We start from the raw sequence: 57,034 nt of genomic DNA, 5'->3' as shown, positions 1-57,034 counted from the left end.
GACGTCCGCGTGGCGCTCAACGCCTACAACCTGTTCGACGAGGACATCTACGACGGCGTCTATCCAGGACACGTGATCCCCGGCGCCGGCCGGACCCTGGTCCTCAGCGCCGCCGCCCGCTTCTGACGCCTTCCGACCATCCGTCACCGGCCTTCGATCGAGAGGACGCCTCACCATGCAGATTCACATTCCCGATGTGCTGAGCACCGAACAGGTGGCCCATTGCAGGGCCGTCCTGGAAGCGGCCCGCTGGGTCGATGGCCGCGTGACGGCGGGTCACCAGTCCGCCAAGACCAAGAACAACCTCCAAATCCCGGAGACGGCTCCCGAACTGGCGGAACTGCGCGGCATCGTCCTGCGGGCGCTCGACGCCAGTCCGCTGTTCATGTCAGCCACCTTGCCGAGCCAAGTGTTCCCACCGCTGTTCAACCGCTATGACGCGGGCATGCGGTTCGGCGCCCATGTCGACAACGCGGTCAGGCCGCTGCCGGGTGGCGGCGGCCGGATCCGAACGGACATCTCTGCCACCTTGTTCCTCAGTGAACCGGAGGAGTACGACGGCGGCGAGCTGATGATCGAGGACACCTATGGCGCCCATTCGGTCAAGCTGCCTGCCGGGCACATGGTCGTCTATCCCGCGTCCAGCCTGCACCAGGTCACGCCCATCACGCGGGGCAGCCGCTGGGCGTCTTTCTTCTGGATACAGAGCATAATCCGGGACGACGCCGCCAGGACCACCTTGTTCGACCTGGACATGGCGATCAACGGCGTGGCGGCCGACCTGCCGGACCATCCCTCCGTCGTGTCGCTGACCAATTGCTATCATAACCTGATCCGCCGGTGGGCCGAGGTATGAGCGCCGTCATGGACAAACCAGGGGTTAAACGCGCTTCCGCGCGCCAGATCCTGCGCACGGTGCATCTGTGGATCGGATTGATCGTCGGCGTTCCCATCGTGCTGGTGGGACTGTCCGGCAGCGCGCTGGTTTGGCACGACGCGCTCGACCGTTTGCTGGAGCCACAACGCTACGCCGTCTCTCCTGAACAGGGCGTGCTGGCGCCGTCCCACTATCTGGAAGCGGCGGCATCGGCGTTGGGTCCCGACAAGCCGGCGTCGTCGGTCCGGATGCCTGCGGAGGAGGGGGCGCCGGTGACGGTTTCCAGTGTTCTCCTGGTCGAGGGGCGCCCCCGGATCGCCACCGTCTGGCTCGACCCGGCGACGGCGCGGGTGCTCGACAGCGGCGATCAGAGCGCGTCGCTGTTCGGCTTCCTCCACCGCTTCCATGGCAGTCTGGCCGTGCCGCAATTCTCCGGTCGGCAGATCGTGGGATGGCTCGGGGTCGCGCTCTCCGTCGCGGCGGCGACGGGGATTTGGCTGTGGTGGCCGCGTCGCGGATCTCCCGTCGCGGCGCTGGGCTGGCGTCGGGGAATGAAGGTGTCGGCCAACCTTCATTACGTCGCCGGGATTTGGATCTCCCTACCGCTGCTGGTGGTGGCTCTGACGGGAGTTTACATCTCGTTCCCCCAAACCGCGCGCGCCTTGGTTGGCGGTTTCGTGACGATGATCCCGCAAGCACCCCGTCAGCCGCCTAGCCCGCCCCTCGTCCCAACGTCGATGTCGCCGGATGGTGCCGCCGCGAAAGCGCTGGACCAATTCCCCGATGGACGTCTGGTGTCGCTGTCGCTGCCGCAGGAGCGCCGGCCAAACTGGGTCGTCCAAGTGCGGCGCGAGGGTACCGGGGATGTCGCGACCATCACGGTGGATGATGCGACCGGTGCCACGAGGCGCGCCGACACGCCGGGGCCCGGTGGTGGTGGCGACGATTTCTCCCGCCTGATGCGGAGACTGCACGATGGCCAGGGCACCGGCTTGCCGTGGGAGACGATCGTGTTCCTGACCGGTGTGTTGCCCGCAGGCTTCATGGTCACGGGAGTTATGATGTGGCTGAAAGGCCGCCGTAACCGGCGGCGCCTCGATATTCAAAGGCGAGCCAGCCGCCAGGGGGCGTCGTGACTCCGATCCAAACAACCTTTGTCATCGCTATGAAACCTTATCGACAAGCGGGGGTTGGATCTGGATGATGGGGCCTCGGGTACGACACCCGCGGGCATGGAAAAGAGAGAGCGTGGATGAAGGGCAATCCGAGTGTCATTCGCCACCTGAACAAGGTTTTGACCGGCAAGCTGACGGCGATAAACCAATACTTCCTGCATTCCCGAATGCTGAGGGATTGGGGTTTGACGCGGCTGGCCGATCATAACCAGACCGAGGCGCGGTCCAAGATGCGGCACGCCGACCGGTTGATCGAGCGCACGCTGTTCCTGGAGGGAACGCCAAACCTGCAGGATCTCAATCAGGTCAAGATCGGCGGCAACGTCCCCGAGATGATCGATCTGGAGATGGAGACGGAGCAGTCCGGCCGCCAGTCGCTCGTCGAGGCGATCGGCTACTGCGAGGAGGTCCGGGATTTCATAACCCGCGAGCTTTTCTCCAGTATCCTCAACGACACCGAGGAACACATCGATTGGCTGACGCACCAAATTCGGCTGATCGACTCGGTTGGGGCTGAAAACTACAAGCAGGAACAGATGTTCGACGGCTCGTGACGGAAATGGCCATCTAGGCCTCTGTTCGAAGTCGGGTGCCACAGCGTAGGTCGGCTACAGCGAAGCGACAGCCGACATCACTCCCGACGCGCCGGTCTGTCGGCTGTCGCTTCGCTGTAGCCGACCTCCGGGTTTGTAAACGCGTGATCCGCCGGCTCCCATTCCTTGTAAGCCGGCGGATCACGCCTGCAGCACCCAGCCCGCCTACTTCCCCAAAGCCGCCGCCGCGCGCGCCAGCGCTTCGATCTTGTCCCAGTCGCGTGCCTTGACCACGTCAGCCGGGGCCACCCACGACCCGCCGACGCAGACGACGTTCGGCAGCGCCAGATACTTCGGGGCGTTTTCGACCGAGATGCCGCCGGTCGGGCAGAAGCGCAGCGCCGGCAGGGGCGCTCCCAAAGACGACAGCATCTTGATGCCACCGGCCGGTTCCGCTGGGAAGAACTTCAGATGGGTGAACCCGGCGGCCAGCAGCGCCATGGCCTCCGACGCGGTGGCGGCACCCGGCAGGAACGGCACCTCCGACCGCCTCGCCGCCTCGATCAGGTCCGGCGTGCAGCCGGGGCTGACGATGAACTTGGCGCCGGCCGCGACCGCCTCCTCGTAGTGCTTGGCGGTCAGGATCGTTCCGGCGCCGACCACGGCTTCGGGCACCTCGGCGGCGATGGCGCGGATCGCGTCCGGCGACGCGGCCGTCCTCAGCGTCACCTCGATCGCGGGCAGGCCGCCGCGCGCCAACGCCCGCGCCAGGGGAACGGCGGTCTCGACGTCGTCGATGGTCAGCACCGGAACGACCGGGCCCAGGGCCAGGATGGCGGAGATCGTTTGCATCTATCGGTTCCTCATGCTGCGGTGTTGAAGACCGACGCGCCGTCCTCGGCGCCACCGACCATGGCGCGGAACGCGCCGAACAGGTCGCGGCCGGTGCCGAAGCGGTTGCCGGTCAGATCGGGGGCGGCGGGCTCGCGGGCGGCGAACTCCTCCGCGTCCACCAAGACTTCCAGGATGCCGTGCTCCGCGTCAAGCCGGACGATGTCGCCGTCACGGATCTTGGCGATGTTTCCACCCGACGCCGCTTCCGGCGTCACGTGGATGGCGGCCGGCACCTTGCCCGACGCACCCGACATCCGGCCATCGGTCACCAGCGCCACCTTGAAGCCCTGGTCCTGCAGCACGCCCAGGGGAGGGGTGAGCTTGTGCAGTTCCGGCATGCCGTTGCTCTTGGGACCTTGGAAGATGACGACGGCGATGAAGTCCTTGTGGAGCTCGCCGCGCTTGAACGCGGCCTGCAATTCCGCCTGATCGGTGAAGACACGGGCGGGCGCCTCGACGAAGCGGTGCTCGTGCTTGACGGCGGAGGTCTTGATCACCGCGCGGCCGAAGTTGCCGTCCAGCACCTTGATCCCGCCATCCGGCGCGAAGGGCTCGGCCACCGTGCCCAGCACCTTCCGGTCCAGCGAGACCGCCGTTCCCGGCCGCCATGTCAGCTTCTCGCCTTCGAACACCGGCTCCTCCGCGTAGCGGCGCATCCCGCCGTCACCGGCGACGGTCAGCACGTCCTCGTGCAACAGGCCGGCGTCGAGAAGTTCCCGGATCACGAAGGCCATGCCGCCAGCGGCGTGGAAGTGGTTAACGTCGGCGTTGCCGTTCGGGTAGACCTTGGCCAGCAGCGGCACCGCCGCCGACAGGTCGGCGAAGTCGGCCCAGGTCAGCTTAATGCCCGCCGTCTGCGCCATCGCGATCAGGTGGATCGTGTGGTTGGTCGATCCTCCCGTGGCGAGCAGGCCGATCACGCCGTTGATCACCGCCTTCTCGTCCACCACCTCGCCGGCGGGCGCGTAGGCGTTGCCCAGCGCCGTGATCTCCAGGATGCGCCGGCTGGCCGCCGCCGTCAGCGCGTCGCGCAGCGGCGTGTTCGGATTGATGAAGGCGGCGCCGGGCAGGTGGAGACCCATGATCTCCATCAGCATCTGGTTGGAATTGGCGGTGCCGTAGAAGGTGCAGGTGCCGGGGCCGTGATAGGATTTCGACTCCGCCTCCAACAGCGCCTCGCGGCCGACCTTGCCCTCGGCGTAGAGCTGGCGGATGCGCGACTTCTCGGCGTTGGGCAGTCCCGAGGTCATCGGGCCGGCCGGCACCATGATGGTCGGCAGGTGGCCGAACGACAGGGCACCGATCACCAGTCCGGGGATGATCTTGTCGCAGACGCCCAGCATCAGGGCGCCGTCGAACATGTCGTGGGACAGCGCCACGGCGGTCGCCATCGCGATCACGTCGCGGCTGAACAGCGACAGCTCCATCCCGGCGTTGCCCTGGGTCACGCCATCGCACATTGCGGGCACGCCGCCGGCGAATTGGGCCACGCCGCCGTTCTCGTGCACCGCCTTCTTGATGATGGCGGGAAAATTCTCCAGCGGCTGGTGCGCCGACAGCATGTCGTTATAGGCGGAGACGATGGCGATGTCCGGCTTGACCGTGTCCGCCAAGTCCCGCTTGTCATCGGCGGCGCAGGCCGCGAAGCCGTGGGCGAGATTGCTGCACGACAGGCGCGACCGGGTCGGCCCCTTGTCGGCGGCGGCGCGGATCCGGGCGAGATAGGCCGCGCGCGTGTCGGCGCTGCGCTCGATCACGCGATCGGTCACGCGGGCGATGGTCTGCTTCAACTCCATCAGATCTCTCCTTCGGCTCAGCCGGTGGTCATGGCGTCATCGTGCCAGGTCCTGCCGTCGCGCTCGATCAGGGCCACGGACTGGGAGGGTCCCCAGGTTCCGGCGATATAGGGTTTGACGCTGTCGCCGCGCGCTTCCCAGGCGTCCAGGATGCTCTCGGTCCAGCGCCACGCCGCCTCGACCTCGTCGCGGCGCATGAACAGCGTCGGGTTGCCGCGCACGACATCCATCAGCAGGCGTTCATAGGCGTCGGGAAAGCGGGACTTGAAGGTCTCGGCGAAGCTCAGGTTCAGCGAGGCCTCGCGCAGCCGCATGCCGCCGGGGCCGGGGTCCTTGGCCATCAGGTTCAGCCGGATGCTCTCGTCCGGCTGCAGGCGGACGATCAGCAGGTTCGGCGTGATCTCGCCGGCGCCTCGTGGGAAGATCGAGTGCGGCACCTGACGGAACTGGATGACGATCTCCGACACCTTGGCCGGCATCCGCTTGCCGGTGCGCAGGTAGAACGGCACGCCCGACCAGCGCCAGTTCTCGATCTCCACCTTCAGGGCGACGAAGGTCTCGGTATTGCTCGGCTTGCCATTGCCGGCGCCCGCCTCCTCGGCGTAGGCGCCCACGGCGGCGCCGTTGACGGCACCGGCGCGGTATTGGCCGCGCACGGTCGAGGCCGCTATGTTCTCGACCCCGATCGGCTTCAGGGAACGCAGCACCTTGATCTTCTCGTCGCGCACCGCCTCCTGGTCGAGCGAAACCGGCGGCTCCATCCCAACCAGGCAGAGCAACTGCATCAGGTGGTTCTGAACCATGTCGCGCAATGCGCCGGAATTGTCGTAGTAGCCGCCGCGGCCCTCGACGCCGACCGTCTCGGCGACGGTGATCTGGACATGGTCGACATGGCCCGCGTCCCACACCGGCTCGAACAGCGAGTTGGCGAAGCGGAGCGCCAGCAGGTTCTGGACCGTCTCCTTACCGAGATAGTGGTCGATGCGGTAGATCTGCTCCTCGGCGAAGACGCTGCCGACCTCGTCGTTGATCCGCTTCGCCGACGCCAGGTCGCGGCCGATCGGCTTCTCCAGCACGACGCGGGATTTCTCGGTGACGAGGCCAAAGGCCCTCAGCCGCTCCGAGATCGGCCCGAACAGTTCGGGGGAGGTCGCGAGATAGAAGACCCGGACGATCTCGTCACGGCCCTTCAGGTGCTCCTGCAACTCGCCCCAGCCATGGGTCGTGGTGGCGTCGGCGGCGACGTAGTCGAGCCTCGCGCCGAACCGGCCCCAGGTCTCCTCGTCGAACTCGTCCGCGTGTAGGTGCTGGCGCAGGGCCTCCTCGGCCTTTGCCTTGTACTCGGCTGGCGAGAGCTGGCTGCGGGAGACGGCCATGACGCGGCTGTCGCCGGTGATCTGGCCGGCCTTGTCGCGCAGGTAGAGGGCTGGCAGGAGTTTTCGGAGCGCCAGATCGCCGGTCCCGCCGAACACGAGATAATCGAAGGTATCGACGGGTGCCGTGTGTGCCGTCATCGCTCAGCCTCCTCGCTCATCAAAGCCATCACGCCAGCCCGGTTCGGCAAGCCCGGAATGCCTCCCCGCTGCGTCGTGGCCAGGGCGCCCGCGGCGTTCGCGAAGCGGCACAGGTCGTGGAGCAGCTCGGAAGTGAGAGGGGCGTTCGGGTGTTCGAGCAACCCGGTCAGCAGTCCAGCCATGAAGGCGTCGCCCGCCCCCGTGGTGTCGACCGGATCGACCGTGAAGCTGGGAACCTTGCCGTCGGTGTCACGTGTAACGAACGTACAACCATATCGCCCGTGCGTCACCACCATCAATGTCAATCCGGTGTGAAGCAAGCTCCGGGCACCGGCCACCGGATCCTTGGATCCCGTCAGGAAATCCATCTCGTCGTCGCTCAGCTTGACGATGGTCGCCCGATCGATGCCCTCGCGGATCGCCTCGCGGGCGCTGTCGGGCGTCGGCCACAGGTCGAGCCGGAGGTTGGCGTCGAACGAGACGTGCAGGCCAGCGCCCCGCGCCGCGTCGACCGCCTGGAGGGTGGCGACGCGGGAGTCGTCGGTGATCAGCCCGATCGAGCCGAAATGGACCAGCTTCGCCTTCGAGATCGCGTCGAAATCGACGTCCTCCGGGCAGAAGCCGGCACTGGGATCGCCATAGAACAGGAACTCGCGCTCGGCGTCGGCCGCCAGGGAGACGAAGGCCAGCGGCGTGCGGGTTCGGCGCGAGCGGCGCATCAGGCTGGTGTCGACGCCGGAATCCTCCAGCGTCTTGATCAGGAAGCGGCCGAAGCCGTCCTCGCTGGCCCGGCCCATCAGCGCGCTGCGGCTGCCCAGCCGGGAGAGGCCCACCGCGACATTGGCGGGAGCGCCGCCCGGGGCCTTTTGGAAGGCGGTTGCCGTCAGCAGATCGGTGCCCGTCGTGACCGGCACGAAATCGATCAGTAGCTCGCCCATGCAAATCGCGTCCGCCATATGGACCTCTTCGACTGAAACTGGGATTGGGGGAAAAGGCCCCGCGCCGCACGGGGAGGAGAGCGGACGGCGCGGGGTGGAGGTTCGTTCGGGCTTGCTTACTTCGAGGTCCAGCCCTTGTACTGGGCGATGTTGTCGCGGGTGATCAGCTCCGCGGGGATCAGCGTGGTGGCCTGCGCCGGCTGCTTGCCTTGCAGGATCTCGTTACCGACCTCGACCGCCTTCTGCGCCATGGCGTAGGGGTCCTGCGCCGACGATGCCTGGATCAGGCTGCCGCTCTGCTTCAGGGCGCCCTCGATGTCGGGCGCGCCGTCGACCGAGGTGATGATCAGGTCGTCACGGTTGAGCTGCTTGGCCGCCAGGTCGGCCCCGATCGCCTGCGGATCGTTGATCGCGAACACGGCGTCGATGTCGGGGAAGGCGGTCAGCAGGCCGATCATGACCTCGAGCCCGCCCTCGCGGGAGCCCTTGCCGTTCTGGTTGTCCGACAGGATCTTGATGTCGGGGGTCTTGGCGATGGCCTGCTTGCAGCCGGTCACCCGGTCGATCACGGCGGATACGGGCGGGCCGTTCATGATCACCATGCTGCCTTTGCCGTTCATCTTCTGGGCGATGTAGTCGCAGGCCTTCTCGCCCGCCTCGATGTTGTTGGTGGTGACCGTGGCGGCGGCACCCTTGGCGCTGACGTCGACCGCGACCGCGACGATGCCGGCGGCCTTCAGCCGGACCATGGCCGGCTCGATCGCGACCGGGTCGGCGGCGTTGACCAGGACCATGTCGACACCCGACGCGATGAAGTTGTCGATCTGGGTCGATTGCTTGTTCAGGTCATAATCCGAAGACACCACCGTCACGGTGACGCCGGGGCCACCGATCTCCTTGGCCTTCGCCTCGGCGCCCTTGGCGATCTGGACGAAGAACGGGTTGCCGAGGCTGCCGACGGTGATGCCGACCGACTTGAGTTCGGCGGCGGATGCCGGGGCCAGCGTGGCGGCGGTCAGGGCGACCAGGGCGGATGCGGCGAGCAGGGCGGATTTCTTGATCATGATGTTTCCTCCGGTTCGGGACTGGTTGTTTCGATTGAGTTTCTGGTTGGATCGAGGCTTGGGGGTGTCGGTCATGTTCGTGTCAGGTGCGGGCGCTCCCCTTGTTGCGGTACCGGTCCAGCGCCACGGCGCCGACGATGACCAGACCCTTGATGATGAGCTGCCAGACCTCGCTGACATTCATCAGGATCAGTCCGTTGGACAGCACCGCGATGATCAGGGCGCCGATCAGCGTGCCGAAGATCGAGCCGATGCCACCGACGAAGCTGGTGCCGCCCAGGATGACCGCGGCGATGGCGTCCAGTTCATAGCCCATGCCCAGCTGCGCGCCGTTGGCCGACAAGGTGCGGGCTGCGGACATGACGCCGGCGAGACCCGCCAGCATGCCGGAGATGGCGTAGACGAACAGAAGCACCGCCCAGACCTTGATGCCCGACAGCCGGGCCGCGTCCGGGTTGCCGCCGACGCCGTAGATCCAGACGCCCAGCACGGTGCGGCGCAGGACGAACCAGCTGATGGCGACCACGGCCAAGGCGATGATCACCATCCAGGGGATGCCGAACAGCTGGCTGTTGCCGATCCAGGCGAAGGGCAGGGCGGCGTTGAAGACCGTGGTGTCGTTGGCCGACAGCCGGGACAGGCCGCGGACCGCCGTCATGGCGCCCAGCGTCACGATGAACGGCGGCAGGCGGAAGAACGCGATCAGGCTGCCGTTGACGGCACCCAGCGCCAGGCCGACCAGCAGGGCCAGCGGGATCGCCAAGTCGGGCATGCCGGTCAGCGTCATGGACACGGCGGTGACCGCGGAGACCGCCAGCACGGCGCCGACCGCCAGGTCGATGCCGCCGGTCAGGATGACGAAGGTCAGTCCCGTCGCCAGCACGATGTTGATCGACGCCTGCTGCATGACGATCGAGATGTTCCGGGCGGTCAGGAACTTGCCGGTGGCGAACTCGAAACCGATGCAGATCAGGATCAGCACCGGCAGCATGCCGACGACCTGGATGATGGTGTGCAGGTTTTGCTTGCGGGTGGCCGCCGCGGCCGACTTCTCGTCGGCGATCTGGCTATCGGCGCCCATCGTCTTCATCGAACACATGGGAAGACTTCCTCCTGGATATCTTTTTTCTGATCCGACCGGGTCTGGTGGAACCCGGTCAGAGCTGGACGCCGGTGGCGAGCGCCATGATGGCTTCCTGGGTGACGGGTGGGCCGTCGGCTCCGCCGACCTGGCCTTCGATATGTCCTTCCCGCATCACCAGGATGCGGTCGCAGATGCCCATGACCTCCGGCAACTCGCTGGAGATCACCAGCACAGCCACGCCGCTTTGGGCGAGCTGGTCGATGATGCGGTAGATCTCGGCCTTGGCGCCGATGTCGACGCCGCGCGTCGGCTCGTCGAGGATCATCACGCGCGGCTTCGCTTCCAGCCAGCGGGCCAGCAGGACCTTCTGCTGGTTTCCGCCGGACAGCGTGCCGACGCCGATGGCGGCGCTGGCGACCCGGATCTTCAGGTTGGCGATCGAGCTCTTCGCCCGTTCGACCGCCTTCCGCCGGTTCAGCACGCCGCCGCCCCTGGCGTCACGGCCGATCACGCTGAAATTGACGTTGTCCTTGACCGACATGTCCAGGAACAGGCCCTGGTGCTTGCGATCCTCGGTAAGATAGGTGATGCCGGCGTCGATGCCGTCCTTGGGTGACCGGATGTCGACCGGCTTGCCGTCCACCTTGACCGTGCCGCCCGCCTTGGGATCGGCGCCGTAGATCAGGCGGGCGAGTTCCGTCCGGCCGGAGCCGACCAGCCCCGCCAAACCCAGCACCTCGCCGGCGTAAAGGGTGAAGCTGGCGGGATGGACCCGCTTGCCGCCATCCGTCACCCCCTCGACCGACAGCATCGGCTGCCCCTTGGCCCGGCCCGCCTTGGCGACGTGGTCGTGCTTGTAGAAGCTGCCGAGATCGCGGCCGACCATCATCTTGACCAGCTTCTCGGCCGAGATGTCGTCCTTGTCCAGGGTGCCGACATAGGTCCCGTCGCGCAGCACCGACACGCGGTCCGACAACTCGTAGACCTCCGCCATGCGGTGGCTGATGTAGATGATCGCCAAACCGTCGTTCCGAAGCTGGCGCATCAGCGCGAACAGCCGGTCGGTCTCCCGCGACGACAGGGTGGTCGTCGGTTCGTCCATCACCAGGATCTTGGACTTCGACTGGAGCGCCCGGGCGATCTCGACCAGCTGGCGTTCGGCGATCGACAGCTGCGCCACGATCGTCTCGGGTCCGAAGGTGGCGCCCAGCCGCTTCAGCACGTCGCGGCAGCTCTCCCGCATGGTCCGCCGGTCGATGAGCCCGCCCTTGGACGGCTCGCGGCCGAAGAAGATGTTCTCGGCGACGCTCAGGTTCGGCAGCAGGCTGAGTTCCTGGTAGATGATCGCGATGCCGTGTTCCCGCGCCACGTGGGGGTTGGAGATGTCGATCACCTCGCCATCGATCAGGATCTGCCCGCCGGCGTCGGCCTGATAGGCGCCCGACAGCACCTTCATCAGCGTGCTCTTGCCGGCACCGTTCTCGCCCATCAGGGACAGGATCTCGCCACCCCAGGCCTTGAGGGCGACGTTGCTGAGCGCCTTGGTGCCGGGGAAAGTCTTGGAGATGCCGCGCATCTCCAATGTCGGCGGACGCGTGGCCTGTGTCTGCGCGCTGAGCGCTGTCGCACCCATGGTTCCCTCCGTTGAGATCGATGGTTGTTTCTTGGTTTGGCCGTATCCCCGTGGTCCGGAAAGCTACTGGTTGACCAGGATTTCCCGGCTGGGGCTGAAGTTCAGGTGCAGTGGCAGGATCGCGGCTCCCAGCGCCGAGGCTTCCCGGCCGATCATCCCCAGCAGAAGCCGGGGCGGCTTCCTGGCCTCCGGGGAGGCCTCCTCCAGCAAGGGACCCAGCCGCTCCAGCAGGTCCTCCTTGATCGACTTGGGCAGGTCGCCGTCGATCACGATGGCCTCCACGTCGAGCAGCCGGGCGGCAGAGAGCAGCGGGACGACCAGGGCGTCGGCGCAGTCGTCCAGCCATTCCGCCACCAAGTCGGGATGGCGGGTCAGGGCCTCCTCGACCTCGCTCCGGCTGGAGATCGCCACGCCATTGCCGCGCAGGTGCCGGATCAGCGAATTGACAGAGGCGCGGGTCAGCAGGATGTCGTGGCTGCGGGATGGCTCCGGTGCCGTCGCCAGCTTGGAGCGGCCGACCGGCATCAGGCCGATATCGCCACCGTAGCCCGTCTTGCCGCCATAGTACTCGCCATTGAGGACGATACCGCCACCGACCGCCGCGCCGATGAAGACATGGACGAAGCTGTCCAATTCGCGGCCCCGGCCCCGGAACATCTCGGCCACCGCCGCCGCCGTGCCGTCATTCTCGCGGAACACCGGCAAGCCGGTTTCGGCGCCGACGCGGGCGGCGATGTCGACCTCGTTCCAGACGCGGTAGGCGTCCGAGGCGATATCCAGCTCGCGCCGCCAGCTACCCATGTCATAGGGGGTGGCGAGGCCGATGCCGGCCATCCGGGCGCGGCCGCTCTGGGGCACGGCCTTGCGCAAGGCCGCGATGTCGTGGAGCGCCAATCCGACCGCCTCGTCCGGCATGGGGAAATCAAGCTCGTGATGGCGCCGGTCCAGCACATGGCCGCGAAAATCCACGAGCAGGGTGTCGATCGAGCGGCGGCCGAACTTGACTCCGATCGAATAGGCGCCGTCGGGATCGAGCGACAGCAACGTCGCCGGCTGTCCGCGTCCGCCGGAGCGCTTGCCCTCGCTGCGGATCAGGTTGCGTTCTTCCAGTTCCTTGACGATGACGCCGGCGGTGTTGTTGGTCAGGCTGACATAGCGGGAGAGATCGGCCTTGGAGGCTTGGCCCAGGCGGCGGAGCGCGTTGAGGATCACGCGCTCGTTGAACAGGCGGATATTGACCGAGTTGCTACCCTGGCCGGTGGCTGGGTTGCCGTTCGACGCGCTGGTCATGTGAACCTTGCCTCCCCGATGTCGCGCTTGAGCGCTTAACGTTAGGTTAACTTTTGCATGTCACCACGGAGCTGTCAAATAAATAATTCAGTGTGAATTAATCCTCACCGGAGGTTTGCGATTCGGGCTTTCCGAGAGCCACTTATCCAGGATCGACCACCGCCGAGGTGTGACCAGCCGATCCATCTCCAGCGCGCGGTTGGTTCACATGGTCCTAAAACCCACGGCGCGGCCATATCCGAACGTTGGACCGAATTGGGTAATCCTTCTGCGTTGGGATGCCGCCCTAGGGTTTCGCGTCTATTTCCCTGGTAACCAGCGGAAGGAGAGTTTCCTTGGGCAAACTCAGCGAGACGAACGGCATCATTCGAAGTGCCGCGATCACCATAGCGTCGGCCAGCGTGCTTCTGGCCGCCGCCAGTTCCTTCGCCCAGTCGCCCCAGCCCGTGTCGACCGACCCGGCGGCGGTGGCCAAGGAGCGCGAGACCGCCATGAAGTCGATGGGCGACGCCATGAAGAAGATCGCCGCCTACGTCAAGAACGAGGGCGGCACGATCGAGGGTGTCCGCGAGGGCGCCGCGGCACTCCAGCAGGCATCGCACAAGATCGTGCCCAACCTGTTCCCGGCCAACACCGGCATCGGCACGGTCGACGGCAGCGAGGCCAAGCCCGAGATCTGGCAGCAATGGCCCAAGTTCGAGCAGGCGGCCACCCGTCTGGTCACCGCCAGCGACGGGTTGACGACCGCGGCGACGGGAGAGGACCGCGCGTCGATCGCCCGCCAGTTCGGCCAGGTCGGGCAGTCCTGCGGCGGCTGCCATGATGACTTCCGCCAGAAGAAAAACTAGGCGTGGCTTTCTGGCTTTCGCGCCTGGGTGTGTCGCTGGCCTTGCTGGCCGGCGGCGCGTCCTCCTCCCTGGCCCAAACGTCGGATCAGCCGGGTGGCGACGATCCGGTCAAGCGCGGCGAATACGTCTTCAACGCCGCCGGGTGCCTGGGCTGCCACACCGAGTCCAAGGACGCGCCCCGGCTGGCCGGCGGCCGGGCCCTCAAGACACCGTTCGGGACGTTTTACTCGCCCAACATCACGCCGGATCGCGACAGCGGCATAGGCGGCTGGACCCAGGCGGATTTCAACTGCGCCATGCGCGAGGGCAAGGCTCCGGACGGCAGTTCCTACTTTCCGGTCTTTCCCTACACCGCGTTCACCCATCTGACCGACCAGGACCTCCAGGATCTCAAGGCCTATCTGGACGCGCAGCCCGCGGTCGCCAAGCCCAACCGGCCCCACGAGGTCTCGCCGCCGTTCGGCTGGCGCTTCCTGCTGCCGGTCTGGCAGGCGATGTTCCTCGACGAAGGCGGCCTGCCGCCGGCTCCCGGCCGTGATGAAAAATGGCTGCGGGGCCGCTATCTGGTCGAGGCCGCCGGCCATTGCGGCGAGTGTCACAGCCCCCGCAACTTCTTAGGCGCGGTGGACCACTCCAAATCGCTGGGCGGGTCGGCCGATGGTCCCGAAGGCAAACCGGTGCCGAACATAACCTCCGACCAGCAGGCCGGTATCGGCAAGTGGTCGGCCAACGACATCGCCTTCATGCTGGAGATCGGGATGACCCCGGACGGCGACTTCGTCGGTGGCGGCATGAACGAGGTCGTCTCCAACAGCACCTCCAAGCTGACGGCGGCGGATCGCGAGGCCATCGCGGCCTATCTGGTGACCGTGCCCCCGGTTGGCCGGTGATGGAAGTTGGATGATTTTCCATTTCCTTGGGGAAGCGGCGCACTTTACACTAAAAGCGGGGTAGCGAGCGCGCCGTGACGCCTCCCGCGTCCGGCATCGATCAGCCGAGGCTTCGGCATGTGCCCGCTTCCGCCGGTGATCGAATGAAAGGGCGATTGGGCGCACCGTGACCATCCTGTTCTGCGGCGATCCTCACGGGAGCTATTCCCAGATCATCCGGGCGGTGGCGGCGAAACGTCCTGCGGCCGTCGTGATCGTCGGCGACCACGACCTGGAGCAGCCCCTCGACGAGGTGCTGGCCCCGGTGCTCGACGCCGGGGTTCGGGTCTGGTGGATTCCCGGCAATCATGATGGCGATCGGGTCCACTGGTACTGCAACCTGTTCGACAGTGGCCTGGGCGACGCCAACCTCCATGGGCGTGTGGCCGAGGTGGCGCCGGGGCTTCGGATCGCCGGCCTCGGCGGCGTCTTCCGGGGCCGGATCTGGCATCCGTCGGAAGGTGACGGTGCCCCCCGTTTCCCGGATCGCGAGAGCTATCTGGACGCGCTGCCGCCCGGGCACCGCTGGCGTGGCGGGCTGCCGCTGGCGCAGCGCGTGTCGATCTGGTGGGAGGACTACCAGAAGCTCCGAGCCGAGCGGGCCGATGTCCTGGTGTGCCACGAAGCCCCCAGCAGCCATCGCCATGGCTTCGGGGTGCTGGACGATCTCGCCCGGTCGATGGGGGCCCGGCTGATCGTGCATGGCCATCACCACATCGGGTATCAGGCGATGCTGCCGGCGGGGCTGCGCGTCATCGGGATCGGGCGGGCTGGATTGTGGCGGCTCGCGGTTCCCCCCGTATTGGCGCCCGGCCGGGAAGTCGTGGCGCCGGATCGGGTGGCGCCGAATTAACTTCGATATCAAACTATCCGCGTGGTGATGTCGCAGGCATTCACGGCTAACTTTTCATAACTAAATCGCGTTTATTGTGGTTCGAGCAATCGCCGCCACAAGAAACACAATGATAAACACATCGCTGCTCCTGCTGGGCGCGGCCGCCATCTTCGGGGGGGGATGGTGGACCGGACGACGCAACCACTCCGTTCGCTCTCCTCTGCGAAGCCGCGATGCCGCCGGCCTGATATCCCTGGCCTCCCTGGGGATCGAGGAGACCGACGCGCCGGCCAAGGGCGCCGAGGACAGTCACTCCGGCCAGCGGTTGATCCTGGACGCCATCCCCTTTCCGGTCGCCGTGGTGCGGCGGAGCGACGAGGTCGTGCTGTACGTCAACACGCCGCTCGCCCGCATGGCGGATCAGGACGCGGCGTTCATGAAGGGCCGCCGATCCACGGTCAAATACGCCAGTCGCGACGATTACGAGGAGGTCCAGGCGCTGCTGGACCGCGACGGCAGGGTGGACGAGCGCGAGGTCCGCTTGCGGAACGCCGCCGGCCGCATCTTCTGGGTCACGTTGTCAGCCGTCCGCATCCCGTATCACGGCGACGACGCGATGCTGGTCGGTTTCACCGACATCACGGCGCGGAAGCAGGCGGAGGTGGTGCAGCGCGAGTTGATCGACGCCGTGCCGATCCCCCTGGTGCTGGCCCGGACCTCCGACGCGACGATCCTCCAGATCAACCGGCGGGCCTCCGAGCTGTTCGGCATCGCCGCCGATGTCGCGGTCGGCCGCCACGCCACCGACTTCTATCTGGTGGAGGAGGAGCGTCGGCGCCTGGGAGCCCTGCTGCGGCAGGACGGGCAGGTGGACGAGTTCGAGATCCAACTGGGCGACAGCCAGCATCGGCCGTTCTGGGCGCTGCTGTCGGCTCGCCTGTTCGATCACATGGGCGAGCAGGCCAGCCTGACCGCCGTCAACGTCATCAACGAGCGGAAGCGGATCGAGGACGAGCTTCGCGCCTCGAAGGAGACGGCGGAGCTGGCCTATGACCGCCTGCACCAAGCCCAGAACAGCCTGATCCAGGCGGAGAAGATGGCCGCCCTCGGCTCTCTGGTGGCGGGAGTCGCCCATGAGATCAACACTCCGATCGGCACGGCGCTGACCGCCGCTTCCCATCTCGGCGAGCGGACCGGGGAATTCGGAGCCCAGTTCCACGGTGGCAAGCTGAAGAAGTCCGAGGTCGAGCGGTACCTGGAGACCGCGACCGAGACATCCGCGATCATGGTGGCGACGATCGGGCGCGCCGCGGAGCTGATCCAGAGCTTCAAGCAGGTGGCGGTCGATCAGTCGACCGACATACGCCGCCAGTTCAACTTGTCGACGTATATCTCCGAGATCCTTCTCAGCCTGAAGCCACGGCTGAAGCAGACCCATCACAGCGTCGTCGTGGACTGTCCGGATGATCTTGAAATCGATAGCTATCCGGGTGCATTATCTCAAGTCCTTACTAACTTTGTGATGAATTCGATCATACACGGCTTCGCGGAAGGTCAGGTCGGCACCATCGCCATATCGGCGGAGTTGCGGGATGACGACATAATCGAGATCCGGTATGGCGACAGTGGGCGCGGCATACCGGAGAAGAATTTGGCGCGCATCTTCGAGCCCTTCTTCACCACGAAGCGGGGAACGGGTGGGACCGGGCTGGGTCTTCATATCGTATACAATATCGTGACCCAAAGTTTGGGCGGCGCCATCGAGGTCAAGAGTGCCGAGGGGCAGGGGGCGACCTTCATCCTCTCCATTCCCAGGACCGCACCGGGTAACGTGGAGCGATGGGTGGACCAGTGATGAAGCACATCGACGGGGATAACCAGGGGGACGACGACGACCTGATGTTCGCCGACGAGGCGGATGACGGGGACGACGCCGGGAGCCCACTCGAGATTGGCGCGGGCCTTCTGCCCAATCACGGCTGGCTGACGCCGCACAAGCCGCCGCCCTGGAAAGTCATGATCGTCGATGACGACAGGGAGGTCCACGCGATCACCAAGGTCGTTCTCAGCGACTTCCAGTTCGACGAGCGGCCCTTGCAGTTCGTCAGCGCCTTCAGCGCCGCGGAGGCGTGCGAGCTGTTCCCGCTGCACCCCGACATCGCGGTCGTGCTGCTGGACGTGGTGATGGAGACGGATGACGCCGGTTTGCGCTGCGTCGAGTTCATTCGACGCGAGGTAGGCAACGAACAGGTTCGCATCATCCTGCGGACGGGACAGCCGGGGCAGGCGCCCGAGCGCCAGGTGATCGTCAACTACGACATCAACGACTACAAGGCGAAGAGCGAGCTGACGGCCCAGAAACTGTTCACCTCGGTTGTCGCGGCGCTCCGCTCGTACCAGCACATCATCAGCATCGAGATGAGCCGGCGGGGGCTGGAGAAGATCATCGACGGCTCGGCCTCGCTGTTCGAGCATCGATCCATGTCCCAGTTCGTGGAAGGCGTCCTGCTCCAGCTCCGCTCGCTGATCCACGGCGCGTCCGGACTGCTTCTCTGCACCGTCAGCCAGGATGACCGCGGCGGTTCCGACGGCCATTTCACCGGCGAATTCCAGGTCCTCGCCAGTTCGGAGATTTCGGGAGCCGACGCGGTCGGGCCCTTGGACGAGATCCTATCCCCCGCCGCCATCGCCGACATCAGGAAGGCGTTCGACGAAGGGCGCAACATCTATCGCGCGGATCACAGCGTCATCGTCTTCCGCTCCCGCAACCACTCGGCCAGCATCGTCTACATGGACGGCCACCCGCCGCTGGGGTCGCTCGACCGCGGGCTGCTGGAGATCTTCTGCGGCAAGGTCGCGATCGCGTTCGACAACGTCTACCTGTACGAACAGGTGGTCAATTCCCAGAAGGCGACCGTCTACGCGCTCGGCAAGCTCGCCGAGTTCAAGGACGAGATCACCGGCCAGCATGTCCGGCGGATCGAGCGGCTCACCGCGATGATCGCCGCCGAATTGAAGGCGCGCGGCCAGTATCCCCATGAGATCGACGACATCTTCGTGGACCAGATCGGGCTCGCCAGCATTCTCCACGATGTGGGCAAGGTCGGGCTGCCCGACAGCATCCTGAACAAGCCTGCCCGGTTGACCGAGGATGAGATGGCCGTGATCCGCCAACATCCCAGGATCGGGGCCAACGTCCTGCGCGAGGTCGCCAAGATGGTGCCGGGCCGCAGTTACCTCAGCCTCGGCGCGGAGGTGGCCGAGACCCATCACGAGAAATATGACGGCACCGGTTATCCCGCTGGCCTGAAGGGCGACGCCATCCCGATCAGCGGCCGGATCACCGCGGTGGCTGACGTCTACGACGCCCTGATGCACAAGCGGCCCTACAAGGACGCTTGGGCGACCAAGGATACGATCGATCACCTCAAATCGCAGAGCGGAACCCACTTCGATCCCGCCGTCGTGGACGCCTTCCTGGCCGTGATGGAACGCGAAGGCGATCCCGACCGGCCGGTTTGACATGCCCGCGTCCCGGCGGCTGGCGGTCCGGAGTTCGATGCGATCAGTCCGCCGTGAGGATGCTCTTCACCGCGCGTTCCTTCACCACCTTGGTCATCGCGGCCAGGAAGACGGCGAAGACCAGCCCGCTTAGATAGGTGGTGATCGTGATGGTGAGGAAGGTCGATACGATCAGATCGGCGATACGGTAGCCGCTGGAGATCACTATCGGCTGGTAAATGGCGATGCCCGCGATCACGGCCCAATGGCTGGTGCAATAGAAGCAGTGGAACAAGTGTCCGATCATGGGATGGATTCGGTTCGCCCATGACCGGAGGGGCGCGAAGAGTTCGGTTTGTGTGATCGTGATGGAAATGCTGGATGAAGCCAAGGCTATCACGACGCAGGTCCAGGACGCTGCCCAGGTTTGCGGGCCAAGGGTTTCGATCATGGGAACTCCGTTGGCAAGGGGCGTTGAGCCCCGAAAAGCGGGTGATCGGACCACGATCACGAGCGTGATCAATCATGTAACTTATGTTGATACGTGAAAGATCATCCGTCAAGCCCCCCTGGGCTTGTCTCTCGCGGCGTCGGGAGGAACTCGGTCAGGGGCCGATGGTCGGATGCGTCGACAATGCCAAGCCGCGCAACTCGCCAAACTCGCGCGACAGGTCGGCGAGCGTGACCGAGGCGAGGCGTTCGACCAGGATCGCTTCCGCGCGCTCCAGGGCCTCGGCCATCGAGGCGTTCACCACGCGCTCCACGAGGCAGTTCGGATTGTCATTGTCGAAGCCGATCGCGAACAGCCTTTCCGATCCGACCGCGCGGTGGATGTCGAGCAAGGTGATCTGGTCCAACTCGCGCGCGAGCGTCCATCCCCCTCCATGGCCCTTCACCGACAGGACGTGACCGGCGCTCCGCAGACCCGCCATGGTTCTCCGGACCACGGCCGAGTTCGTCCCCAGCATGGCCGCGATCCGCTCCGAGGTCATCGGCTGGCTCTCCTCGCCCATGTGCAGCAGGACATGGAGCATGCGCGACAGGCGGCTATCGATTCTCACGGGGGAAAGGCTCGCTGGTTGGGGGGCTGGCCGCGGGCGCGTCAAGGTCTCGGCCGTACAGGATCGGGTGTGACTCCGACTTTATAATCCCACGATGGCTTGGGTAACCATACCGAGCGCCGCCATGCCGAACGGTCCCATCTAACGGTCGAGCATTTCCGCCATCCTGTCGGCGGCGACCGGACGGCTGTAGTGATAGCCCTGCCCGAAGGTGCAGCCCAGGTCGCGGAGCGGTGGGATCAGATCCTCCGTCTCGACGCCTTCGGCCACGACCTCCATGCCCATGCGGCCGGCCAGGGTGATGATGCTCTCCACGATGTGGTGGGTTCGTCCGGGGTTGCCCAGTTCCCGCACGAAGGACTGGTCGATCTTGAGGACGTCGAACGGGAAGCGGTGGAGATAGGACAGGCTTGAATAGCCGGTGCCGAAATCATCCAGCGCCAGCTTGACCCCGAGATCCTTGATGCGGCACAGGACGTCATAGGCGGTGACGGGATCCTGGACGAGCGCCGTCTCCGTCAACTCGACCTTCAGGTGGTCGGCCGGGAAGCCGGTGGCCCGCAGGCGCTCGGCCAATCCCGTCACGACATCCAGGTCGGTGAAGTGCTGGGACGACAGGTTGACGCTGAGGAAGGGCATCGGCCCGTCGCCCGCCGCCTTCCGCAGCAGGGCGCACGCCTCCGCCATGATCTTCAGATCGATCTGGCGGATCAGACCGCACTTCTCGCCAAGATCGATGAATTCGCACGGGGCGACGAGCCCGCGCTCCGGATGGCGCCAGCGCGCCAGCGCCTCGAACCCGGCCAGCTCACCCCGCTCCACCGTCACGATCGGCTGGAAGAACGGCTCGAACTCCCCGGCGGCGAGGCCGCGCTCCAGGTCGTACTCCCGGCTGATCCATTCCAGCGCCGACTCGCCGCGCACCGATCCGCCCGTCGGCTCCGCGACGACCAGATGGCCGCCACCGCGCAGACGGCCGGGCAGGTCGTTGAGCAGCCCGTTCTGCGCCTGGCGAAACCGCGTGATCAGGCTGCCCAGCAGCTGGCCAACCATGGGTTCCGCGTCCTCGATCCGCCGTTTCAGCTGGTCCTGGCGGATGATCAGGACCTCGGTCTCCTCCACCGCGCGGGCGGCGGCCGACCGGGCGCTGTTGTCGATCACGGCCATCTCGCCAAAGATCTCGCCCCGGCCGAGCTTGGCGAGCGTGATGTGCGTCTGATCCCGGGTGGCGCAGATCTCGACCTGTCCGCGCTCCACGATATAGGCGCAGTCGGCCGGTTGCCCCTCGAAGAAGATCATCGCGCCAGCCGGGAACGTCTTGCGGATCACGGGAAGAACTCCAAGGCGGTTCGATCGACTGGGAAGCTGGTATGCGGACGAAATGGAAAATACAGGGTAATTCTTGGGATGTACAGGCGGACGTGGTGGGTTGAAGAGTTGAGACCGTACGGCTTGAAATCATGACGCTTCGAATCAAGTTTCCGCACTCGTTGACGCGGATGACGGCGGGTTCCGGAAGGGTCTGACGATCCGATGTCCTCGAGGGAATGCATCCGCGTCGCCCATTTCTTGACGGAGCCCGGTGTTTTCATGATTAATCCTGCGGTGACGCACACAATCATACAAGGAGAGGATCATGCCCGAGATCAAGAGTCTTGAAGCTATTCTTGACAAGGCGCACGAGGGAAAGTCGCCAAAGCAACTGATGTCGCTGCCTCCTTCGGCCTTGGCCGGCGTTACGGATAGCGATGCCCAGAAGTTGAAGGAGGCTTTCGGGATCGATACGATCGAGGAACTCGCGACCTGCAAATATTTCCTTTGGGCGCAAGCGCTGCACACCCTGGCCAAAACCGAGAAGTGACGCCGCGTCCACCACGCCTCGATGTCGGGGCGTGGTGGACCGCCGCCGCGAATGGCAACCTCAAGGAGGTTCTTTCAAAACGGTAATATCGATTTTGAAAGAAATTTATGGAAGTTGGGCTACTCCGGGTTTTATCTCTCAAGGCTATACCACAGCCTCGGGAAGCCAGGACATGTCCGATCACGCCGAACACAACTCGAAGAAGACGCACCTTCCGCCAATCCCGGCTGGACTGACGACGCCGTTCTACTACGCGGCGCTCGCCAATTGCGTGGTCCACTACCTCGTGGATCCCCATAGGGTCAAAGGCCTGTTCGAGGGAAGCGGGCTGGAGCCCGCCCTGTTCGACGTGCGCGGCCACAAGAAGGCTTCGGTCAGCTACAACTTCCAGGTCTATTCCGGCTTCTTCTCCGCCGGCGTGGATCTTCCCCCGGATCAGTGGTCCAACTCGGCGAGCAGCGTCGTGCAGGAACTGGAACTGAACATCGTGGCGTTCCCCGAAGGCCGCCGGGACGAGGTGCCCGTCATCACCTTCGACCAGTGGCTGATGGGTGACGAGCAGACCAAACTGCTTGGCAACCACAGGGTCTTCGTGCCCTGCGACGACACTTTCGCCATCAAGGTTGGGATGGAGCTGTTCGGCGAGCCGAAGTTCCTGACGACATTCAAGGTCAACATGCCGTCGCAAAATCCCGTGCGGGGCGACTCGCCGGGCGACTCGAAGGTCTACCATTCGGAGTGGGTGCAGACCTGGGGCTTCCAGGTCGAGGATCCAGATGTCGCCGGCGTCTCGATCTTCACCACCATCGTCGACACCACCGGCCTGACGCCGCTACCCGCCGCGATCTCCCCGATCACCGAATATGGCGTGCCAGCCGACGGGCCGATCGGCTGCCGCTGGAACATCCTCCAGCCGTTCGACACCTACTTCATCGCCGACGATGGACCGGCCGAGCGGGTGCGCCTGATCTTCGGCGAGAGCACGCACGAGATGGCTGTCGTGATGAAGGAGCTGCTGCACGGGGTCGACGCCTACGCGGTCCAGATGTACCTGTCGGATCCCGTGGCGGTGCAGAGCCGGCCCTACTTCCTGAAGCCGCCACGCGCCTGACCACGGTTCGACTTCGGCTTCACCGCCTTGACAAGCGGCGGTGAAGCCGTGAGGATCGGCGCATTCCCAGGGGAGCCCCGATAGGGGGCTGAGATTCCGCCGGCCGTATGCGCGACGCGGAGACCCTTTGAACCTGATCCGGGTCGTGCCGGCGTAGGAAGGGGAGAGACGGCCGCATCTCCTCCGCGCCCGGTCTCGTCGCGTCCATCGTCGCATTCCGGATCTCCGCTCGACATCGAAGCAGGAGATCACGATGCCAAAAGACAGCAATTCCACCACCAGCCCGACCATCACCGTGTCCACCGGACCGCTGCCGGCGTCGCGCAAGGTCCACGTGCCGGGTGTCCTGTACCCGGACATCCGGGTAGCACTCCGCGAGATCGACCTGGAACCGTCCAGCGGCGAGCCGCCCGTGCGGGTTTATGACAGTTCCGGCCCCTACAGCGATCCAGGGGCCTCCATCGACATCGCGCGCGGCCTGCCGGCCCTCCGGGCACCCTGGATCGCGGCGCGCGGCGACACCGTCGCCTACGAAGGTCGCCCGATCCGGCCGGAGGACAACGGCCTGCGGGCGGGGCAGCGCTCCAACCTGGAGCAGTTTCCCGCGACCGCGCGAAAGCCGCTTCGGGCGGGCGGCGTCGGAGCCGTCACCCAGATGGCCTATGCCCGGCGCGGCATCGTCACGCCCGAGATGGAGTATGTCGCCATCCGTGAAAACTTGGGCCGCGAAAACCTAGGCAGGCGGGAGGCCCTGGAGAATACGCGCGACGGGCAGTCGTTTGGCGCCGCGATCCCCGACCACGTGACGCCGGAATTCGTTCGCGACGAGGTGGCGCGGGGCAGGGCGATCATCCCGGCCAACATCAACCATCCGGAGAGCGAGCCGATGATCATCGGCCGCAATTTCCTGGTCAAGATCAACGCCAACATCGGCAACTCCGCCGTGGCGTCCTCCGTCGCGGAGGAGGTCGAGAAGATGGTCTGGGCCACCCGCTGGGGTGCCGACACCGTGATGGATCTCTCGACCGGCGCCAACATCCACACGACGCGGGAATGGATCATCCGCAATTCCGCCGTGCCGATCGGCACAGTCCCGATCTATCAGGCGTTGGAGAAGGTCGGCGGCAAGGCGGAGGATCTCGACTGGGAGATCTTCCGCGACACGCTGATCGAGCAGGCGGAGCAGGGCGTCGACTACTTCACCATCCACGCCGGGGTGCGGCTGGCCCATATCCCGCAGACGGCCAAGCGGGTCACCGGCATCGTCTCGCGCGGCGGGTCGATCCTCGCCAAGTGGTGCCTGGCCCACCACAAGGAGAACTTCCTCCACACCCACTTCAATGAGATCTGCGAGATCATGCGGGCCTACGACATCAGCTTCTCGCTGGGTGACGGGCTGCGGCCGGGCTCGATCGCCGACGCCAACGACGCGGCGCAGTTCGCCGAATTGGAGACGCTGGGCGAGCTGACCCGGATCGCCTGGACCCATGACGTCCAGGTCATGGTCGAGGGTCCGGGCCACGTCCCGATGCACAAGATCAAGGAGAACATGGATCGCCAGCTCGAGGTCTGCCGCGAGGCGCCGTTCTACACGCTCGGGCCGCTGACCACCGACATCGCCCCCGGCTATGACCACATCACCAGCGGCATCGGCGCCGCCATGATCGGCTGGTTCGGCACCGCCATGCTTTGCTATGTGACACCCAAGGAGCATCTGGGTCTGCCCGACCGCGACGACGTCAAGGTCGGGGTCGTGACCTACAAGATCGCGGCCCACGCCGCCGACCTCGCCAAGGGACATCCGGCGGCGCGCTCGCGGGACGACGCGCTCAGCCGGGCGCGCTTCGACTTCCGCTGGCGCGACCAGTTCCACCTGTCGCTCGACCCCGAGACGGCGGAGCGGTTCCACGACCAGACCCTGCCGGCCGAGGGCGCCAAGTCGGCCCATTTCTGCTCGATGTGCGGTCCCAAGTTCTGCTCCATGAAGATCACCCAGGAGGTCCGCGACCACGCCAACTCCGGCATGGCCGACATGTCGGAGAGCTTCCGCGCCGGAGGAGCCGAGATCTACCGGCCCCTCGCCTGACTTTCAGCCGTAGGTCGGGTAGAGCGTAGCGGCACCCGACAAGCAGGCGAGTTGGTGTCGGGTGCCGCTACGCTCTACCCGACCTACTTTTCGTCCCCAACCTACCGAATAGCCGCCAAGCCGTTTGGGAATGGATCCTTCTCCCTGCCGACGGGGATTTTCCGTCCGCTTTTTTCAACACGGATGAAGAGGATTTACAGGATGGACACGGATCTGACGGACGTTGATCCCTCGTCCACCGCGATGATGGACAGGCGAGTCGAACCATCCGTGTCCATCCTGTAAATCCTCTTCATCCGTGTTAAGGAAGCACGCTCCAAAACATCGAGGTTCGGGCGTGGGCCCAAGCCACCGCCAGCGAGCCGTCCGTCGCCATGGTCATCTCGACCGCCAGCGACGGCGGCCATTGACAGGGGCGGGGGCCGCCCGCGATAGTGCGGCCGCTCGATGGTGCGGGGTGGTGACGAGCCAACCCGCCGCCAAGAGGGAATCCGGTGGGGGCGCCGTCCAGCGCCCGAGTCCGGAGCTGCCCCCGCAACTGTAAGCGGCGAGCGTGTGCCGTGAGGTTCAAGCCACTGGTGCCAATCGGCAACCGGGAAGGCGACGGCACCCGCACCGACCCGCGAAGCCAGGAGACCTGCCGTCGAGCGCCGTCGTTTCAATCACGACCGGGCGGGGTGTACCGGCGAAGGTGGGTCATGACATCAACGATAGCGCAACCCGGCGTCACCCTGGTCCTTGGTGGCGCGCGGTCGGGCAAGAGCCGTTTCGCCGAGGCCATGGCGGAGCGGGCGGACCGCCCCCTCTACCTCGCGACCGGCCGGGCGTGGGACGGCGAGATGGCGAGCCGGATCGACGAGCACCGCGACCGGCGTGGGCCGCGCTGGACCACGGTGGAGGAACCGCTCGACCTCGCCGGCACCCTGCCCAAACTTGCGGCTCCCGACGCCGTCGTGCTGGTCGACTGCCTGACCCTGTGGGTCACCAACCTCATGATGGAGCAGCGCGACATCGCCGCCGAGACGCGCGGCCTTGTCCAGTGTCTGGGCGGGCTCGCCGGCCCGGTCGTGTTCGTCTCCAACGAGGTCGGGCTCGGCATCGTGCCGGATAACGCCATGGCGCGCGCGTTCCGCGACCACGCGGGCCGGCTCCACCAGGAGGTGGCCGCCGTCGCCGGCGCCGTTCATTTCATGGTCGCGGGCATTCCCATGACCGTCAAAAGCACTTGTTAGGAACCTCATCTTGAGCACGAAGATTCCCGCGACCGTCATCACCGGCTTTCTCGGTGCCGGCAAGACCAGCCTGATCCGTCACCTGCTGGAGAACGCGCGCGGCCGCCGTCTGGCGCTGATCATCAACGAGTTTGGCGATTTGGGCGTCGACCGCGAATTGCTGGCCGGCTGCGGCTCCGACACCTGCCGCGAGGAGGACATCGTCGAGCTGACCAATGGCTGCATCTGCTGCACCGTCGCCGACGACTTCCTGCCGACCATCGAGAAGCTGCTGAACCAGCCGCAGCCGCCCGACCACATCGTGATCGAGACATCGGGGCTGGCGCTGCCCAAGCCGCTGGTCAAGGCCTTCGCCTGGCCGGAGATCCGCACCCGCGTCACGGTCGACGGCGTCATCGCCGTGATCGACGCCGAGGCGGTGGCGGCCGGCCGCTTCGCCAGCGATCCGGCCGCCGTCCAGGCCTCGCGGGAGGAGGATCCCTCGCTCGACCACGAAAGCCCGCTGGAGGAGCTGTTCGAGGAGCAGATCCAGTGCGCCGACATGGTCGTGCTCAACAAGGCCGACCGGGTCGACGCCGCCACCCTGGCCGCGGTCACCGAGACCGTCGCCAAGCATCTCCGCCCCTCAGTCAAGACGGTGGTCTCTGTCCAGGGCGGCATCGATCCGCTGGTCCTGCTGGGTCTCGGCGCCGCCGCCGAGGACGATCTGGACAGCCGGCCGTCCCACCACGAGTTGGAGGGCGAGGATCACGACCATGACGATTTCGACAGCTTCGTGATAGCACTCGGCACCGTCGAGACCCCCGAGGAGGTCGAGGCGCGCATCCTGACCGCCGTGACGGCCCACGACATCCTGCGGATCAAGGGCTTCCTGGACATCGCCGGCAAGCCGATGCGCCATGTGGTCCAGGGTGTCGGCGACCGTATCCAGCGCTACTACGACCGGCGCTGGAAGCCCGAGGAGCAGCGGCGCAGCGAGTTGGTGGTGATCGGCCAGCGGGGGCTCGATCGTCCCGCGATCGAAGCCATCCTGCGCGGCTGATCCCCCCATGCACCTGCTGGCGGCACAGCCCGGCACCATCTCCGACGGCGGCGAGGCCGTCGATCTCGGCCAGACGCCCGGCGACATCGTGTTCCTGTCGGCGGCGGACACCGAACTCGCCTGTCTCGCCGCCGCCCATGACCGCTTGGGCGCGGACTTCCCCACGCTGCGGCTCGCCAGCCTGCTCCAGCTGGGCCACAACCTGTCGATCGACCTCCATGTCGAGCGGGTTGTCGCCCGGGCCAAGCTGGTGGTCGTGCGGCTGCTGGGCGGACAGGGCTACTGGCCCTATGGGATCGAGCAGGTAGCGGACGCCTGCCGGCGCGGCGGCATCCCCTTGGCCGTGCTGCCCGGCGACGACCAGCCGGACCCCGAGCTGGCGCGGTTCTCGACCCTGCCGGCGGACGCCACCCACCGGCTGTGGCGCTACTGCGTCCAGGGCGGTGTCGAGAACGCCACCGGGCTGCTGCGCTACGCCGCCTCCCTGATCGGAGCGAATGCTGGCGACTGGCGTGAGCCGGTCGAGCTGATGCGGGCGGGGATCCACTGGCCGGGTCGCGACCGGCCGGGACTGGATGATCTGCGCGACGCCTGGATCGCGGAGGCTCCCGTCGCCGCCATCCTGTTCTACCGGGCGCTGGAGCAGGCCGCCAACACGGCGGTGATCGACGCGCTGATCGCCAGCCTGCGCGCGGCGGGCGTCAACGCCCTGCCGATCGCGACCACCAGCCTGAAGGAGAAGGTCGCCGCCGGGATCGTCGCCGACCTGCTGGCGCGGGCGTCCCCTGACGTCATCCTCAACGCGACCTCCTTCGCGGTGTCGCAGCCGGGTGCCGCGCGCTCGCCGACGCCGTTCGATGGCGCCGATTGTCCCGTGCTCCAAGTCGTGTTCTCCGGCGGATCGGAAGCGGCGTGGCGGAGCGGCACCACCGGCCTGTCGGCCCGCGACATCGCCATGAACGTGGCCTTGCCCGAGGTCGACGGTCGCCTGATCAGCCGCGCCGTCAGCTTCAAGGCCGAGGCGCGCCGCCACGAGGCGACGCAGAGCTGGGTGCTGTCCTACAAGCCCGTCACCGATCGCGTCGACTTCGTGGCCGCGTTGGCCGCCTCGTGGGCGCGGCTGCGGCGCACCCCCGCCGCCGAGCGCCGCGTCGCGATCGTCCTGGCGAACTACCCGAACCGCGACGGCAGGCTCGCCAACGGCGTCGGGCTCGACACGCCGGCGGGGGTGACGCGCTCCCTGCGGGCGCTGGCCGACGCCGGCTACCGCGTCGTTGGCGCTCCCGACGACCCCGCCGCGCTGATGGCGCTGCTGGGTGCCGGCGTCACCAACGACTTGGGCGGACTCGACCAGCGCGCGGTGTCCGAGACTCTGCGTCTGGACGACTACGTCAGGTTCTTCGATGCCCTGCCGGAAGCCGTCCGCGCGGCGGTCGCAACCCGCTGGGGTCCGCCGGAGGCCGACCCCTTCGTTCGGAACGGGCGTTTCCTGTTGCCGGCGATCCGCTTCGGCAATGTCGCGGTGGCGATCCAGCCGGCGCGGGGATATCAGATCGACCCGTCCAAGACCTACCACGATCCCGACCTGGTGCCGCCGCACGCCTATCTGGCCTGCTACGCCTGGATCCGGCTCGGCTTCGACGCTGATGCCGTCGTGCATTTCGGCAAGCACGGCAATCTGGAATGGCTGCCGGGCAAGTCGCTGGCCTTGTCGGAGGAATGTTTCCCCGAGGTGGCGCTGGGACCGATCCCGCACCTGTACCCGTTCATCGTCAACGATCCCGGCGAGGGCACCCAGGCAAAGCGCCGGGCCGCCGCCGTCATCATCGACCACCTGACCCCGCCGCTGACCCGCGCCGAGAGCTATGGCCCGCTCCGCGAGCTGGAGATGCTGGTGGACGAGTATTACGAGGCGGCAGGGGTCGATCCACGCCGCATCACCGTGCTGCGGGAGCGCATCCTGGACCTCAGCGCCGCGACCGGGCTCAACGTCGATTGCGGCGTTGGCCGCGACGACGAGCCCCAGGACGCGCTGGCCAAGCTCGACAGCCACCTGTGCGAGTTGAAGGAACTTCAGATCCGCGACGGCCTCCATATCTTCGGCGAATCTCCAGAGGGTGAGCAGTTGACCGACCTGCTGGTGGCGCTGACCCGGCTGGCCCGTGGCAAGGGCGTAGGCCGCGACGCCTCGCTGATCCGGGCGCTGGCGGCCGACCTGGATCTGGACTTCGACCCGCTCGACTGCGCCATGGCGGAGCCCTGGCGCGGCGCCCGCCCGGCGGCGCTGGCCGATGATGGCGTCTGGCGCAGCACGGGCGACACCGTCGAAAGGCTCGAACTGCTGGCCCGCGGGCTGGTCGCGGGTGAGACCGCCACCGATCCGGCGTGGGAGCGCGCCGGCTTGGTGCTCGACTACATCCAAAGCGAGTTACGGCCAACCGTGCGGGCCTGCGGTGCCGCCGAACTCGACGGGTTGCTGCGCGGCCTCGACGGGCGCTTCGTCGAGCCCGGCCCGTCGGGCGCCCCGACCCGCGGCCGGCCGGAGGTATTGCCGACCGGGCGCAACTTCTACTCGGTCGACACCCGCGCCGTGCCGACGCCGGCGGCGTGGCATCTCGGCTGGAAGTCCGCGTCGCGCGTGGTCGAGCGCTACCTCCAGGAGAACGGCGACTGGCCGCGGACCATGGCGCTGTCGGCCTGGGGCACCGCCAACATGAGGACGGGCGGCGACGACATCGCCCAAGCGCTGGCGCTGATGGGCGCACGGCCGACCTGGGACACCGCCACCGGCAGGGTGACCGGGTTCGAGATCATGCCGGCCGGAGTGCTCGACCGGCCGCGAGTGGACGTGACGCTGCGGGTCTCCGGCTTCTTCCGTGACGCCTTTCCGGCGCAGATGGATCTGGTCGACAGCGCCGCCCGCGCCATCGCCGACCTGGACGAACCGGACGACATCAACCCGCTGGCCGCCCGCGTCCGCGCCGACGCCGCGGCGCTGGTGGCGGACGGAGCCGATCCCGCCGCGGCGCGGCGCCGGGCGGGGCATCGCGTGTTCGGCTCCAAACCGGGAGCCTACGGGGCAGGGCTCCAGGCGCTGATCGACGAGCGCGGCTGGGAGACCGACCAGGACCTGTCCGACGCCTATCTCGCCTGGGGCGGCTACGCCTATGGCGGCGGCGTCGAGGGAGCGGCCGAGCGCGGGTTGTTCGAGACCCGGCTGGGGGCGGTCCAGGCCGTCCTGCACAACCAGGACAACCGCGAGCACGACCTGCTTGACAGCGACGACTATTACCAGTTCGAGGGCGGCATGGCCGTCGCGGTCCGGACATTGTCGGGGCGGGCTCCGACCGTCTACCACAACGACCACTCCCGGCCGGAAAGCCCCAAGGTCCGCACCCTGGACGAGGAGATCGCCCGCGTCGTCCGAGGCCGCGTCGTCAATCCCAAGTGGATCGCCGGCATCATGCGCCACGGCTACAAGGGCGCCTTCGAGCTGTCGGCCACGGTCGACTACCTGTTCGCCTTCGCCGCCACCGCGCGCTGTGTGCGCGACCACCACTTCGACGCGGTGTTCGACGCCTATGTCGGCGACGCCAACGTCCGCGACTTCATGGCCGAGGCCAATCCCGCGGCGCTGCGCGAGATGGCCGAGCGGCTGGCCGAGGCGCAGGACCGCGGATTGTGGCGTCCCAAATCGAACGCCGCCTACGATACGCTGAAGCATTTGAGCCGGGGAGAAGCGCCGTGAAGACCGAAGGCATGACCGAAGACGAGATCAACGCCCGGCACGCCGAGAAGATGGCGAAGAAGAAGGCCGCGCGCGACCGCATGATCGCGACCAAGACCCTGGAGAAGGGGCTGCTGATCGTCCACACCGGCAAGGGCAAGGGTAAGTCCACCGCCGCGCTCGGCATGGTGATGCGGGCGATCGGCCACGGCTTCAAGGTCGGCATCGTCCAATTCGTCAAGGGCAAGTGGGAGACCGGCGAGCGGGTGGTGCTGGAGCGGTTCGCCGATCAGGTCACCATCAACACGATGGGCGAGGGCTTCACGTGGGAGACCCAGGACCGCCAGCGCGACATCTCGGCGGCCCGCGCCGCCTGGGATCAGGCGGTCGCGCTGATCCGCGACCCCGCCTACAAGCTGGTGCTGCTGGACGAGCTGAACATCGTGCTGCGCTACGACTATCTGCCGCTGGAGGAGGTGCTGGCGGTGCTGCGCGACAAGCCGGAGGACAAGCACGTCATCGTCACCGGCCGCAACGCCAAGGACGAACTGATCGAGATCGCCGACCTCGTGACCGAGATGACCATGGTCAAGCATCCGTTCCGCGAAGGCGTCAAGGCCCAGGCGGGCATCGAGTTTTGACCAAGGCCATCATGTTCATGGGCACCGGCTCCGATGTCGGCAAGTCCATGATCGTGGCCGGCCTGTGCCGCGCCTACGCCAACCGGGGCCTGCGGGTCCGCCCGTTCAAGCCGCAGAACATGTCGAACAACGCGGCGGTCACGGCCGATGGCGGCGAGATCGGCCGGGCGCAGGCGCTCCAGGCGCGGGCGTGCCGGGTGGCGCCCGTCACCGACATGAACCCCGTCCTGCTCAAGCCGCAGACCGACATCGGCGCCCAGGTCGTGGTCCAAGGCCGCGTCGTCGGCGCCATGAAGGCGCGCGAGTACCAAACCCGCAAGGGCGAGCTGATGCCGGCCGTGCTGGAGAGCTTCCACCGCCTCGGCCGCGACGCCGACCTCGTGCTGGTCGAGGGCGCCGGCAGCGCGTCGGAGGTCAATCTACGCGCGGGCGACATCGCCAACATGGGTTTCGCCGAGGCCGCCGACCTGCCGGTCGTGCTGATCGGCGACATCGAGCGCGGCGGCGTGATCGCCTCGGTCGTCGGCACCTGCGCCGTGCTGCCCCCGGCGGAACGGGCCCGGCTGAAGGCGTTCCTGATCAACAAGTTCCGGGGCGATGTCAGCCTGTTCGACGAGGGCCTTCGGATCATCACCGGGCATACCGGCCTGCCCAGCCTGGGAGTCGTCCCCTGGTTCGCCGAGGCCGACCGCCTGCCGCCGGAGGATGCCCTGGCGCTGGCGGCGGCGCGGACGACAGGCCGGCGCGGCATCCGGATCGCCGTGCCGATGCTGTCGCGGATCGCCAACTTCGACGACTTCGATCCCCTCCGCGAGGAACCCGACGTGGCGCTGGAGATGATCCCACCGGGCCAGCCGCTGCCGGGTGACGCCGATCTGGTGATCCTGCCCGGCACCAAGGCGACCATCCCCGACCTGGCGTTCCTCCGCGCCCAGGGCTGGGACATCGACTTGGCCGCGCATCTGCGCCGGGGTGGTCATGTCCTCGGTATCTGCGGCGGTTTCCAGATGCTGGGCCGCCGCCTGGACGATCCTGCCGGGACCGAGGGCGCTCCCGGCGCGGTGGACGGCCTCGGCCTGCTCGACCTGGAAACGGTGCTGGACGGGCCGAAGTCGCTGGTCGAGGTGACGGGCCGTCATCCCGCCAGTGGCACCGACATGCGTGGCTACGAGATGCACATCGGCAAGACCACCGGCCCCGCCTTGGCGGCCCCATTACTTGACCTCGACGGGCGGCCGGAAGGGGCCGTGGCGGCGGGAGGGCGAGTCAGCGGCTGCTACGTCCATGGCCTGTTCGCGGCTGACGGTTTCCGCCACGCCTTCCTCTCCGGCATCCGCGCGCGCCCCGCCAGCGGCGTCCGCTACGACGACGCCATGGAGGAGGTCCTGGACGGCTTGGCGAAACATTTGGAAACACACCTGGACCTGAACGAACTCCTGAAGCTCTGATCCACCCGCCATGCCGCCGGGATATTTTCAGACGCAAGCAACCGCCGAATGTGAACCCGCGTTATGCCGTGCGCTCAATTTGGAGATCACATGGCACAGGCGTTGGGGTACGGACGGAGTCTTGATGGTCTCAACTTTTTCCTGGCGGATGTCCGGGACGGTCTGGGACCCTATCTGGCGATTTATCTGCTGACGGTCCAGCATTGGGACGAGGCCAGCATCGGCTTGGTGATGTCGATCGCGGGCATCGCCGGGATCGTCGCCCAGATGCCGGCGGGCGCCTTGGTCGACGCGTCGCGCAACAAGCGGGGCATCGTGATCGCCGCGGCGTTGCTGGTGACGCTCGGCTCGATCACCCTGCCATTCCTGCCCGGCTTCACGCTGGTGGCGCTGATGCAGGCGATCACCGGGGCGGCCGGCGCCGTCTTCCAGCCGGCGGTGGCCGCCATCACGCTCGGCATCGTCGGGCCCAAGGCCTTCGCCCGGCGGGTCGGGCGCAACGAGTCGTTCAACCACGCCGGCAACGCCACCGCCGCCGCCCTGGCCGGCGGCGCCGCCTATGTCTTCGGCCCGATCGCGGTGTTCTGGCTGATGACCGCCATGGCGGTGGCGAGCGTGGCGGCCATGCTGACCATTCCGGCCAAGGCCATCGACCACGACACCGCGCGCGGACTGGTCAAGGATCAGGCGCATGACGACGGGCACCCTTCGGGTATCGCCGCCATCCTGGCTTGCCGCCCGCTGGTGATCTTCGCGATCTGCGCCGCGATGTTCCACTTCGCCAACGCCGCGATGCTGCCGCTGGTCGGCCAAAAACTGGCGTTGCAGGACAAGAACCTGGGCACCACCCTGATGTCGGCCTGCATCGTCGCGGCCCAGCTCGTGATGGTGCCGGTCGCCATGCTCGCCGGTGCCAAGGCGGACGCCTGGGGGCGGAAACCGCTGTTCCTGGCCGGATTCCTGATCCTGCCGATCCGCGGCGTCCTCTACACCCTGTCCGACGATCCCTTTTGGCTGGTCGGCGTCCAACTGCTCGACGGCGTCGGCGCCGGGCTCTATGGCGCGCTGTTCCCGCTGGTCGTCGCCGACCTGACGCGCGGCACCGGCCGCTTCAACGTCAGCCTCGGCGCCATCGGCACCATGCAGGGGGTCGGCGCAGCGCTCAGCACGGCGGTGGCGGGCGCCGTGGTGGTCAACGCGGGCTACAGCGCCGCCTTCCTGTTCCTGGCCGGGGTCGCTGGCGTGGCGCTCCTGCTGTTCCTGTTCGCGATGCCGGAGACGAGACCCGCCGAGTTCAAGCCCAGCCGGATCACACCCGGAACGCCAGTGACGCCATGAGGGCCGCCTGGATGCCACAGGCCGCCGCCATGATCCGGACAGCGTGGCGGACATCCATCGCCGTGGCGTCGCGCCGGCCGCCTTCGCCCATCCAGGCGTCGTCCACCAGGACGCTGCCATAGCGGCGCGGTCCCGCCAAGGCCAGCCCCAGCGCGCCCGCCATCGCGGCCTCCTGCCAGCCGGCGTTGGGGGACTTGTGCTTGCCGGCGTCGCGCAGCATCGTCAGCCACGCCGCGCGCGCCCGGCGCCACCGCTGGCCCCGGATCGCCACGGCGCTTCCCAGGATGATGAACAGCCCGGCCAGCCGGGCCGGCATCAGGTTGACCAGATCGTCCAGCCGCGCCGCCGCCCAGCCGAACGCCTGATGGCGCGGCGTCCGGTGGCCGATCATGCTGTCCGCCGTGTTGATCGCCTTGTAGGCGACGAGTCCTGGGAACCCCAGCACCGCGAACCAGAAGACCGGCGCCACGATCCCGTCGGAGAAGTTCTCGGCGCAGGATTCGATCGCGGCCCGGCAGACGCCATGTTCGTCCAGGCTTTCCGGATCGCGCCCGACGATCATCGAGACCGCCCGCCGCCCCTCCGCCAGCCCTCCCGTCTCCAGCGCGTGCGCGACGGCGGCCACGTGGTCGTACAGGCTCCGCTGGGCGATCAGGGTGCTGGCGAGAACCGCCTCGATCAGCCCGCCAAAGGGGATCGCGTCGAAGCCCCGGCTGGCGAGCCAAGCCGGCCCCGCCGTCGCCGCCACCAGCGCCACGACCGCCGCGACACCCGCCAGCCGCCGCGCGGCGTGACCCCAGGCCTCGCGGTTCAGGTGCCGGTCGAGCAGCCCGACCAAGCGCCCGAACAGGACGACGGGGTGGGGCACGCGGGCATAGATCCAGGCCGGCTCCCCGAACGCGGCGTCGATCGCCAGGGCCAGCAGGACGACGACGTCGTGGTTCATGGCCGGCGGTCCACCAGATGGACGAAGGACCCCATCACCGTGCCCCGCCGCGTCCCCATGCTCCCCATATCGGAGCCGCGCGCGTCGCGGGCACGGAACAGCGGCGCATCGCCATCCTCCGCCATGATGCTGGCGTAGTGGAACTCATGGCCGCGATGGACAGTCCCGACCGGCCCCAAGGCCGACGCCGCGACCGTCACCGCCTCGCGGTAGCCCAGGTGCAGCCGGCGCTTGGCGAAGGAGGTGTCGACCGGCAGCAATCCCGCCATCGTGTGAGGGACGCCGTCGCCATCTTCCAAGGAACGCCCGAGCACCATGTACCCGCCGCATTCACCATAAATGATCGCCCCCCGCGCGGCCGCCGACCTCAGCCCCGACAGGAAGCCGGTGGATGTGGCGAGCCTCGCCGCGTGCAGTTCGGGATAGCCCCCCGGCAGGAAGACGGCGTCGGCCAGGGCGTCTGGCGGCTGGTCGGCCAGCGGGGAGAAATGCGATAACTCGGCGCCGGCATCCCGCCAGCCGGCCAGCAGGTGCGGATAGGCGAACACGAACGCGTCGTCGCTGGCGATGGCGATCCGTTGCCCCAGCGGCGCCATCGGCGACGTATCCGTCCCTCCCGAAAACCCAGCCGGCCGGGCGAGATCGCGCAGCGCCGCCGTGTCGACATGGCGGGCCACGGCGTCCGCGGCGCCCTCCAGGAAGTCCTCCAGCGCACCATGCTCACCCGCCGGCACCAGCCCCAGGTGGCGATCGGGCAGCCTCAGCGCGTCCAGGCGCGGCAAGGCGCCCAGCACGGTAACGTCGAGCGGCGCCAGGGCCGCGCGCAGGATCGCCTCATGGTTCGGGCTGCCGACCCGGTTCAGGATCACGCCGGCGATCGTCACGTCACGTCGGAAGGTGGCGAAGCCATGGACCAGGGCCGCCACCGACTGGGACTGCGCCTTGGCGTCCACCACCAGCACGATCGGCCATCCCGCCGCGGCGGCCAGATCGGCGGTCGACCCTGTCCCATCGGCGGCACCGTCGAACAGCCCCATGACGCCCTCGACCACCAGCAGATCGGCATCGGCATCCGCCAGCCGCGCCACCGTGGCCGGGCGCATCGCCCAGGGGTCCAGGTTCAGGCAGGGCCCGCCGCTGGCCGCGGCGTGGAACATCGGGTCGATGTAATCCGGCCCCACCTTCCGCGATGCGACCGCGACGCCCGCCCGCCGGAAGTGCCGGAGCAGGGCCAGCACCGCGACCGTCTTGCCGCTGCCGGACGACGGCGCCGCGATGACCAGACCGGGTGCCGCCACGATCTCAGCCGGCCCCCGTGCCGCTGATGCCGTCCGTCGTCAGTTGACGCCCCGACAGGGCTCCCAGCCAATCCAGCGCCGGGCGGAGCGAGACGACATCGCCGACCACGACCATGGCCGGCGGCTCGATGCCATTGGCCGTCACATCGGCGGCGCAGCGCTCCAGCGTCGTTTCCAGCACGTGCTGGTTCGGCAGGGTGGCGTTGGTCACGATCGCGACGGCTTGGTCACGCGGCCGTCCGGCCTCGATGAACCGATCGGCGATGATGGCCAGGTGCTTAAGCGCCATGTACATGATGATGACCGGCGAACCCCTCGCGACCGCGGCCCAGTCGATCGTGTCGGGCACCAGTCCGGACGCGCTGTGCCCCGTCATGAAGGTGACGGCGTGGTTGCGGTCGCGGTGGGTGACGGGGATCCCGGCATAGGCTAGACCGCCGATCCCGGCCGTGATGCCGGGGATGACACGGAACGGCACCTTGTGCTCGACCAGCGTCAGGGCCTCCTCGCCGCCGCGGCCGAACACGAAGGGATCGCCGCCCTTCAGCCGAAGCACACGCAGGCCCTGCTGCGCCAGTTCGACCAGCCGCTTGGAGATGTCCGGCTGCTTGGGCGACGGCCGGCCGCCGCGCTTGCCGGCGAACTCCAGCACGCTGCCGGGACGGGCCAAACCCAGGATTTCCGGCCCCACCAGCGCGTCATAGACGATCACGTCGGCGTGGCTCAACGCGTGCCAGGCGTGGAGCGTCAACAGTCCGGGGTCGCCCGGACCGGCGCCCGCCAGCCAGACCCAGCCGGGCTCGAACTCTGGGAAGGGAAGGCCCGCGGGGAGGGACTGGGAGAGGGGAGAGGATGAGGGGATCATTGCCGCCACTTTACACCGCGTCTATAAGCCACGCCATGACCGACCAACCGGAACAAGCACCCGATCGTGCCCTTCGCCGCGGCTGGACGACGGGCGCCTGCGCCACCGCCGCCACCAAGGCCGCCTACGCGGCGCTGCTGACCGGCGGGTTTCCCGATCCGGTCACGATAACCCTGCCCGGCGGCGCCAAGCCGGCCTTCGCGCTCGCCTGGGAGGCTCTGGGGACCGAGGCGTGCTCCGCCGGGGTCGTCAAGGATGCCGGCGACGATCCCGACGTCACCCATGGCGCGCTGGTGATCGCCACCGTCCGGCGCGGCGCCGCCGGGACGGGCGTGGTGTTCCGGGCCGGCGAGGGCGTCGGGATGGTGACCAAGGAGGGCCTGCCGATCCCTCCCGGCGAGCCCGCCATCAACCCCATTCCCCGCCGCATGATGGCCGAGGCGGTGGCCGAGCTGGCGGCGGCCCAGGGCGATGCCGGCGATGTCGTGATCGAGGTCTCCATCCCCGGCGGCGCGGAGATCGCGCTGAAGACCTGGAACCCGCGTCTCGGCATCGTCGGCGGGTTGTCGATCCTGGGGACGACCGGCATCGTGGTGCCGTTCTCGTGCTCCGCCTGGATCCATTCGATCCACCGGGGCATCGATGTCGCCCGCGCCAATGGCTTCCATCACGTCGCGGGCTCGACCGGCTCCACCTCGGAACAGGCGGTCCAGCGCATCCACGGACTGTCCGATCTGGCGCTGCTCGACATGGGCGATTTCGCCGGTGGCATGCTGAAATACCTGCGCCGCAATCCCGTGCCGCGCCTGACCATCGCGGGTGGCTTCGGCAAGCTGACCAAGCTGGCCCAAGGCTTCCTCGACCTCCACTCCGGCCGCAGCCAAGTCGATTTCCACTGGCTGGCCGACCGCATGGCCGAGTTGGGCGCCTCGCCCGACGAGATCGAACAAGCCCGCGCCGCCAACACCGCCAATCAGGTACTGACCCGGGCGGTGGCGCTGGGAATACCACTGGCCGACCGTATCGCGGAGTTGGCGCGGGCCAAGGCGGTCGATGTGCTCGAAGGGTGCGGCACCGATGTCGAGGTGCTGGTGTTCGACCGCAAGGGCGTGCTGGAAGGCCGCGCCGGTTTCCCCGCTCCGGACAAGCTGCTGATCCTGGGCGGCACGACGGAGGCCGCCGAACTCGCCCGCCGGCTGGACGGCGTGCCGTTCATCACCTCGCTGGCCGGCCGCACCCTGGCACCCGCGGCGCTCCCCGGCGAGGTCCGCGTCGGTGGTTTCGGCGGCGCCGTGGGCTTGGCCGCGTATCTGAGGGCCAACGACATCGCGGCCGTGGTCGACGCCACCCACCCCTTCGCCGCCGCCATCTCGCGCAACGCCGCCGAAGCCTGCGAGGCGACCGGCGTGCCCCTGCTGGCTCTCGCACGCCCGGCATGGTCGGTGGAGCCCGGCGACCGCTGGACCGAAGTGGACGACATGGCCGCCGCCGTCGCCGCCGTTCCCGCCGGAGCCCGAGCGTTCCTCACCGTCGGCCGTCAGGAGCTGGCACCCTTCGCCACCCGCTCCGACGCGTGGTTCCTGGCGCGCGTGATCGATCCACCGGACGAGCCGGTCGCCAACATGACCTTCGTGACTGGGCGCGGCCCCTTCGACCTGGAGGCCGAGCGCCGGTTGCTGGAAGACAACGGCATCACCGTCGTCGTCACCAAGAACAGCGGCGGCCCGGCCAGCCAGCCGAAGCTGACCGCCGCCCGCGACCTCGGCATTCCGGTCATCCTGGTGCGCCGGCCCGAGCCGTCTTCCAAACCGCAGCCCCAGTCCATGGCCAGCGTCGCGACGGTGGCGGAGGCGCTGGAGTGGGTTCACGGGACCTTGCGCTCGGGCCGCAGCACATGAACATGCTGGGGATCGTAGAGCGCGCTGTCGCGGAAATCCTCCGAGCCCAACACGCGCCCGACGATCACCAGGGCGGTCCGCGTGATCTTGGCCGCGCGCACCTTCTCCCGAATATCCTCCAGCGTGCCGCGGATCACCACCTCGTCCGGCCACGTCGCGCGGTAGACGACCGCCACGGGACAGTCGGCGCCGTAGTGGGGTGACAGCTCCTCGACGATCTTGGTCATGTTGCGGATCGACAGGTGGATCGCCAGGGTGCCGCCCGAACGGCCCAGGATATCCAGCGTCTCCGCGTTCGGCATCGGTGACGACTTCATCGCCGTGCGGGTCAGGATGACCGTCTGCGACACTTCCGGCAGGGTCAGTTCGGTCCGCAGCAGCGCCGCCGCCGCCGCGTAGGCCGGCACGCCGGGCGTGATGTCATAGGGGATTCCCAGGGCATCCAGCCGCCGGATCTGCTCGCCGATCGCCCCATAGAGCGACGGGTCGCCGGAATGGACCCGCGAGACGTTCAACCCCTCGGCGTGGGCCCGCTCGATCTCCCCGATGATGTCGTCCAGCGTCAGCGGCGCCGTGTCGATGACTTTGGCGCCTTCCGGGGCATAGGCCACGACCTCGAGCGGCACCAGCGACCCGGCGTAGAGGCACACTTGGCAGCGGGCGATCAGATCGCGCCCGCGGATGGTGATCAGGTCGGGGGCGCCCGGGCCGGCGCCGATGAAGTGAACCGTCATAGGGCTTTGTCGTCCAAATGCTTCGCGGCGTAGCCGCGGGGGGTGTAGACCCAGGTGCCGCCATCGCCGCGCCTCAAGGCGCGGGTCTCGCTGGAGCCGATCATCACCAGCGTCAGCATGTCCACGTCGGCGGCGTCGAGATCCGCCAGCGTGGTCACCGTGATGGCCTCGCCCGGCCGCCCCAGGTTCCGCGCGATGATCACCGGCGTCGTGGCTGGCCGGTGCTCCAGCAGCACCGCCTTCATGGCGGGCAGCTGCTCGGTCCGCCGTCGCGACACCGGATTATAGACCGCGATCACGAAATCACCCTCGGCGGCGGCCTTGATGCGCCGTTCGATCACCGGCCACGGAGTCAGCAGGTCGGACAGCGAGATCGTGCAGAAGTCGTGGCCGAGGGGAGCGCCGACCCGCGCCGCCGCCGCCTGGAGGGCGGAGATGCCGGGCGTCACCGCGATGTCCAGCCGGGCCCAGTCCGCCCGACCCTCTCGCTCGACCAGTTCGAAAACCAGGGTCGCCATGGCGTAGATCCCGGCGTCGCCGCTGGAGACCAGCGCCACGTCGCGGCCTTCCGCCGCGAGGTCGAGGGCGACCCGGCAGCGCGCCTCCTCGGCCCCCAGCTCATAGCCATGGCGCCGCTTGCCCGCCGCCAGATCGCCCAGCAGGTCCAGGTAGAGGTGATAGCCCACCAGATCGGTGGCCGCCGTCAGCCACTGGTCGGCCTCGGGCGTCCTCCAGCCGTCGCTGCCGGGCCCGATGCCGACGATCGACAGCCGGCCGCGCCGGGCGCCGATATCGGCGGGATTCAGCGGGGCCGGGGCCAGGCCGATGGCGCAAGTCGCGCGCGCGGATTTCCGCTTGGGCACCAGCAGCGTTCCACCCGACGCAGCCAAAGCCGCCCCCTCGGCGACGCCATGGCAGCCGACCTCACGGAACACCAAGTCGGACGGGTTCGCCAGCCGGGGAGCCTCCTCCTCCAGCCGAGCCGCGCCGAAGAACCGGACCGGAACGCCCAGCGCCGCGGCGGCGGCGTGGATCGCGGGCTCATCCATCTTGACGTCGATCGAGCACAGCGCCGCGACCGCTCCCTCGGCCAGCCCGGCTTCGGTAAGGGTTTCCCGCACCAACCCGATCACCTCATCCGCCGAAGCGCCGCGCTCGCAGCCGACGCCGACCGCCAGCACGGGCGGATGGTAGACGAGCCGGGTGTCGGAGCCCGGCTCCGCCCGCTCCGTCACCCGCAAGGTCAAGCCCGCGTCGGGCGAGAAGGGCAGGCGGCTGCCCCGCAGCCACGGCGCCTCGCCGTCGAGCTGGACCTTGGCGCCCGCGATCAACGCCGCGGTGTAGGGCTTGGCGTCCTCCGGGTTGGCGAGGTGCCAGCCGTCCGGCGGCTCGTCCAAGGCGACGCCGAAGTTGAGGTCCCCGGCTGTCGTGATGGCGGGTTCGATCCCCAGTGCCGCGGCCAACTGGCGGGCGATCCCGTTGGCGCCGTGGTGGCCGCCCAGCAGCGGAACCACGGCGCTGCCGTCCTCCGCCAGGGCCAGCACCGGCGGCTCCGCCCTCTTGTTCGACAGCACGGGTCCCAGCGCGCGGATCAGGATGCCGGAGGCGAACACGCCGATGATCGGTGTTCCCGCCAGGAACAGGGCTGTCAGATGATCCAGCGTGCTGGAGAAATCCTTGTCCGCCCCGGTGATGCGATGGGCCAAGCCGTGGATCTCGGCTCCGGGCAGCACGGTGCGGGCACCGGCCGCGACCTCGAAACCCGATTGCGACAGGACGACGAAGACGGGAGCGGTCATGACCACGCCTCCCCCCGGCGGTGGACCAGCACCATGGAGAAATACGGCACCGCGTCGGCGTCGACCTCGTCCAGCCTCAGCAGGCGCTGGTTCTCCATGGTGGCTCGCTCGATGTAACGGGCGCTCCCGGCCAAGCCCAACTCCTCCAGCACGTCGCGCACCTTGGCGAAGTGGCGGCCCAGTTTCATGATCGCGGCGGCGTCGGTCGCCAACAGCCGGTCGCGCAGCGTCTCGGCGGGCAGGGGGGCCGGCAGGACGGTCAGCACGTCGTTGCGGGCCGCCAGCGGTGCTCCCAAGCTGGCGGCGCAGGCGGTCAGCGACGACACGCCCGGAACCACCTGGACCGGGAACCGCTCCGCCATGCGGCCGAACAGATACATGAACGAGCCGTAGAAGAACGGGTCACCCTCGCACAGCACGGCGACGTCCCGGCCGTCCTCCAAATGCCCGCCCAACTCGATGGCGGCGCGGTCATAGACCTCCCGCGCCGGGAACCGCTCGACCACCATCGGCATGCGGATCGCGACCTCGGTCTGTCCGCCGGGCAGGTGGCTGGCGACGATGGCGCGGGCGAGGCTGTCGCCATGCTCGGGTGCCGGGTACGCCACCACGGGAGACGACCGCAGCAGGCGCAGCGCCTTCAGGGTTATCAGTTCGGGGTCGCCCGGCCCGACACCCAGGCCGTAGAGGGTTCCGCTCATGTCTTGATCAGCGCCAGTTGGGTGACCGGCATCAGGGGACGCCAGCCAGAGAAAGGACCGACCGGTTCGGCCCTGGAGATCGCGATGCGGGTCAAGCCGCCGCCCAGCCGGGAATAGGCCGAGGTCAGCACCTGCTCGCCCTCGATCGTGACGGCGTTGGCGACGAGCCGTCCGCCGACCGGCAGCGCCTCCCAGCAGGCGTCGAACAGGCCGGGCGCGGTCAGGCCGCCGCCGATGAACACCGCGTCGGGGGCGGGCAGATCGGCGAGGGCATCCGGTGCCTTGCCATCCACGATGGTCAGGCGCGGACAGCCCAGTTGCTCGGCGTTGGCCGCGATCAGGGCCAACCGGTCTCGGCGAGGTTCGATGGCGACCGCGCGGCAGGTCGGGTGGTGGCGCATCCATTCCACGGCGATGGAGCCGCAGCCGGCTCCCACGTCCCACAGAAGCTGGCCGGGCACCGGCGCCAAGGCCGCCAGCGTCGCGGCCCTTACCTCGCGCTTGGTCAATTGGCCGTCGTGATGAAACGCCTCGTCCGGCAATCCGGGCGTCCGGGGCAGCAGCGGCGCTCCCGGATCGGCGACGCACTCGACCGCCAGCGTGTTGAGATCGGCGATGTCCGGATCATCCCAGGCGCGACGGCGTTCCAGTGGGCCCCCCAGATGCTCCAGCACCGTGATGTCGCTGCCGCCATAGCCGCGCTGGCGCAGCAATCCAGCGACGGCAGAGGGAGTCGTGGCGTTCTCCGACAGGATCAGCAGGCGGGCGCCGGGTTGGACGAAGGCGTGGAGCGTCGCCAATGGACGGCCATGAAGCGACAGCGTCTCGACCTCGGCCCGAGCCCAGCCCATCCGGGCGCAGACCAGTCCGAAGGCACCCACCGCCGGGATCACGATCATCTCGTCGGCCGGGATCCGACGCACCAGCGTGGCCGCGATGCCGTGGTCGAACGGGTCGCCGCTCGCCAGCACGCAGGTCTTGCGGCCACGCAGGCGCATCAGCCGATCGACGCCCTCGCGGAAAGGTGACGGCCAGATCAGCCGCTCGAAACCGTCGCCGGGGATCATGGCGAGGTGCCGCGCGCCGCCGATCAACGTTTCCGCCGCTTCGATCAGGCGCCTGCCGGCCGGCGATACGCCGCCCAGCCCGTCGTCGCCGATGCCGACGATCGACAGCCATGCTCCGGGGTGTGTCGTCATGCCGAGGCTCCGATCGCCAGCGCGTTGACGGCGGCGGAGGCCATGGCGCTGCCGCCGCGTCTCCCCAGCACGGTGATGAAGGGGACGCCGCGCGGGTTGGCCGCCAGTTCCGCCTTGGACTCGGCGGCGCCGACGAAGCCGACGGGAAAGCCCAGGATCACCGCCGGCCGTGGGGCGCCGGCGTCCAGCAGCTCCAGCAGGCGGAACAAAGCCGTCGGCGCGTTGCCGATGGCGACGATGGCGCCCTCCAGGTGGGGCAGCCACAGGTCCAGCGCCGCGGCGGACCGGGTGGTGCGGAGTTGCGCCGCCAGACCCGGCACGGCCTCGTCGGTCAGGGAGCACAGCACCGGATTGGCGGCGGGCAGGCGGGTTGCCATGATGCCGGACGACACCATGCGGGCGTCGGTCAGGATGGCGGCACCCGCGTGCAGCGCGGATCTTCCGGACGCCACCGCGTCGGCGCTCCAGGCGAGGTCTTGGACCAGATCGACCATGCCGCAGGCGTGGATCAGGCGGGTCGCCACCTCGGCCACATCGGAGGGCAGGCCGCCAAGCTCGGCCTCCTCCGCGATGGTCGCGAAGGAGCGGCGGTAGATCTCCGCCGGATCACGCAGGTAATCCATCGCCGGATCAGTCGCTCGGTCGCTTGGTCATGCTCTTCGGCCCCAGCGGATGGTCGGCGTGGGGGTAGGGATGGTGGTGGTGGCCCGCGGCGCCGTGCCCATGATCATGCCCATGGGCGTGATCGTGTCCATGATCGTGACCATGCGCCGCGTGGTCATGGCCATGGGGGTGATCGTGCGGATGTTCATGATCCGCGTGGCCATGTGGATGGTCGTGTCCATGGGCATGGGCATGGCCGTGCCCATGCCCATGCCCGTGGTCGTGCCCATGCCCGGGAGTCGGTGCCGCGCCGTTGCCGGTACCGATGCCCTCCACGTGATGGTGGTGGCTCTCCTGGCGCAGGCCGACCTCGGCCTCGAAGCCCAGGACCTGTTCGCGGTACTTGCACATCTGGCAGTTCATGTTGCCGGTACCCTCCAGGATCTCCGCGACGCGGTCCGAGAAGGTCTCCAGCACCATGGGATGGTCGTTCAGATAGCCGGCCTTGATGAACTCGATCTGGGGATATCTGGCCGCCACGGCGTCGGCGTAGTCGTAGATCCGCTGGACCAAGATGCCGGTGAACAGGAAGTAGGGGAACACCACGATCCGCTTGTAGCCAAGCTTCGCCGCGTGCTCCAGCCCCGGCTCGACCAGCGGGAAGGTGACGCCGGAGTAGGATGTCTCGGCCCAGCCGAAACCCATCCCCTCCCACAGCATGCGGGTGACCTTCGCCACGTTGGAATTGGCGTCCGGATCGGATGAGCCGCGGCCGACCACCATCAGAAGCGTCTCGTGGCGCGGCACGTCGCCCCCGGCCATCACCAGCGCCTCGGCCACCCGATCTCCGGCGGCGCGCAGCATCTTCAGGTCGATGCCCAGCTCGCGGCCGTAGTGGATCGTCATGCCCTCGTTCTTCGCCTGATAGGCGTTCAGCACCGACGGGATGTCGTTCTTGGCGTGACCGGCGGCGAACAGCATGCCGGGGATCGCCAGCACCTTGGTGACGCCCTTGGCGCGCAGCTTGTCCAGCCCATCGCGGATGATCGGCTTGGCGAATTCCAGGTAGCCGTACTCGACCGCGTCGAACGGCAGCTTGGCGCGCAACTGGCCCGCCACGACGGCGAACTCCTGGACGGCGCCGGTGTCCCGGCTGCCGTGGCCGCACAGCATGACGCCCAGCTTCTCGGGCCGCTGGATGGCGTCGAGCTTATCGGAAGACTTGGTGATCGCGTTCATCGTTCCTCTCTCCCCGGTGCACCCCGCCCGGACCCTTTGTTGTTGCGAGCGACATTGGCAGGTCTCCTGGCTCGCAGGTCACTGTCGGCGCCGTTGCCTTCCCGGCCCGCGATCTTGGGCCAGTGGCGTGAAATCGGTGCCGACTCACTGCTCACAGTTGCGGGGGCAGCCACGGATTTGGCATAGGCATTCCAGCCTCGCCGCACCGTGTTCCCTTTTCACCCCGCGTCCAAACAGGACGCAAAGGAACCAATATCCATGGGTCAGCAGTCTTACGGCCCGACCGCATCAGCGTCAATCGGCAATGCGCCGCTCCCCGGATCCGGCGGCGTCTCCGGCGCCGCGCGCGTGACCGACCACGGTGGCGGCTTGTCCGGCGCCGAAGCCCGATTCGGCAGGCCGCGGGATGGCTGGATCGACCTGTCGACCGGCATCAACCCGTGGCCCTATCCGGTGCCGCCGCTGACGGCCGAAGCCTGGAACCGGCTGCCGGACCGCGCCGCGCACGACAAGCTGATCGCCGCCGCGGCCGGATATTTCGGCGCCGATCCGACCACCCTCGTGGCGGCTCCGGGTTCGCAGGCGCTGATCCAAGCGGTGCCGCGCCTGGTGCCGCCGGGACGCGTGGCGATCCTGGGCTTCACCTATGCCGAGCACGCCCGCTGCTGGAGCCTCGCCGGGCACCACGTCACCATCGCCGACACCTTGGCCGACGCCGCCGCGGCCGCCGACTGCGTCATAGTGACCAACCCCAACAACCCGGACGGACGCCGCTCCACCCCCGCCGATCTGCTGGAACTCGCCGGCGTCCTGGCGGGGCGGGGCGGCTCGCTGGTGGTGGATGAAGCCTTCGCCGACGTCGCGCCCGAGCTGAGCGTCGCCGGAACCGCCGGCCGGCCTGGGCTCCGCGTGCTGCGCTCGTTCGGCAAGTTCTTCGGGCTGGCCGGCCTGCGCCTGGGCTTCGCGCTGGGCGATCGCGACCTCATGGCGCGGCTGGAGGATCATCTCGGCCCCTGGGCGGTGGCGGGGCCGGCGCTCGAGATCGGCGCCGCCGCCATGGCCGATCGCGCCTGGATCGCCACCACCCGCGACCGTCTGGCGGCGGCCGCGACCTCGCTGGACGATATCCTGAGCGCCCATGGGCTCGGCGTCGTCGGCGGAACCGACCTCTACCGCCTGATAGAAACCCCCGGCGCCGCGGCCCTGTTCGAACATCTGGGCCGTCACGGCATCCTGGTCCGCCCCTTCCAATCCAAGCCGGGCTGGCTCCGCTTCGGCCTGCCGCCGGATGCCGTTGCGGTGGAGCGCTTGCGCGAAGCGCTCGCCTCGTTCATTTTGCCGCCATGAAGAATGTCCCTACTTTCGATGCGGTTTTTCAGGAACGGCTGGAGGACTTGTTCCGCTGGCGCCGCGATGTCCGCCGCTTCCGGACCGACCCGATCGACGACGCGTTGGTGGAAAAGTTGGTCGGCGTCGCGGCCTTGGCCCCCTCGGTCGGTTACAGCCGGCCCTGGCGCTTCGTCCGCGTCGACGATCCCGCCCGGCGCGCCGCCGTCCGAAGCGCCTTCGAGCGATGCAACGCCGAGGCGCTGGGCGGCTACACCGGGGAGCGCGCCAAGCTCTACGCGACATTGAAGCTGGCCGGCCTGAACGACGCCCCGGTCCAACTCGCCGTCCTCAACGACGACGACACGACCCGCGGCCACGGCCTCGGCCGCCGCACCATGCCGGAGATGCTTCGCTACTCCACCGTCACCGCGGTCCACACGTTCTGGCTGGCGGCGCGGGCATATGGGATTGGGGTGGGCTGGGTGTCGATCCTCGATCCCAAAGCGGTCCACACCGCCCTTGACGTGCCACCGTCGTGGTCGCTGGTGGCCTATCTCTGCGTGGGATTGCCGGTCGAGGAACACGCCGACCCGGAACTGGAGCGGGCGGGCTGGGAGATGCCGGACGACGCGGCGGCGACGCTGTCCAGGCGTTGATCCGCGCTGGACTTCCGATCCAGCCCGGATCCCCACCAGGAGGCGACGCGGCGGGCCGGTGATGGTTGGCCTTCCGCGCCGATCTCCTTACCTCCCGAGCCGGTCCCCCAGCTACCCCCCAAGCCAGGGTCAGGCTGATCTGACGTCGCCCAGGAACTTCTCGACCTCCAGGCGGAGCAGATTCGCCTGCTGGGTCATCTGGCGGGCGGTGTCGAGGACCTCCTCCGCCGCGCGCCCCGACTCCCCGGCCGACTCGGTGACTCCGAGGATGTTGCTCGAAACCTCGCGCGTCCCGGCGGCCGCCTGCTGGATGTTTCGGGCGATTTCCTGCGTCGCCGCCGCCTGTTCCTCGACCGCCGCCGCCACCGTGGTCGAGATCTCGTTGACCTCGATGATGACGCGCGCGATGGCCTGGATATCGCTGACCGCATCCCCGGTGGCGTTCTGTATGTCCTGGATCTGCGCCGCGATCTCCTCGGTCGCCTTGGCGGTCTGTGTCGCGAGGTTCTTGACCTCGGACGCGACCACCGCGAAGCCCTTGCCCGCCTCGCCGGCCCGGGCCGCCTCGATTGTCGCGTTGAGCGCCAGGAGATTGGTCTGGCTGGCGATGTTGTTGATCAGGTTGACGACCTCGCCAACTTTGCGGGCGGCTTCGGCGAGCCCGGCGACCCTTTCGTCGGTACGCTTGGCCTGTTCGGAAGCCCTGTTCGCCACGGCGGTCGATTGACTCATCTGCCGGCCGATCTCGCCGATCGACGAGGACAATTCCTCCGCCGCCGTCGCGACGGTCTGGACGTTGGCGGAGGTTTGCTCCGAGGCGGCGGCGACGGCGCCGGCCTGCTGGTTCGCCTGATCGGCCGCCGCGGAAACGGTCTGGGCGACACGCTCCATGCCGGTGGCCTGCCGCGACACGGCTTCGACGACGCCGCCGATCTTCATCTGGAAGCTGTCGGCCAGACCGTTCATCAACGCGCGCTTCTCGGCCTCCTCCCGCTCGGCGGCGGCGATCTGCCGCCGTTCCAAATCCGCCTTGTCGATGGCGTTCTGACGAAAGACCTCGACGGCGATGGCCATGGCGCCGATCTCGTCCTTGCGATCCGCGTCGGGGACCTTGACCGAGACATCACCGGCCGTGATGCTCCCCATGATCCCCGTCATGCGCGCGACCGGCGCGGCGACCGTGCGCGATAGGAGAAAACCCAGTCCCAGCGCGCCGGCGACGACGCCTCCGATTCCGCCCCAAAGCGCGTGAGTCAGGGCATCGAAGGCGTCGGCCTGGTCTTTCGCGCGCGACTCCAACAATCCGGTTTCCGCCGCGCGCATATCCGAGACCGTGCGGCGCAGGGCATCCATCGAAGCCTTCCCCTTGCCGTCGGTCTCGATCGCCCGGGCCATCTCGACGGTCGCCGGGTCGCCCATCAGTTTGATGGCGGGTTCGGCGACGTCGCGACGCCAGGCATCCGCCGAAGACCCAAGCGCCTCCAACCGGCTTTGTTGCGCTGGATTGTCGGCGGTCAACGATTTCAGCTTGCCCAGATCGTCGGCGAATTGCCTCTGTCCGTCCTCGTAGGGAGCCAGGAATTCCTTCCGCCCGGAAATCAGGAAACCACGCAGTCCAGTCTCCTGGTTGACCATGGAGGACATCGCGCCGTCCAGGTGACCCAGCACTTCGTAGGTGTGGGTCTTCCAGGAGTCCGACCGCTCCAGGACATCCGCGTTGCTCTTGACGAACAGGCTCATGGCGACCACGGTCAGGATTATCAGACCAAATGTGGCCACCAATTTGCGCGAAATCGAAAGGTTGTTCAGGAACTTCATTGGTGCTGTGTCCATGGAATTGATAGAGTTTCCTCAATATCATTGTGAATTAAATTTATGAAAAATTGATCAAGTGCGGCCGTGTGTCGGACGATGCGCCTTGCTATCTTTGGTGATAGGAGGAGCCGGTGTCTTGGCTATTATCATCCGAGCGACATCGATAGTTCGGTGTCGCTCGGATGATAATAGCCAACCTTGATGGCGCGGTGGGGGGATGTCCCGCGATCTGGTCGTCTCCCCCTCGATCGTTCACCCTTGATCGCCGGGACATCCGATCCGCCGATGGGCGCGTTTCCCGCTTGGGATTGGCTTTCCGGCACGCCGCCGCTTGACGCAGAACCATTCCACCCTCTAGCCTTGCTCCTGGTGATAGGTTCCCCCGACGCGAGCGACGGAGGGGGATTAATAGGGAACACGGTGCGGCGGACCCCTCAGGGGACCTAATCCGTGGCTGCCCCCGCAACTGTGAGCAGCGAGTCTTCGCCGACCGCACGCCACTGGCCCGTGACAAGGCTGGGAAGGCAACGGCGATGGATCACGACCTGCGAGCCAGGAGACCTGCCGTCACCGGATGAGCCGAATGTCCGGGCGGGGTGCACCGGGAGGAAGGCCGACCAGGACGGTGGCGCCTCCGCGTTTCCGTCCCGTGGGCGCTTCATTCCTGCATCCCCTTTTGTCGAAAAAGGGGAAGTTTTCTCAATGCATATCATGGAAGGCTATCTGCCGCCGCTCCATGCCGTGGCTTGGACGGTGACCGCGGCGCCGTTCGTCGTGGCGGGGGTGCGCCGGATCCAGCGGGTGGCCGAGGATCATCCGGAAACCAAGCTGCTGCTCGCCACCTCGGGCGCTTTCGCCTTCGTGCTTTCGGCGCTCAAGATACCCTCGGTCACCGGCAGCTGTTCGCACCCGACCGGCGTCGGGCTGGGCGCCGTGCTGTTTGGGCCGAACGTCATGGCGGTGCTGGGCACCATCGTCCTGCTGTTCCAGGCGCTGCTGCTGGCCCATGGCGGGCTGACGACGCTGGGCGCCAACGCCTTCTCCATGGCCGTGGTCGGCCCCTGGGTCGCCTTTGGCGTCTGGCGTATGGCGTCGGGCATGGGCAGAAGCCTCGCGGTCTTCCTCGCGGCGGCTCTGGGCAACCTCGCGACCTATTGCACGACCTCGGTCCAGCTGGCGCTGGCCTTCCCCGATCCGGCGACCGGTATCGGCGGCGCGCTGGTCAAGTTCCTGTCGATCTTCGCGATCACCCAGATCCCGCTGGCGGTGGTCGAAGGGCTTCTGACGGTCGTGGTCGTCAATCTTCTGATGCAATACAGCCGGGACGAGCTTTCCACCCTGTCCTTCGCTCCCCGGACCGCTTCCCGGGCCAAGGTGGTGGGTGCCGAATGAGAAGCCGCAATGGAATGCTCCTGCTGCTCGCCGCGGCCATCACGATCCTGCCGCTGCTGGTCGTCGGCAACGCCGAGTTCTCCGGTTCGGATGGGCAGGCGCGGGATGTGATCGACGGTGGTGGCTACGAGCCTTGGTTCGAACCGTTGTGGGAACCTCCCAGCGGCGAGATAGAGAGCCTTTTGTTCTCCTTGCAGGCGGCTCTGGGCGCTGGACTGCTCGGCTACTACATCGGTCTGCGCAAAGGCCGCCGCGAGGAAAAGGGCCGCGCCGAACGGTCGCGTGGGGAGCGGGCGGAACTCCATGCTGGCGATTGACCGCCACGCCTGGACCAACCGTTGGCACGCCCGCCACCCGCTGGAAAAGCTGCTGCCAGCCTTGGTCATGATGCTGGTGGCGCTGGTCATGTCGCCGTGGCCGACGGCGCCCCTGGTGATCGCCGTCATGGTGACGCTGGCGGTGGCGGGGGCGGGCGTCCCCGCCACCGCCGTGCTGGGAACGTTGGCGGTGCCCTTGGGCTTCCTGCTGACAGGCGTTCCCGTGCTGGCCCTGGCGGTCGATGTCTCGGACGGGCTGAGCTTGGGCCTCGCTCCCGATGGGTTGGAGATGGCGGCCGCCGTGACGTCGCGGTCGCTGGCGGCGACCTCGTGCCTCGTCTTCCTGATCCTGACCACGCCCATGGCCGACCTGATGCCGCTGCTGGGCCGCATCGGCGTTCCGCGCCTCATTCGGGATCTGATGCTGCTGATGTACCGCTTGATCTTCATCTTCCTGGATTGCGCCATCACTGGGCGGCAGGCGCAGGTTGGGCGGCTTGGCTATGACGGTCCCCGGCGGTCGCTGCGCTCGCTCGGCTGGCTTGCGGGGAGCCTGTTCCAGCGCTCGCTCGACCGGGGAAGGCGGCTGGAGACCGGCTTGGCCGCGCGCGGCTTCACGGGAGACCTGCCGCAACCGTCCGACGGACGGACGCCTTCGCCGGTCGCCTTGCTGGCCGGTGTCGCGTTGCCTCTGGCCGTGGCTTGCGCGGCGTGGCTGGGGCCCTTGGAATACGCCGCATGGACGAAGTGATCCTCGAGGCCGTGGGGCTTCGCCACGCCTATCCCGGCGGCGTCGAGGCCCTGCGCGGCATCGACCTCACAATCACCAGGGGCCGCAGGCTGGCACTGCTCGGGCCGAACGGCTGCGGCAAGACAACGCTGTTCCTCCACCTCAACGGCACGCTGAGGCCGGGGGCCGGCAAGGTGCTGCTCGGCGGCGCTCCCGCCGGCTATGACCGGCGGAGCCTGCGCGACTGGCGGAGCCGGGTGTCGCTGGTGCTTCAGGACCCGGACGATCAGATCTTCGCCGCGACCGTCGCCCGCGACGTCGCCTTCGGCCCGCTCAACCTGGGGCTGGGGGAGACCGAGGCCCGGCGGCGCGTGGCGTCCGCGCTGGCCGGTCTCGGCATCGCCGATCTGGCGGAGCGGCCGACCCACATGCTCAGCTTCGGGCAGAAACGCCGTGTCGCGATCGCCGGCGCCCTGGCGATGCGCCCGGAAGTGCTTCTGCTGGACGAGCCGACCGCCGGCCTCGACGCCGAGGGCGAGGTGCTGCTGATGGCGGCGCTGGACGATCTGAGCGCCGCCGGCATGACGCTGGTGCTGTCGACCCATGACGTCGATCTGGCCTATGCCTGGGCCGACGAGATCGCCGTCTTCGTCGATGGCCGCACCATCCGCCACGGTCCCGTCACCGAGGTCATGGCCGACACCAACACCCTCGCGCGGGCCCGGCTGCGCCCGCCGATCCTGCTGGAACTGGCGAGCGTCCTCGATCTGCCGCGGCCCTGGCCCCGGACGCGGGATGGCATGCTGGAACGGGTTGGAATCAGGGCGCTCCGTCACAATCTCCCAACCCATGAGTGACATGTCCCAAAAGCCCCGCCGGCTCCCGGCCTGCCCGATCTGCGGGCGGCCCGCCGATCCCCAGTACAAGCCCTTCTGCACGCCGCGCTGCGCCGATGTCGATCTCAACCGCTGGCTCGGCGGCGTCTACCGCGTCGAGGTCGATGACCCAGAGGCGGAGATCGAGGACGGCTTCGACGGTGAACCGGAACGGCTGCATTGAACAAGCCCACCAGTCGCCATTCCGCCATGGCGTCAATGTCATTCAAATCCCGTACAACTGTAGCCTAGCTGTCATGACCCGTTGATACCGTGCCGGCCTTCGAGGAGGTCGGGCCATCCACCGTGGCTCGATCGCTCAATTATTTCCCGCATGGCCCCACGGAGCAGCGACGATGACCGGGTTGAATTTTGAAAAGCTGTTTCGATTCCCGGATTTCACCCAGCGTCAGGCGACGCCGCCTTTGGCGCCCTGGAACCTGATGGCCGCCTATTCCGAATATGTCGTCGATCTGATGCAGCGTCAGGTCATGTTCATGGACGTGATGCGGAAGCGTGGCAATGGCTTCGTCGAGATGGAGCGCAAGGGACTTCCGCCCGTGCTGGCGTTCGATTACGACATCATCGTCGATGGCCGCGCGCTCGAAAAGCCGGTCAACTACGCTCTCGTCCTGATCCGCCCGCCGGATTCGAAATCGACCTTGCGGCGCGGCCTTATATCATCGTCGATCCGCGCGCCGGCCACGGCGCCGGCATCGGCGGTTCCAAGATGGAAAGCCAGGTCGGCGTGGCGTTGCGCGCGGGTCACCCCGTCTACTTCGTCATCTTCTTCCCCGAGCCCGAACCCGGCCAGACCATCATCGATGTCTGCCGCGCCGAGCAGGTCTTCGTCCGCACCGTGGCCTCCCGCCATCCCGACGCGCCGAAGCCGGTCGTCGAGGGCAATTGCCAAGGCGGCTGGGCGGTCATGATGCTGGCGGCTTCCCAGCCGGAACTCACCGGACTGATCGTGATCAACGGCGCGCCGCTGTCGTACTGGGCCGGCGTCAGCGGCAAGAACCCGATGAGGTACACCGGCGGCTTGTCGGGTGGTTCCTGGGGCGCGCTGCTGGCGTCCGATCTGGGCAACGGCAAGTTCGATGGCGCCAATCTGGTGATGAACTTCGAGTCGTTGAACCCTGCCAACACGCTCTGGAAGAAGTACTACAACCTGTTTTCCCAGATCGATACCGAGGAACAGCGTTTCCTGGACTTCGAGCGCTGGTGGGGTGGCTTCTACATGATGAACGAGGAGGAGATCCATTGGATCGTCAGCAACCTCTTCATCGGCAACAAGCTGTCCGCCGGCCGGATCGAGGTCGACGCGGAGAACCACTTCGACATCAAGAGCATCCGGTCGCCGATCATCGTCTTCGCGTCGGCCGGCGACAACATCACCCCACCCCAGCAGGCCCTGAACTGGATCGCGGACGTCTATGAAAGCGCCGCCGAGATCAAGGCCAATGGTCAGGTGATCGCCTATCTGCTCCACGAGGATGTCGGCCACCTCGGCATCTTCGTCTCCGGAAAGATCGCCCGCAAGGAACACACCGAGATCGTCAGCACGCTGCAATTCATCGAAACCGCGGCACCCGGCCTGTACGAGATCATCATCACCGACAAGCGGGTGGTCGATGGCGAGATGCGCTACAGCGTGGCGCTGGCCGAGCGCGAGATCGACGACATCCTGGCGCTCGACAGCGATGGCCGCGAGGACGAGCGCGCCTTCGAGGCCGCCGCCAAGGTGTCGGAGTTCAACGAACGCCTGTACACCACCGTGGTTCGGCCGCTGGTCAAGGCGGTCACTAACGAGAAATCGGCCAAGCTGCGCCGGGCGATGCACCCGCTGCGCTCCCAGCGCGCGATCCTGAGCGACGCGAACCCGGCGCTGTGGCCGGTCGGCCCCCTGGCCGACGCGGTGCGCTCCGCCCGTCTGCCGGTCAAGCCCGACAATCCTTTCCTGAAGGCCGAGCGCTCGTTGTCCGATGCCATCGCGCAAGGTCTCGACAGCTACCGCGACCTGCGCGACACCATGCGGGAAGCGACCTTCCACTTGGTCTATGGCGGTCTCCATGGACTGCTGCCAGCCTCGAAGGCCGTGACGGGCGAACCGGTCCAGGCCAAGGATCTGCGCGACACCCCGGAAGTCCGGAGCATCCTGGACGGCATCTCCGAGGGGGGGTACGCCCATGCCGTGGTCCGCATGATGATCCTGCTGGCGGATGCCCGCGGCACGGTCCGGCGCAGCCGGCTGGAGCGCGCCGACCGGTTGCTGCACGATGATCCCGCCTTCGCCGGCTTCCCGGAGGATGGCCTCAAGCAGATCATCCACGAGCAAGGCCTGATCATCGAGCTGGAGCCGGAACTGGCCTTGACCACCTTGCCGTCCCTGCTGCCCGAACCCGCGGACGCGCTGCGCGCCCTGGCGGTGGTCGAGGCGGTGGCGGGACCCCGCGCCGAGATGGAGGAGCGGACCATCGCCACGCTGGCGCGCATGGCGGAAATCCTCGCCGGTGGCGACCAATCCGAGGCGGCGTGACCATGAAGGGCATCAAGCTGGAGGACTGCGTCGCCAAGATCCCCGATGGAGCCAGCCTGATGGTGGGCGGCTTCATAGGGGTGGGCACGTCCGAGCGGGTGATGGACGAACTGGTCCGGCAGGGCAAGCGCGGCCTCACGGTCATCGCCAACGACACCGCGCGGCCGGGCATCGGCATCGGCAAGCTGATCGACGCCGGCGCGCTGTCCAGGGTCATCGTCAGCCATATCGGCACCAATCCTAATACCCAGCGCCAGATGATCGCCGGCGATCTGATCGTGGAACTGGTGCCCCAGGGCACCTTGGCGGAACGGGTGAGGGCGGGGGGCTTCGGTCTTGGCGGCATCCTGACCCGCACCGGGCTGGGCACGGCGGTCGAGGAGGGCAAGAACCGGATCGAGGTCGGCGGCGAGACGTTCCTGCTCGAAACGCCGATCCGCGCCGATTTCGCGATCGTCCACGCCAAGCAAGCCGATTACGCCTGCAACCTGGCCTATTCGCTGACCGCGCAGAACTTCAATCCCCTGATGGCGATGGCCGCCGATATCGTGATCGTGGACGCCGAGGATATCGTCCCGATCGGCGTGATCCCGCCCGACAGCGTCCGCACGCCGGGCGTTCTGGTCGATCACCTGCTTAACCGGGGAGCTTGAGGCATGGACGCGCAAACCATCATCGTCAAGCGGGTCGCCCAGGAACTTCGGCCCGGCACCTTGGTCAATCTCGGCATCGGCATGCCGACCAAGGTCGCGAACCACCTGCCGGCCGGCGTCTCGGTGTTCTTCCAGTCGGAGAACGGTTTGCTCGGCATGGGTCCGGTGCCGCCGGACGGCATGGAGGACCCCGACCTGACCGACGCCGGCGGCAGCTTCGTCACCGCCCTGTCGGGCGCCGCCGCGTTCGACAGCGCCATGTCGTTCGGCTTGATCCGGGGCGGCCACTTGGACGTCACCGTCCTCGGCGGACTGCAGGTCGACCAGCGCGGCCGGCTGGCGAACTGGATGATTCCCGGCAAGATGATCCCCGGCATGGGCGGGGCCATGGACCTAGTCTCGGGCGCCAAGCGGGTGATCGTCGCCATGACGCACACCGCCAAGGGAGCGCCCAAGATCCTGCGGGAATGCACCCTGCCGCTGACGTCGATCCGCCGCGTCGACCTGGTCGTCACCGAGATGGCCGTGATCGCCTTCACCGAGGCCGGGCCGGAACTGCGGGAGGTGGCACCCGGCCTGACCATCGCGGAGGTGGTGGCAGCGACCGAGGCCGAATTGATCGTGCCCGCGGAGGTGCCGGTGATGGCGGTCTGAGAGCCGCCGTCAGCCGCGCGGCACCGACAGCCGGGGCGGGGCCAGGAAGCAGTCCAGGGCGAGCGCTATGCCGCCCATCGGCACCGCGTCCTCGCCCAGCGGCGACACGCGGACCCTGACTCCCGCCGCCGAGGGTCCCAGCGCCTGTTCCGACAGCGCCGTCTCCAGGCTCGGGATGATGTGGGCGCCGACCGAGGCGAGATTGCCGCCCAGGAGGATCAGCGTCGGGTTCAGCATGTTGACGATGTTGGACAGGGCGAAGCCCAGATGCCGCCCGACCTCCTCCAGCAGCGCCCGAACCTCCGGCCGTCCCGCCACCGCCAGTTCCGCCACC

Annotated in this window: 50 protein-coding genes, 1 pseudogene and 4 riboswitches (2 of these 55 cut by a window edge); of the genes and pseudogenes, 29 read left to right on the top strand and 22 right to left on the bottom strand. The window is 67.7% G+C overall.

The features are described 5' to 3' along the window. The 4 genes from N825_RS13140 to bfr all read left to right on the top strand — a co-directional run. On the top strand, window positions 1–126 hold the end of the coding sequence (locus tag N825_RS13140; RefSeq protein ID WP_037452190.1) for a TonB-dependent receptor. Its footprint begins 2,019 nt before the window's first position; only the last 126 of its 2,145 coding nucleotides appear in the window; the start codon falls outside the window, past its left edge; it ends in the stop codon at window positions 124–126. A gap of 49 nt (window positions 127–175) precedes the next feature. After that, on the top strand, window positions 176–856 hold the full coding sequence (locus N825_RS13135; RefSeq protein ID WP_037452187.1) for a Fe2+-dependent dioxygenase: 681 nt from the start codon (window positions 176–178) through the stop codon (window positions 854–856). Window positions 857–864: 8 nt separating this feature from the next. Then, window positions 865–2,013 (top strand): PepSY-associated TM helix domain-containing protein, encoded by a 1,149-nt coding sequence (locus tag N825_RS13130; RefSeq protein ID WP_063833791.1) that lies wholly within the window; start codon window positions 865–867, stop codon window positions 2,011–2,013. Window positions 2,014–2,129: 116 nt separating this feature from the next. After that, window positions 2,130–2,606 (top strand): bacterioferritin, encoded by a 477-nt coding sequence (bfr, locus tag N825_RS13125; RefSeq protein WP_037452184.1) that lies wholly within the window; start codon window positions 2,130–2,132, stop codon window positions 2,604–2,606. A gap of 204 nt (window positions 2,607–2,810) precedes the next feature. Here the strand turns inward: bfr and N825_RS13120 are convergent, their stop codons facing one another. The 8 genes from N825_RS13120 to N825_RS13085 form a co-directional block, all read right to left on the bottom strand. Further along, entirely contained in the window at window positions 2,811–3,437 is a 627-nt protein-coding gene (locus tag N825_RS13120) for a bifunctional 4-hydroxy-2-oxoglutarate aldolase/2-dehydro-3-deoxy-phosphogluconate aldolase (protein ID WP_037452181.1), read from the bottom strand. An 11-nt stretch (window positions 3,438–3,448) separates the two neighbouring features. After that, window positions 3,449–5,275, bottom strand: coding sequence for a phosphogluconate dehydratase (edd, locus tag N825_RS13115; protein ID WP_037452178.1), 1,827 nt, complete (start codon window positions 5,273–5,275; stop codon window positions 3,449–3,451). A gap of 17 nt (window positions 5,276–5,292) precedes the next feature. Further along, window positions 5,293–6,789, bottom strand: coding sequence for a glucose-6-phosphate dehydrogenase (zwf, locus tag N825_RS13110; protein WP_037452175.1), 1,497 nt, complete (start codon window positions 6,787–6,789; stop codon window positions 5,293–5,295). After that, on the bottom strand, window positions 6,786–7,745 hold the full coding sequence (locus N825_RS13105; protein WP_037452173.1) for a PfkB family carbohydrate kinase: 960 nt from the start codon (window positions 7,743–7,745) through the stop codon (window positions 6,786–6,788). The genes zwf and N825_RS13105 overlap by 4 nt, the downstream gene beginning before the upstream one ends. A gap of 98 nt (window positions 7,746–7,843) precedes the next feature. Then, on the bottom strand, window positions 7,844–8,791 hold the full coding sequence (locus N825_RS13100) for an ABC transporter substrate-binding protein (protein ID WP_037452169.1): 948 nt from the start codon (window positions 8,789–8,791) through the stop codon (window positions 7,844–7,846). Window positions 8,792–8,873: 82 nt separating this feature from the next. Continuing rightward, entirely contained in the window at window positions 8,874–9,890 is a 1,017-nt protein-coding gene (locus N825_RS13095) for an ABC transporter permease subunit (RefSeq protein WP_037452166.1), read from the bottom strand. A 58-nt stretch (window positions 9,891–9,948) separates the two neighbouring features. Next, window positions 9,949–11,508 (bottom strand): sugar ABC transporter ATP-binding protein, encoded by a 1,560-nt coding sequence (locus tag N825_RS13090; RefSeq protein ID WP_245613098.1) that lies wholly within the window; start codon window positions 11,506–11,508, stop codon window positions 9,949–9,951. Between the two features lie 63 nt (window positions 11,509–11,571). Beyond that, window positions 11,572–12,798, bottom strand: a complete 1,227-nt coding sequence (locus N825_RS13085; RefSeq protein WP_037452159.1) for an ROK family transcriptional regulator — start codon at window positions 12,796–12,798, stop codon at window positions 11,572–11,574. A 335-nt stretch (window positions 12,799–13,133) separates the two neighbouring features. Between N825_RS13085 and N825_RS13080 the strand changes: the two genes are divergently transcribed. From N825_RS13080 to N825_RS13060, 5 genes are all read left to right on the top strand, one after another. Further along, window positions 13,134–13,646: a c-type cytochrome gene (locus tag N825_RS13080; RefSeq protein WP_037452155.1), complete on the top strand. Its 513-nt coding sequence runs from the start codon at window positions 13,134–13,136 to the stop codon at window positions 13,644–13,646. 2 nt (window positions 13,647–13,648) lie between these two features. Beyond that, window positions 13,649–14,536 (top strand): cytochrome c, encoded by an 888-nt coding sequence (locus N825_RS13075; protein WP_037452152.1) that lies wholly within the window; start codon window positions 13,649–13,651, stop codon window positions 14,534–14,536. 166 nt (window positions 14,537–14,702) lie between these two features. Beyond that, entirely contained in the window at window positions 14,703–15,428 is a 726-nt protein-coding gene (locus tag N825_RS13070; protein WP_037452149.1) for a metallophosphoesterase family protein, read from the top strand. Between the two features lie 109 nt (window positions 15,429–15,537). After that, window positions 15,538–17,265 (top strand): PAS domain-containing sensor histidine kinase, encoded by a 1,728-nt coding sequence (locus N825_RS36485; protein ID WP_051512281.1) that lies wholly within the window; start codon window positions 15,538–15,540, stop codon window positions 17,263–17,265. Further along, on the top strand, window positions 17,265–18,932 hold the full coding sequence (locus N825_RS13060) for a response regulator (RefSeq protein ID WP_037452146.1): 1,668 nt from the start codon (window positions 17,265–17,267) through the stop codon (window positions 18,930–18,932). Before N825_RS36485 ends, N825_RS13060 begins: the two co-directional genes overlap by 1 nt. Window positions 18,933–18,975: 43 nt before the next feature. On the opposite strand, the gene N825_RS39755 is transcribed toward N825_RS13060, so the two are convergent. The 3 genes from N825_RS39755 to N825_RS13045 form a co-directional block, all read right to left on the bottom strand. Next, window positions 18,976–19,218, bottom strand: a complete 243-nt coding sequence (locus tag N825_RS39755) for a hypothetical protein (protein WP_198038310.1) — start codon at window positions 19,216–19,218, stop codon at window positions 18,976–18,978. Between the two features lie 298 nt (window positions 19,219–19,516). Further along, the gene (locus N825_RS13050; protein ID WP_037452140.1) at window positions 19,517–19,972 is read right to left on the bottom strand and encodes an Rrf2 family transcriptional regulator; all 456 of its coding nucleotides are present in this window, start codon (window positions 19,970–19,972) and stop codon (window positions 19,517–19,519) included. A gap of 141 nt (window positions 19,973–20,113) precedes the next feature. Further along, complete coding sequence (locus N825_RS13045) at window positions 20,114–21,301, bottom strand: EAL domain-containing protein (protein WP_037452137.1); 1,188 nt, start codon at window positions 21,299–21,301, stop codon at window positions 20,114–20,116. 307 nt (window positions 21,302–21,608) lie between these two features. Between N825_RS13045 and N825_RS13040 the strand changes: the two genes are divergently transcribed. The 9 genes from N825_RS13040 (at window position 21,609) to N825_RS13000 (ending at window position 34,458) form a co-directional block, all read left to right on the top strand. Then, the gene (locus N825_RS13040; RefSeq protein WP_037452135.1) at window positions 21,609–21,833 is read left to right on the top strand and encodes a hypothetical protein; all 225 of its coding nucleotides are present in this window, start codon (window positions 21,609–21,611) and stop codon (window positions 21,831–21,833) included. 172 nt (window positions 21,834–22,005) lie between these two features. After that, a complete protein-coding gene (locus N825_RS36480) occupies window positions 22,006–22,944 on the top strand; it encodes a hypothetical protein (protein WP_051512276.1) in 939 nt (312 codons plus the stop codon). Between the two features lie 58 nt (window positions 22,945–23,002). Further along, window positions 23,003–23,122, top strand: a riboswitch (TPP riboswitch). 75 nt (window positions 23,123–23,197) lie between these two features. Continuing rightward, the gene (gene thiC, locus N825_RS13030) at window positions 23,198–25,030 is read left to right on the top strand and encodes a phosphomethylpyrimidine synthase ThiC (protein ID WP_051512275.1); all 1,833 of its coding nucleotides are present in this window, start codon (window positions 23,198–23,200) and stop codon (window positions 25,028–25,030) included. 431 nt (window positions 25,031–25,461) lie between these two features. Beyond that, window positions 25,462–25,689: riboswitch (cobalamin riboswitch) on the top strand. 39 nt (window positions 25,690–25,728) lie between these two features. Then, window positions 25,729–26,262, top strand: a complete 534-nt coding sequence (cobU, locus tag N825_RS13025; RefSeq protein WP_198038309.1) for a bifunctional adenosylcobinamide kinase/adenosylcobinamide-phosphate guanylyltransferase — start codon at window positions 25,729–25,731, stop codon at window positions 26,260–26,262. 10 nt (window positions 26,263–26,272) lie between these two features. Beyond that, window positions 26,273–27,304 carry a cobalamin biosynthesis protein CobW gene (gene cobW / locus N825_RS13020; RefSeq protein WP_245613097.1) on the top strand — a complete coding sequence of 344 codons (1,032 nt, stop codon included), beginning with the start codon at window positions 26,273–26,275 and terminating at the stop codon, window positions 27,302–27,304. Window positions 27,305–27,311: 7 nt separating this feature from the next. Beyond that, entirely contained in the window at window positions 27,312–31,052 is a 3,741-nt protein-coding gene (gene cobN / locus N825_RS13015) for a cobaltochelatase subunit CobN (protein ID WP_037452129.1), read from the top strand. 11 nt (window positions 31,053–31,063) lie between these two features. Further along, window positions 31,064–31,672, top strand: coding sequence for a cob(I)yrinic acid a,c-diamide adenosyltransferase (gene cobO / locus N825_RS13010; protein ID WP_037452476.1), 609 nt, complete (start codon window positions 31,064–31,066; stop codon window positions 31,670–31,672). A gap of 11 nt (window positions 31,673–31,683) precedes the next feature. Continuing rightward, window positions 31,684–33,120: a cobyric acid synthase gene (locus N825_RS13005; protein ID WP_037452473.1), complete on the top strand. Its 1,437-nt coding sequence runs from the start codon at window positions 31,684–31,686 to the stop codon at window positions 33,118–33,120. 90 nt (window positions 33,121–33,210) lie between these two features. Next, on the top strand, window positions 33,211–34,458 hold the full coding sequence (locus tag N825_RS13000; RefSeq protein WP_051512273.1) for an MFS transporter: 1,248 nt from the start codon (window positions 33,211–33,213) through the stop codon (window positions 34,456–34,458). Here the strand turns inward: N825_RS13000 and cbiB are convergent. From cbiB to cobA, 3 genes are read right to left on the bottom strand one after another with little or no spacing between them, the layout of a single operon-like run. Next, window positions 34,430–35,404: an adenosylcobinamide-phosphate synthase CbiB gene (gene cbiB / locus N825_RS12995; RefSeq protein ID WP_037452126.1), complete on the bottom strand. Its 975-nt coding sequence runs from the start codon at window positions 35,402–35,404 to the stop codon at window positions 34,430–34,432. The genes N825_RS13000 and cbiB overlap by 29 nt on opposite strands. Continuing rightward, entirely contained in the window at window positions 35,401–36,702 is a 1,302-nt protein-coding gene (locus N825_RS12990) for a cobyrinic acid a,c-diamide synthase CobB (RefSeq protein ID WP_037452123.1), read from the bottom strand. Before N825_RS12990 ends, cbiB begins: the two co-directional genes overlap by 4 nt. Window positions 36,703–36,706: 4 nt before the next feature. Continuing rightward, window positions 36,707–37,567: a uroporphyrinogen-III C-methyltransferase gene (gene cobA, locus N825_RS12985; RefSeq protein WP_051512271.1), complete on the bottom strand. Its 861-nt coding sequence runs from the start codon at window positions 37,565–37,567 to the stop codon at window positions 36,707–36,709. A gap of 35 nt (window positions 37,568–37,602) precedes the next feature. On the opposite strand from cobA, the gene N825_RS40915 reads away from it, so the two are divergent. After that, window positions 37,603–39,465: a cobalt-precorrin-5B (C(1))-methyltransferase gene (locus N825_RS40915; RefSeq protein WP_063833765.1), complete on the top strand. Its 1,863-nt coding sequence runs from the start codon at window positions 37,603–37,605 to the stop codon at window positions 39,463–39,465. Here the strand turns inward: N825_RS40915 and cobM are convergent. From cobM to N825_RS12950, 6 genes are read right to left on the bottom strand one after another with little or no spacing between them, the layout of a single operon-like run. Next, window positions 39,432–40,199 carry a precorrin-4 C(11)-methyltransferase gene (gene cobM, locus N825_RS12975; RefSeq protein WP_037452120.1) on the bottom strand — a complete coding sequence of 256 codons (768 nt, stop codon included), beginning with the start codon at window positions 40,197–40,199 and terminating at the stop codon, window positions 39,432–39,434. The two genes, N825_RS40915 and cobM, sit on opposite strands and share 34 nt — an antisense overlap. Continuing rightward, complete coding sequence (gene cobJ / locus N825_RS12970; RefSeq protein ID WP_037452116.1) at window positions 40,196–41,998, bottom strand: precorrin-3B C(17)-methyltransferase; 1,803 nt, start codon at window positions 41,996–41,998, stop codon at window positions 40,196–40,198. Before cobJ ends, cobM begins: the two co-directional genes overlap by 4 nt. Then, complete coding sequence (locus tag N825_RS12965) at window positions 41,995–42,699, bottom strand: precorrin-2 C(20)-methyltransferase (RefSeq protein ID WP_037452114.1); 705 nt, start codon at window positions 42,697–42,699, stop codon at window positions 41,995–41,997. The genes cobJ and N825_RS12965 overlap by 4 nt, the downstream gene beginning before the upstream one ends. Further along, entirely contained in the window at window positions 42,696–43,898 is a 1,203-nt protein-coding gene (locus N825_RS12960; protein WP_037452111.1) for a bifunctional cobalt-precorrin-7 (C(5))-methyltransferase/cobalt-precorrin-6B (C(15))-methyltransferase, read from the bottom strand. Before N825_RS12960 ends, N825_RS12965 begins: the two co-directional genes overlap by 4 nt. Beyond that, on the bottom strand, window positions 43,895–44,521 hold the full coding sequence (locus N825_RS12955; RefSeq protein ID WP_037452108.1) for a precorrin-8X methylmutase: 627 nt from the start codon (window positions 44,519–44,521) through the stop codon (window positions 43,895–43,897). The genes N825_RS12960 and N825_RS12955 overlap by 4 nt, the downstream gene beginning before the upstream one ends. Before the next feature lie 7 nt (window positions 44,522–44,528). Continuing rightward, window positions 44,529–45,740, bottom strand: coding sequence for a sirohydrochlorin chelatase (locus N825_RS12950; protein ID WP_084164696.1), 1,212 nt, complete (start codon window positions 45,738–45,740; stop codon window positions 44,529–44,531). A 39-nt stretch (window positions 45,741–45,779) separates the two neighbouring features. After that, window positions 45,780–46,009, bottom strand: a riboswitch (cobalamin riboswitch). Here N825_RS12950 and cobD point away from each other — a divergent pair. Together cobD and bluB are read left to right on the top strand one after the other, a co-directional pair. Continuing rightward, window positions 45,999–47,087, top strand: coding sequence for a threonine-phosphate decarboxylase CobD (gene cobD / locus N825_RS12945; protein ID WP_084164695.1), 1,089 nt, complete (start codon window positions 45,999–46,001; stop codon window positions 47,085–47,087). (Overlaps the previous riboswitch by 11 nt.) After that, window positions 47,084–47,725 (top strand): 5,6-dimethylbenzimidazole synthase, encoded by a 642-nt coding sequence (gene bluB / locus N825_RS12940; protein ID WP_037452105.1) that lies wholly within the window; start codon window positions 47,084–47,086, stop codon window positions 47,723–47,725. Before cobD ends, bluB begins: the two co-directional genes overlap by 4 nt. A gap of 129 nt (window positions 47,726–47,854) precedes the next feature. Here bluB and N825_RS12935 read toward each other — a convergent pair whose 3' ends face one another. Then, entirely contained in the window at window positions 47,855–49,558 is a 1,704-nt protein-coding gene (locus N825_RS12935; protein WP_051512268.1) for a methyl-accepting chemotaxis protein, read from the bottom strand. Between the two features lie 338 nt (window positions 49,559–49,896). Next, a riboswitch (cobalamin riboswitch) is annotated at window positions 49,897–50,123 on the top strand. Window positions 50,124–50,242: 119 nt separating this feature from the next. On the opposite strand from N825_RS12935, the gene N825_RS12930 reads away from it, so the two are divergent. The 8 genes and pseudogenes from N825_RS12930 to N825_RS12895 all read left to right on the top strand — a co-directional run bounded on the left by N825_RS12930 (window position 50,243) and on the right by N825_RS12895 (window position 56,700). Beyond that, entirely contained in the window at window positions 50,243–50,932 is a 690-nt protein-coding gene (locus N825_RS12930) for an energy-coupling factor ABC transporter permease (protein WP_037452099.1), read from the top strand. Next, window positions 50,929–51,249 carry an energy-coupling factor ABC transporter substrate-binding protein gene (locus tag N825_RS12925; protein WP_037452096.1) on the top strand — a complete coding sequence of 107 codons (321 nt, stop codon included), beginning with the start codon at window positions 50,929–50,931 and terminating at the stop codon, window positions 51,247–51,249. The genes N825_RS12930 and N825_RS12925 overlap by 4 nt, the downstream gene beginning before the upstream one ends. Further along, window positions 51,236–52,000 (top strand): cobalt ECF transporter T component CbiQ, encoded by a 765-nt coding sequence (gene cbiQ, locus N825_RS12920; protein ID WP_037452093.1) that lies wholly within the window; start codon window positions 51,236–51,238, stop codon window positions 51,998–52,000. Before N825_RS12925 ends, cbiQ begins: the two co-directional genes overlap by 14 nt. Continuing rightward, a complete protein-coding gene (locus N825_RS12915) occupies window positions 51,988–52,836 on the top strand; it encodes an energy-coupling factor ABC transporter ATP-binding protein (protein ID WP_051512266.1) in 849 nt (282 codons plus the stop codon). Before cbiQ ends, N825_RS12915 begins: the two co-directional genes overlap by 13 nt. A 1-nt stretch (window position 52,837) precedes the next feature. Further along, window positions 52,838–53,038, top strand: coding sequence for a DNA gyrase inhibitor YacG (locus tag N825_RS12910; protein ID WP_037452091.1), 201 nt, complete (start codon window positions 52,838–52,840; stop codon window positions 53,036–53,038). A 172-nt stretch (window positions 53,039–53,210) separates the two neighbouring features. Next, a pseudogene (locus N825_RS12905) lies at window positions 53,211–55,393 on the top strand (DUF3141 domain-containing protein). A gap of 2 nt (window positions 55,394–55,395) precedes the next feature. After that, complete coding sequence (locus N825_RS12900; RefSeq protein ID WP_037452088.1) at window positions 55,396–56,046, top strand: CoA transferase subunit A; 651 nt, start codon at window positions 55,396–55,398, stop codon at window positions 56,044–56,046. Between the two features lie 3 nt (window positions 56,047–56,049). After that, a complete protein-coding gene (locus tag N825_RS12895; protein ID WP_037452085.1) occupies window positions 56,050–56,700 on the top strand; it encodes a 3-oxoacid CoA-transferase subunit B in 651 nt (216 codons plus the stop codon). A gap of 9 nt (window positions 56,701–56,709) precedes the next feature. Here N825_RS12895 and N825_RS12890 read toward each other — a convergent pair whose 3' ends face one another. Next, window positions 56,710–57,034, bottom strand: the final stretch of a protein-coding gene (locus N825_RS12890; protein WP_051512260.1) for an ROK family transcriptional regulator. The gene runs 851 nt beyond the window's last position; 325 of the gene's 1,176 nt are visible here — the last part of the coding sequence; the start codon falls outside the window, past its right edge — the gene reads right to left on this strand; its stop codon occupies window positions 56,710–56,712.

This window comes from Skermanella stibiiresistens SB22, assembly GCF_000576635.1.
GTDB lineage: Bacteria > Pseudomonadota > Alphaproteobacteria > Azospirillales > Azospirillaceae > Skermanella > Skermanella stibiiresistens.
This window is presented reverse-complemented; position numbering and strand designations above follow the sequence as displayed.

Bases quoted from the DNA above. Each gene is read 5' to 3' on its own strand.
- N825_RS13135 (WP_037452187.1), top strand. From the start codon at position 176: ATGCAGATTCACATTCCCGATGTGCTGAGCACCGAACAGGTGGCCCAT.
- N825_RS13130 (WP_063833791.1), top strand. From the start codon at position 865: ATGGACAAACCAGGGGTTAAACGCGCTTCCGCGCGCCAGATCCTGCGC.
- bfr (WP_037452184.1), top strand. From the start codon at position 2,130: ATGAAGGGCAATCCGAGTGTCATTCGCCACCTGAACAAGGTTTTGACC.
- N825_RS13120 (WP_037452181.1), bottom strand. From the start codon at position 3,437: ATGCAAACGATCTCCGCCATCCTGGCCCTGGGCCCGGTCGTTCCGGTG.
- edd (WP_037452178.1), bottom strand. From the start codon at position 5,275: ATGGAGTTGAAGCAGACCATCGCCCGCGTGACCGATCGCGTGATCGAG.
- zwf (WP_037452175.1), bottom strand. From the start codon at position 6,789: ATGACGGCACACACGGCACCCGTCGATACCTTCGATTATCTCGTGTTC.
- N825_RS13105 (WP_037452173.1), bottom strand. From the start codon at position 7,745: ATGGCGGACGCGATTTGCATGGGCGAGCTACTGATCGATTTCGTGCCG.
- N825_RS13100 (WP_037452169.1), bottom strand. From the start codon at position 8,791: ATGATCAAGAAATCCGCCCTGCTCGCCGCATCCGCCCTGGTCGCCCTG.
- N825_RS13095 (WP_037452166.1), bottom strand. From the start codon at position 9,890: ATGTGTTCGATGAAGACGATGGGCGCCGATAGCCAGATCGCCGACGAG.
- N825_RS13090 (WP_245613098.1), bottom strand. From the start codon at position 11,508: ATGGGTGCGACAGCGCTCAGCGCGCAGACACAGGCCACGCGTCCGCCG.
- N825_RS13085 (WP_037452159.1), bottom strand. From the start codon at position 12,798: ATGACCAGCGCGTCGAACGGCAACCCAGCCACCGGCCAGGGTAGCAAC.
- N825_RS36485 (WP_051512281.1), top strand. From the start codon at position 15,538: ATGATAAACACATCGCTGCTCCTGCTGGGCGCGGCCGCCATCTTCGGG.
- N825_RS13060 (WP_037452146.1), top strand. From the start codon at position 17,265: ATGAAGCACATCGACGGGGATAACCAGGGGGACGACGACGACCTGATG.
- N825_RS39755 (WP_198038310.1), bottom strand. From the start codon at position 19,218: ATGATCGGACACTTGTTCCACTGCTTCTATTGCACCAGCCATTGGGCC.
- N825_RS13040 (WP_037452135.1), top strand. From the start codon at position 21,609: ATGCCCGAGATCAAGAGTCTTGAAGCTATTCTTGACAAGGCGCACGAG.
- N825_RS36480 (WP_051512276.1), top strand. From the start codon at position 22,006: ATGTCCGATCACGCCGAACACAACTCGAAGAAGACGCACCTTCCGCCA.
- thiC (WP_051512275.1), top strand. From the start codon at position 23,198: ATGCCAAAAGACAGCAATTCCACCACCAGCCCGACCATCACCGTGTCC.
- cobU (WP_198038309.1), top strand. From the start codon at position 25,729: ATGACATCAACGATAGCGCAACCCGGCGTCACCCTGGTCCTTGGTGGC.
- cobN (WP_037452129.1), top strand. From the start codon at position 27,312: ATGCACCTGCTGGCGGCACAGCCCGGCACCATCTCCGACGGCGGCGAG.
- cobO (WP_037452476.1), top strand. From the start codon at position 31,064: ATGACCGAAGACGAGATCAACGCCCGGCACGCCGAGAAGATGGCGAAG.
- N825_RS13005 (WP_037452473.1), top strand. From the start codon at position 31,684: ATGTTCATGGGCACCGGCTCCGATGTCGGCAAGTCCATGATCGTGGCC.
- N825_RS13000 (WP_051512273.1), top strand. From the start codon at position 33,211: ATGGCACAGGCGTTGGGGTACGGACGGAGTCTTGATGGTCTCAACTTT.
- cbiB (WP_037452126.1), bottom strand. From the start codon at position 35,404: ATGAACCACGACGTCGTCGTCCTGCTGGCCCTGGCGATCGACGCCGCG.
- cobA (WP_051512271.1), bottom strand. From the start codon at position 37,567: ATGATCCCCTCATCCTCTCCCCTCTCCCAGTCCCTCCCCGCGGGCCTT.
- N825_RS40915 (WP_063833765.1), top strand. From the start codon at position 37,603: ATGACCGACCAACCGGAACAAGCACCCGATCGTGCCCTTCGCCGCGGC.
- cobM (WP_037452120.1), bottom strand. From the start codon at position 40,199: ATGACGGTTCACTTCATCGGCGCCGGCCCGGGCGCCCCCGACCTGATC.
- cobJ (WP_037452116.1), bottom strand. From the start codon at position 41,998: ATGACCGCTCCCGTCTTCGTCGTCCTGTCGCAATCGGGTTTCGAGGTC.
- N825_RS12965 (WP_037452114.1), bottom strand. From the start codon at position 42,699: ATGAGCGGAACCCTCTACGGCCTGGGTGTCGGGCCGGGCGACCCCGAA.
- N825_RS12960 (WP_037452111.1), bottom strand. From the start codon at position 43,898: ATGACGACACACCCCGGAGCATGGCTGTCGATCGTCGGCATCGGCGAC.
- N825_RS12955 (WP_037452108.1), bottom strand. From the start codon at position 44,521: ATGGATTACCTGCGTGATCCGGCGGAGATCTACCGCCGCTCCTTCGCG.
- N825_RS12950 (WP_084164696.1), bottom strand. From the start codon at position 45,740: ATGAACGCGATCACCAAGTCTTCCGATAAGCTCGACGCCATCCAGCGG.
- cobD (WP_084164695.1), top strand. From the start codon at position 45,999: ATGGGTCAGCAGTCTTACGGCCCGACCGCATCAGCGTCAATCGGCAAT.
- bluB (WP_037452105.1), top strand. From the start codon at position 47,084: ATGAAGAATGTCCCTACTTTCGATGCGGTTTTTCAGGAACGGCTGGAG.
- N825_RS12935 (WP_051512268.1), bottom strand. From the start codon at position 49,558: ATGGACACAGCACCAATGAAGTTCCTGAACAACCTTTCGATTTCGCGC.
- N825_RS12930 (WP_037452099.1), top strand. From the start codon at position 50,243: ATGCATATCATGGAAGGCTATCTGCCGCCGCTCCATGCCGTGGCTTGG.
- N825_RS12925 (WP_037452096.1), top strand. From the start codon at position 50,929: ATGAGAAGCCGCAATGGAATGCTCCTGCTGCTCGCCGCGGCCATCACG.
- cbiQ (WP_037452093.1), top strand. From the start codon at position 51,236: ATGCTGGCGATTGACCGCCACGCCTGGACCAACCGTTGGCACGCCCGC.
- N825_RS12915 (WP_051512266.1), top strand. From the start codon at position 51,988: ATGGACGAAGTGATCCTCGAGGCCGTGGGGCTTCGCCACGCCTATCCC.
- N825_RS12910 (WP_037452091.1), top strand. From the start codon at position 52,838: ATGTCCCAAAAGCCCCGCCGGCTCCCGGCCTGCCCGATCTGCGGGCGG.
- N825_RS12900 (WP_037452088.1), top strand. From the start codon at position 55,396: ATGAAGGGCATCAAGCTGGAGGACTGCGTCGCCAAGATCCCCGATGGA.
- N825_RS12895 (WP_037452085.1), top strand. From the start codon at position 56,050: ATGGACGCGCAAACCATCATCGTCAAGCGGGTCGCCCAGGAACTTCGG.